Source organism: Bacillus sp. FJAT-27231, assembly GCF_001183975.1.
GTDB lineage: Bacteria > Bacillota > Bacilli > Bacillales > Domibacillaceae > Pseudobacillus > Pseudobacillus wudalianchiensis.
Genome location: NZ_LFZU01000001.1, coordinates 290,791 through 348,461 on the forward strand (window position 1 = coordinate 290,791; position 57,671 = coordinate 348,461).

Consider the following 57,671-nt stretch of genomic DNA (forward strand, 5'->3'; position numbering starts at 1 on the left):
AGTAACGGAGGCGCCCAAAGGTTCCCTCAGAATGGTTGGAAATCATTCGCAGAGTGTAAAGGCACAAGGGAGCTTGACTGCGAGACCTACAAGTCGAGCAGGGACGAAAGTCGGGCTTAGTGATCCGGTGGTTCCGCATGGAAGGGCCATCGCTCAACGGATAAAAGCTACCCCGGGGATAACAGGCTTATCTCCCCCAAGAGTCCACATCGACGGGGAGGTTTGGCACCTCGATGTCGGCTCATCGCATCCTGGGGCTGTAGTCGGTCCCAAGGGTTGGGCTGTTCGCCCATTAAAGCGGTACGCGAGCTGGGTTCAGAACGTCGTGAGACAGTTCGGTCCCTATCCGTCGCGGGCGCAGGAAATTTGAGAGGAGCTGTCCTTAGTACGAGAGGACCGGGATGGACGCACCGCTGGTGTACCAGTTGTCTTGCCAAAGGCATCGCTGGGTAGCTATGTGCGGACGGGATAAGTGCTGAAAGCATCTAAGCATGAAGCCCCCCTCAAGATGAGATTTCCCATAGCGCAAGCTAGTAAGATCCCTGAAAGATGATCAGGTAGATAGGTTCGAGGTGGAAGCGTGGCGACACGTGGAGCTGACGAATACTAATCGATCGAGGACTTATCCTAAAAATTAAACGCACTTTCGAGTGCACAAGTAAACACCTATGGCAGGTTGTTGCGGTTACAATACTTATTATCCAGTTTTGAAAGAATAAACTCTTTCAACTTTATACAGTCTGGTGGCGATAGCGAAGAGGTCACACCCGTTCCCATCCCGAACACGGAAGTTAAGCTCTTCAGCGCCGATGGTAGTGAGGGGCTTCCCCTTGTGAGAGTAGGACGTTGCCAGGCTGGTTATTAAATATTTTATCGTCGCGGGGTGGAGCAGTCCGGTAGCTCGTCGGGCTCATAACCCGAAGGTCGCAGGTTCAAATCCTGTCCCCGCAATCTTGGTCCGGTAGTTCAGTTGGTTAGAATGCCTGCCTGTCACGCAGGAGGTCGCGGGTTCGAGTCCCGTCCGGACCGCCATTTTATCTATAAGCTTTTACAACTAAGCGAAACTTTGTTTCGTTTCTTTTTTTATATAACGATTTAAGATATACTATATTCAACACACTACCTTAGGATTGATCATTCCTAAGGTTTTTTTACGATTACATATTATATGCGACAAGGGAGACTTTTTATGGATAGACTGACATTTGTCACTAAGAGTGCTGAACAAACTCAGTCCTTTGCAGAGAGGTTGGCCCATCTTTTGGAGCCAGGTACTGTTCTTTTGCTAGAAGGCGATTTAGGAGCAGGAAAAACTACTTTTACGCAAGGACTCGCTAAAGGGTTAGGAATCAGGCGAAATGTAAACAGTCCAACCTTTACGATTATAAAAGAATATAAAGGGAGACTTCCTCTTTATCATATGGATGTTTATCGAATGACAGATGCAGAAGAAGACTTGGGATTTGATGAGTATTTTTATGGAGAGGGCGTATGTGTAGTAGAGTGGGCTCATTTAATTGAGCAGCAGCTTCCTGAAGACTATTTAAAAATTGTTATTTCTCATAAAGGAAATGATGAACGTGAAATCTCCATCGAACCAAAGGGCGACCGATATGTTAGGATGAGTGAGGAGTTAATGAAATGAAAGTGTTAGCGATTGATACATCTACTTATGCACTGGGCGTATCTCTTTTAGATGGGGAACGGATCATTGGTGAGCATATGACTAATTTAAATAAAAATCATTCTTTACGAGTGATGCCAGCTATTCAGGCATTAATGAATGAATGCGAAGTAAAGCCGGCAGAGTTGGACAAAATAGTAGTTGCGAAAGGTCCCGGTTCTTATACAGGTGTGCGCATTGGCGTAACGATTGCCAAAACGTTAGCTTGGTCCTTAAAGATTCCTTTAGCAGGAGTGTCAAGTCTCGCTGTTTTGGCGGCTTCTGCTTATTTGTACCCGTCTTATATTTCTCCTATTTTTGATGCCAGACGCGGCAGAGTATATACCGGATTATACCGCTTTGAGGATGGAAAGCTAGTCGCCGTGGAGGAAGATCAGAACATTGCTTTGACAGACTGGTGCAGCCAATTGAAGAAGTTGGATCGAGAAGTTCTCTTTCTCGGTGAGGATGTTCACCTGCATGCGGAGTCTATACAAGAGATAATGGCAGATCAAGCGCTCTTAAAAGGAGGCCTTGCAGCTTCACCACGGCCGTCCGATCTTGCCCGTCTTGGCTTACATGAGCCAGCTGCCGACCTTCATTCTTTTGTTCCTAACTACATCCGTTTGGCAGAGGCAGAAACGAAATGGCTGGAACAGCAGAAGGCGGAGAAGTAAATGAGTGGAATGACTGTCCGTCTTATGACGGTTCATGATGTAAATGAAGTATATGAAGTTGAAAAGAGCAGCTTTACTACACCGTGGACAAAGCAATCTTTCTTTAATGAACTGAACAATAATTATTTTGCGATTTACCATGTAGCTGAATATGAAGGGAAGTTAGTAGGTTACTGTGGCATGTGGCTTGTACTGGATGAATCACAGATCACCAATATTGCCATTCTGCCGGAGTATCGAGGCCGAGGATTAGGTGAGGAATTACTCGTTGCCGTTATGAATGCGGCTAGAAAGAGAGGAGCCTCCATTATGTCATTAGAAGTACGGGTGAGCAACGAGCCTGCTCAAAATTTGTACAAAAAATTAGGATTCCAACCAGGTGGAATCAGAAAAAATTATTATTCCGATAATCAAGAGGATGCATTAGTAATGTGGGTGAGGTTATGATGAAAAAAGATATCTATATATTAGGGTTAGAAACAAGCTGTGATGAAACGGCAGCCGCTATTATTAAGAATGGCCGGGAAATCGTCGCTAACGTTGTTTCTTCACAAATTGAAAGCCATAAACGATTCGGTGGAGTTGTCCCTGAGATTGCCTCCCGCCATCACGTAGAACAAATTACGTTAGTGCTTGAAGACACTTTACAACAAGCGAATATGACTTTTGATGATCTTGATGCTATTGCCGTGACGAAAGGACCCGGCCTCGTTGGAGCTCTTTTAGTGGGAGTCAATGCAGCAAAAGCGTTAGCCTTTGCTCATCAGCTGCCACTTATCGGTGTTCATCATATTGCTGGCCATATATATGCTAATCGCTTGATCAAAGAGTTTGCTTTTCCATTGCTGGCGCTTGTCGTCTCTGGCGGCCATACAGAGCTTGTGCTGATGAAAGAACACGGTAGCTTTGAAGTCATTGGGGAAACACGTGATGACGCAGCAGGAGAAGCATATGATAAGGTAGCACGCACATTAAATTTGCCTTATCCCGGCGGTCCTCACATTGACCGGCTTGCAACTGAAGGAGAGCCGACGATTGATCTTCCTCGTGCATGGCTTGAAGAGGGGTCGTATGATTTTAGTTTTAGCGGCTTAAAGTCAGCCGTTATCAACACTCTCCACAATGCCGAGCAACGAAATCAAGAATTGAAGCCAGAAGATGTAGCGGCTAGCTTCCAGCAAAGCGTGATTGAGGTGCTCACGGCAAAAACAATCAAAGCAGCGAAGGAATATCAGGTTAAGCAGGTGTTATTAGCTGGGGGTGTGGCAGCTAATCGAGGGCTTAGAAAAGCTCTAGAGGATCAGTTTGCTGAATTAAAGGATATTGAATTGATCATTCCGCCGTTAAGCCTTTGTACAGACAATGCAGCGATGATTGCAGCGGCGGGCACAATTTTATACGAACAGGGAAAATTTGAGGATTTGGCTATGAATGGTTATCCAGGATTGGATATTGAACAATCATAAAAGTGAATCGCTAACAAAAATTCAAAAGGACTGGTCTCTTGTGAGGGACCAGTCCTTTGTTTTGTTCACAAACTGTGGATAGTTTGTGAATAAGTTAATTATGTTGTGGAAAAAACTTTATTTCTGTCGATGAAAATCTGTGTGTTTTGTGGACAAGTCCAATTAATTTTGTGGATAGTGTGTAAAAGTAAATTAGAACCCCAAAAATAAGCATGTTATTTTGTGTATAACTCTGTGTATAAAAAGTGAAAAAAATAACTTATTCTTATTATTTCTGTTCTATTCATGAAGAGTTTCCCACTCCTGCATAAGTTTCTCAATTTCTGATTGACAAGATTCCACCCTTTGCTGAAGCTCTAAAGACTTTTCATGGTCTTGAAAAACTTCCGGCTGGCAAAGCAGGTCTTCTGCTTCCTCTACTTCCAACTCCAGACTTTCAATTCGTTCTTCTATTTCCTCAATACGCCGGCGCTTCTGCCGTTCTTTTTTCTTTTGTTCCTTGTCGCTGTAATAGTTAGACGAATCGGCTGGTGTTGTTTCTTCTACCTTTGGCAAAGCAGTTTTTTCAAGTTCGGCCAGCTCTTTTTGTTCTTGTTTTTTAGCGACATAGTAGTCATAATCGCCAAGATATTCCGTCATGCCGCTACTGGACATTTCAATTACTTTTGAAGCGATGCGATTAATGAAGTAGCGGTCATGAGAAACGAATAAAAGGGTACCGGGATAATCGATCAGCGCATTTTCCAACACCTCTTTGCTGTCTAGATCCAAATGGTTCGTTGGCTCATCTAGAACAAGGAAATTAGATTTCTGCATCATTAGCTTAGCAAGGGCCAATCGTGCTTTTTCTCCGCCACTTAACGCATGGACAGGCTTTAGGACATCATCGCCCGAGAATAGGAAGTTGCCAAGAATCGTCCGGATTTCTTTTTCATCACTAGATGGGTAATCATCCCACAATTCATTTAACACCGTTTTATTAGACGTTAAATTCGCTTGTTCCTGGTCATAATATCCAATAGACACATTTGCTCCGAGAGAAAAATTTCCGGCTAATAACGGCAATTTATCGACAATGGTTTTAAGAAACGTCGATTTTCCTGCCCCGTTTGGACCGACTAGTGCCGTGCTTTCTTCTCGTTGGAGGTATAGATTAAGATTTTTGGCGATTACTTCTTTGTCATAGCCAATCGCTAAATTATTTACTTTCAATACTTCATTGCCACTTTGTTTTTCAATTTGAAACATGATATTAGCAGATTTTTCGTCACCATCGGGCCGGTCTATCCGTTCCATGCGCTCAAGCTGCTTGCGTCGGCTTTGGGCTCGTTTTGTTGTGGAGGCCCGGGCAATATTGCGTTGAATGAAGTCTTCCAGCTTGGCTACTTGCTCTTGCTGTTTTTCAAACAATTTCATGTCACGTTCATATTGTTCTGCTTTTTTTGTTAAGTACTGACTATAGTTTCCATGGAACTTTTTAATGTGCTGCCGGGAAATCTCATATACCTGATTCACGACTTTATCAAGAAAATAACGGTCATGGGACACTATTAAAATCGCTCCGCTGTAGCCTTGCAAATATTGTTCAAGCCAAGAAAGCGTATCAATGTCTAAATGGTTCGTCGGCTCGTCCAGAATAAGAATATCTGGTTTTGTTAATAAAAGCTTTCCGAGAGCCAGTCGCGTTTTTTGGCCGCCGCTTAAAGTGGAAATTTTTGTTTCGTAATCGAAGTCGCTAAAGTTTAGGCCATGCAGAATAGAACGGATATCTGCTTCAAACTGATAGCCGCCAGATTCCTTAAATTCATTTTGCAGCAAATCGTATTCTTTTGTAACCCGTTCGTACTGGGTCGCATCCTCATATACATTAGGATCCGCCATCTGTTCTTCTAAGCGGCGCAGCTGTTTCTCCATAGTGCGCAAATGTGAAAAGACCGAAAGCATTTCATCCATAATCGATAAGTCCGATTCAAGCCCGGTATTTTGGGCAAGGTAACCGATCGTTACGTCTTTGGGTTTTAAGATATTTCCGGAATCATAGGAAAGAATACCAGCAATTATTTTTAAAAGAGTCGATTTTCCTGCCCCGTTTCTGCCAACGAGGGCAATCCGATCTCTTGTTTGGACTTCAAGTTTAATATTGGATAAGACCATTTCTGCTCCAAAGTATTTCGTAAGCTGTTGCACCTGCAGTAAAATCATTCTTCTCACCTCAATTTTCTACTTATTAGTGTAGCTGATTCTATAGGCATGGGCAATTCTCTTTCACCTTTATGGATGATAGAAAGGATCATAAAGTTCAAAGACAAGCCGTGCAAAATATTGTATGATGGAAGAAGTGATTGAATCAAAAGGTTAAAGAATGGAGCAGCAAGCGCTGGGGGTATAGACATGAACCATGATTCATTAAAGATTCCACAGGCGACGGCCAAGCGTCTGCCTTTGTATTATCGATTTATCCAAAACCTGCATTCTTCTGGTAAACAGCGGGTTTCATCTGCAGAATTAAGTGAAGCGGTTAAAGTGGATTCAGCAACGATTCGTCGTGACTTTTCTTACTTTGGCGCACTTGGCAAAAAAGGCTACGGCTATAATGTCAGTTATTTACTGTCGTTTTTTCGTAAAACGCTTGATCAAGATGAGGTAACAAACGTGGCTCTTATTGGAGTAGGGAATTTAGGTACCGCTTTCTTGAATTATAATTTTATGAAAAATAATAATACGAAGATTCAGATCGCGTTCGATGTAGACGAGGGAAAAGTAGGCTCGGTGATTGGAGATGTCCCGATTTATCATATGGATGATCTAGAAGAGACGCTGGGTTCAAAAGAAGTGCCTGTAGCCATTTTAACGGTTCCGGCAACGGCAGCACAAGGCATTACAGACCGTCTTGTTGACTGTAATATTAAAGGAATATTGAACTTTACACCCGCAAGATTAAATGTCCCGCCGACGCTTCGGGTACATCATATTGATCTAGCGGTTGAATTGCAATCCTTAGTCTATTTTTTAAAGAATTATCCGGAAGCTTCAGAAGAAAAGTCAGAATAGAATTATGCCGAAAAATCGGTTATGATGAAGAAAAGGAGGTGCTGCATAAATGGGATTAAGTGTAGGTAGTATCATTTTAATTGCCGGAGCAGCCATATTGATTTTTGGACCGAAAAAACTTCCCGAGCTTGGACGCGCAGCAGGCGATACGCTAAAAGAGTTTAAGAATGCGACAAAAGGGCTGGCAGAAGACGACGATAAACCAGAGGATAAGAAAGACCCTCAGTAAGGTTAGGATGAATGACAATGAGTCGACAAGACATGACAATATATGAACACATCGGCGAATTGCGAAAACGGCTCATTATAGTAATCGTTTTCTTGTTCCTAGCTATGATTGCCGGTTTGTTCTTAGCTGAGCCGATTATCCGTTATTTACAGCATGCGGACGAGGCAAAGGAATTAACGATGAATGCTTTCCGTGTGACAGACCCTTTGAAGATTTATTTTCAAATGGCATTTGTGATCGCTTTTATATTGACTAGCCCAATGATTCTTTATCAGTTATGGGCTTTCGTTAGTCCAGGGCTGCTGGAAAAAGAGAAAAAAGTAACACTCAGCTACATTCCGTTATCGGTTGTCTTGTTTCTCGCTGGGATTTCCTTCTCTTATTTCGTGCTGTTTCCGTATATCATTCATTTCATGATGAAGCTATCTGGAAACCTGCACATTGAGCAGGTTATTGGCATTAACGAATATTTTCAGTTTTTGTTTCAAATTACGCTTCCATTCGGCATTTTGTTTCAGCTGCCAGTGGTCACAATGTTTTTAACAAGGCTTGGTATCATTACACCGATGTTTCTTTCACAAGTCCGCCGTTATGCGTATTTTATCTTGCTTGTGGTAGCAGGTGTGATCACACCGCCGGATGTAATATCGCAAATTATCGTAATGATTCCTTTGGTGATTCTCTACGAAATTAGCATTTGGATTTCAAAAATCAGCTATAAAAAAACACTGCAGGCAGAAGTAGAAGCAGGAAATACAGAATGAAATAAGGCTGTCCCACAAAAGAGCCGAACTTCCGCAAGGAGCGGAAGTCAGCTTTTGAAGGAACAGCCTTATTTTTTTTCGCTGCTTTTCAAGCGAAAGTGCATAAAGATTAAGCGAATGCCAGAACCAATGTCCATCGTTGCCAGCAGAATGAGCAAGTACGTGAAAAAACCAAATCCGCCCGTGTTCACATCTTGAATCGCTAAATAAGTAAAGAACGCACCAAGGATCAAGTAGAGGATCCCAGTCGTTAACGGTGATTGTTTCATCTAATTCCTCCAAAATCTAAAGCTGTGAGCTTAGAAAAGCCAAGTAGCAAAGCTTTGTATTTGTTCTGCTTCTTTCATCATCCGCTCTAATTCATCCGCATAAAAATATTGTACAACAACGACCAAGGAATTCATGGCAACATGGGCGAATATAGGAACAAGCAGTCTTTTTGTTTTTACATATAGAAAAGCAAAGGTAAATCCCATTGATGAATAAAGAATAATATGTTCGGGTTCGGCATGGGCAAGGGCGAAAATAACAGAACTGATTAAAGCCGACACCCAAAACGGGAACTTTTCATACAAGCTGCCGAAAATAATCTTTCTAAATACGATTTCCTCTAGGATCGGTCCAAAAATAGCTGTAGCAACCATCATAAGAGGTACAAGCTCAATAATGTGAATGATGGTCTCCGTATTTTCAGAGCCCATTTCAATGCCTAAAGCGGTTTCGATCGCAATTGCAATCCGCTGGCCGAACAAAGCTAAAAAGACACCAGCAATGGCCCAAAAGGCAGATTGTCCTGCTGGCAGCGGCGCCATTCGCTCAAGCCGGCTGTTTCTAGCATCTTTCCGTAAAAGAAGCAATACAATAATCAGGGCAGCCATGAAGCTGAAGACGAGCCAGTAGCCGGGAATAAGCTTTTGCAGCGTTTGCGGTTCACCGCCAAGGGCAAGTCCCGCTTTAAATATAAGCAGAGGAGCCACCAAGCCTGTCAGTTGCATTAAAATGTAAACAATTAGAATATAGCCATATGTCTTCTTCAAATGAAAAGAGCTCCTTTATAATAAAAGTGGAAGCGCCTGTCCAGCCGCGACAAGCATATGTCGAGCTGGCGGAGCAGCGTTTTTCAGCCGCACAGCCGGATTAACATATGACCTCGAGCGGCTAGGCGCTGGAACTAGATAACCTTAAAAGTGAAAGCGTGCATTTTTTAATTGTATAGCATTATGGTCAATGGACAATCATGATATGGGCCGCCAAATTGCTAGCGAACCCATCTTTTATAATGCATAGGGCTCAAAGAGTATTTTACTAATAAACAGTTCATCATTCAAACAGAAGCGATTTTCAGTATTTTATTCCATTTGAAAAATGATTTGTAAAAAAAATTACTTCACCCTTGCAAAAAAAAATCATTTTATTTATTATATTAATTGGGTTAGCACTCTTCAGTTGAGAGTGCTAATAAATAAAAATATTACATATATTCCAAGGAGGTTGTTTCACTTGTTAAAACCACTAGGTGATCGCGTAATAATTGAGCTGGTTGAATCAGAAGAAAAAACAGCCAGCGGCATTGTGCTGCCAGATTCAGCGAAAGAAAAGCCGCAAGAAGGTAAAGTTGTAGCAGTAGGCAGCGGCCGTGTGCTTGATAACGGCGAAAGAGTAGCTCTTGAAGTAGCTGTTGGCGAGCGTATCCTTTTCTCTAAATATGCTGGTACAGAGGTGAAATACGAAGGCAGAGAATTATTAATCCTTCGTGAAAGCGACATCCTTGCTGTAACAGGTGAATAATAAACGAATACTTAATGATTAAAAATAATTCAAATAACTGGGGAGGTTTTTCATATGGCTAAAGAGATCAAATTTAGCGAAGAAGCACGCCGCGCGATGCTTCGCGGAGTAGATCAACTAGCGGATGCTGTAAAAGTAACTCTTGGACCTAAAGGACGCAACGTGGTTCTTGAGAAAAAATTCGGTTCACCGCTTATCACAAATGACGGTGTAACGATCGCGAAAGAAATCGAACTGGAAGATGCATTCGAAAACATGGGTGCAAAGCTTGTTGCTGAAGTAGCAAGCAAAACAAACGATGTAGCAGGTGACGGTACAACAACGGCGACTGTTCTTGCACAAGCGATGATCAGCGAAGGATTGAAAAACGTAACAGCAGGCGCAAACCCTGTTGGCGTACGTAAAGGGATGGACCTTGCTGTTCAAACAGCTGTGGAAGCTTTAAAAGAAATCTCTAAGCCAATCGAAGGCAAAGAGTCAATCGCACAAGTTGCAGCGATTTCATCTGCTGACGAAGAAGTTGGCCAATTGATCGCTGAAGCAATGGAGCGCGTAGGCAACGACGGCGTTATCACAATCGAAGAATCAAAAGGATTCACAACAGAGCTTGACGTGGTAGAAGGTATGCAATTCGACCGCGGCTACGCTTCTCCATACATGGTAACGGATTCTGATAAAATGGAAGCCGTTCTTGACAATCCGTATATCTTAATCACAGATAAGAAAATCTCAAGCATTCAAGAAGTACTTCCTGTACTTGAGCAAGTGGTTCAACAAAGCAGACCTCTTTTACTCATCGCTGAAGATGTAGAAGGCGAAGCTTTGGCTACACTTGTAGTGAACAAGTTACGCGGTACATTCAATGCTGTAGCGGTAAAAGCACCTGGATTCGGTGACCGCCGTAAAGCAATGCTTGAAGACATTGCTGTATTAACTGGCGGTGAAGTGATCACAGAAGATTTAGGTCTTGACCTTAAATCTGCGAACATCACTCAACTTGGACGCGCAGCAAAAGTTGTCGTTTCTAAAGAAAACACAACAATCGTTGAAGGGGCAGGAGACTCTGCTCAAATCGAAGCTCGCGTAAACCAAATCCGTGTTCAATTAGAAGAAACTACTTCTGAATTTGACCGTGAAAAATTACAAGAGCGCTTAGCGAAATTAGCTGGCGGTGTAGCTGTGATCAAAGTTGGAGCGGCTACAGAAACAGAATTAAAAGAACGCAAGCTTCGCATTGAAGATGCATTAAACGCAACTCGTGCAGCGGTTGAAGAAGGAATCGTTTCTGGTGGTGGTACAGCCCTTGTGAACGTATACAACAAAGTATCAGCAGTAGAAGCAGAAGGCGACGTAGCAACGGGTGTGAAAATCGTTCTTCGTGCGCTTGAAGAGCCAATCCGCCAAATCGCGTTCAACGCAGGCCTTGAAGGATCTGTCGTTGTGGATCGCTTAAAACGCGAAGAAGTCGGCATCGGCTTTAACGCAGCAACTGGCGAGTGGGTAAACATGATCGAAACGGGTATCGTTGACCCAACAAAAGTAACTCGTTACGCGCTTCAAAACGCAGCATCTGTTGCTTCTATGTTCTTAACAACTGAAGCAGTTGTTGCTGACAAGCCAGAAGAAAACGCTGGCGGCATGGGTATGCCTGACATGGGCGGAATGGGCGGCATGATGTAATCTTTAATTGATAAATGTTTGATTTATCAATGGTTACAGCATCCCCAAAGGTGTTAGTATATCTAGAAAATCACATTAATTTTAAAAACGTGTGATTTTAATTAAGAAAGCACTCCATAAAAATTTATGGGGTGCTTAATTTATTTTGATAATCGATAAGGCATCATTATATAAATAGGTTACTTTTCTTCGATGCATCTTTCTCCATCTAGTTACTATCGTGATTTCTCCAACTATTTTTAACATATAAGTATTTAGTTAACCGGGTGAATATATCAAGTTTGACCCGGTGTTTCTGAATACGGAAAAGAACTCTCCACAAGATGCGCATGACCTGATGGCCCATTAGATAAAGATTATATTAAATAACGAGAAGCGATTGAAAAGCAGAAAAGTGGGATTAACATGTAATCCTGTTCCTAAACCCCTATTGCACGAATGACAAACCATGATTAGGAGCAACGGCGTAGAGAGTGAGGGGGAAGCTGTGGATTAAATTTTCCCTTTTCTGTTAATCTAGCCATCTACTTTGCGGGGTGGAGATTAAAATTGACAAAGGCATAGCCCTCATCATTGTAAGGAATACCTAAACGAGTAATAATTTGTTCTTAATCTTGCTTATGTCTTCTAAAAAGTTCGATGTTCGATTCATCCACCACAATTTTTCGTCTGGAATTATTTTTATTAGGCAGAAGTAATTGATATTCCTTAGTAATGTTTTTCGAATTATAGTACGTTTTTGTGATATGGATAATATTTTTATCAAATTCAAACCTATAAATAGATGGGGAGTTTGTTTTGATGTATTCAATTCCCTCTTTATTCATTGTGTAAATGTTTGGAAGTTTCTTAAATATATAGGGGTTAGAAGGTGGATATCGTCGCTTACAAAGCAAATGGAAGTGAGCGAAAAAAAATGCTCAAGAATAGCTCCCGCGTTCTAGAACACTAATCATTTAGGTGAATATCCTAGTATGGGAGGTGTTTCATATGAGAGACTCAATCAAGCGAATAGCTCAACAGTTTATCGTTTCACACTATCCTGAGGCAGATATAGCCTGGATAGGTGGAAGTGCTGTTTATGGAAATTTAACAACAGAATCTGATATCGACTTAATTATAATTGATGAAACAGAAACACCAAGACTTGAATGTTATCACTTTCTTGGATGGAAAATAGAAGCATTTATTTATACGGCTTTATCTCTAGAGTTTGAATTTCAAATAGCAAGAAATACAGGGATGCCCACCATCATTAAAATGTGTGCCGAAGGTCTACTTGTAGAGGATAAACAAGGTGAAGGAAAAAAAATCCAAAGAGAGGCGAAAATACTTTATGAACAGGGTCCACAACGTTGGGATGAGGACAAAATAAATGAAGTAAGGTATCAAATTACAGATTTTTTGTCAGACTTTAGATGTTCAGAAGAATTTGAAGAAAGTTTATTTATTTTAAATATGTTAATAAATAGGTTAACTGAACTGATTTTAAGGGCAGATGGCTATTGGGTTGGTGAAGGAAAGTGGGCTGCTAGAAGCCTTAAATCCTATGATAAAGACATGTGTAATAAACTAGTTAAATATACAAAAATATATATGAATACAAATGATAAAACTGAACTAATTTCATTCATTCAATCTACACTTGATAATTATGGTGGAGAATTTTTTGTTGGTTATAAAGGATTCTTTTTGTAGACGAAAAATTACTTCTGAAAAAGCAATAGTAATGTAAATGCTCTTTTTACATGTTGGGAATATTTACTTTATCAAAATTTATTAACGCATATTGCTACTTTTAAGAATGTGTTATTATCGCAGATAACAAAAGAAACAATAAAAACCTGCCTCTATCCAAATATTAGGGCGGCAAACCGATAGATGAGTTAGAGGGTAGTGTTCCTTTTTAATGTGAGTTGGCTGATAATGAATAGAGGCAACCCCATCACAAAGACTTTATTATAATAGATGCGATAAAAAGCTGATTTCATTTGAAATTGAAAAATATACGTTAGCAAAATGCTAACATTTTGCTAACACAATCTCATGGAAAACGGTAAATTCATGTTAAAGATGTCATACCTCAAATTCTTAAAAACCTTGATATATCACACTTTCATCACACAAAGTTAAAGATAGTACATATTCTCATTTTACGGGCGGCACGATGTAATTTGTCCTCGATTCCTTGATTGACTTTAAGCAATTGAGGGAGAAATATTCACACTTTGCTAATATACAGGGATTAAAAGAAGGCTTCCCATAAGTTGAATAAACCTATGGGAAGCTTTTTTATGCATAAATTCTGGGTGGTTCCCAGCATCTTATAAATTTAAAAACACCTTATTGCGCCTAAAGATCTGCGACTTCACTTTTCCCTTTCTACTATATGTTCTTATAAAGCTTTTTCATTGTTTAAGTCTCCTAATCAATAATTGGATATAAACCCCAAACGTCCTTTCCTTTTTAAGTGAATAAATAACGAAATACCCATAATGTGATCGTTTTGCGGACTCCAGGTCATGCGGAGGAATAACGAATAGGGAGGAAGGTAGTTTTGGATAACAGTTTCCATAAAAAGGAAAAACGGATATGAAGTGTATACATTGTTTTTGAATGACCCAGTGTATACAATTAAATAAGTCCGAATGAAAGATATTTTTTCATAATGTAGTGCAATTGCAAGAATGGTAAGTAGAATGGAGGAAATATGGGACAGAAGAAAGAAAGATTTCCGTGGTTATATTTATTGCTCCTTTCAAGCGTTAGCTTTATGGGGATCTTATCAGAGTTAGTACCATCGGGAATCCTGACCGAAATGAGTGAAGGTTTGCACGTATCGTATTCATCTATAGGGTTATTAATAAGCGTTTATGCCATTGCATCTGCTGTGGGAACGATTCCATTAATTACCTTAACGATGTCAATGAATAGAAAAAAACTTTTGACGATATTAATGTATGTATTTGGGGTTTCAAATTTAATCATTGCTTTCTCCTCATCTTATTTCCTAACGGCGGCTGCTAGGCTTGTTGGAGGGATCAGTGCGGGTGTATTGTGGCCAATGGTCTCTGCTTATGCTATGCGGCTAGTACCCCCAAAGTTACATGGAAGAGCCATTGCGGTTACAATGTCTGGAAGTACCCTTGGACTGGGAGTCGGTTTGCCGATTATGACAACCGTTGGTACAGGTTTTGGATGGAGAATAGAGTTTGGCGTTCTTTCTGCGATTATTTTTGTCATTGCCATTTTGGGACAAATTATTTTACCTTCAGTTGGAGGAGAAAAACGAACAGCTGCTAATTCACCATTTTACATTATACGCAATAAATCTGTTGTCATCTGTTTAGTCGTGACCCTCTTTACTATTATGGCGCATTACGGTTTATATACTTATATTTCGCCGCTTGTAGAGGGTTTTGGTGTAGACGGTGGTATAAAGTTGGTCTCTATCTTGTTTGGTGTGGGAACGATTATATCGGTTGTATTGGCAGGTAAAGTAGTGGATGATCACCTTGGATCTCTGACGGTCTTTATGTTAACTTTGGCTTTTGGAACAATGTTTTTGTTTGTAGCCTTTAAGGGAATGCTATATGTCTCACACCTTGCTTTCCTTTTATGGGGTGTGTCGTTTGGCGCGCTTGTTACGATATTTCAGGCTGCAGTAACAAGACAAATAGAAACGGGAAAAGACGTTGCAACTTCTCTCCAGTCCAGTACCTTTAATTTTGGAATTGTGTTTGGAAGTGCACTCGGTGGCATTATTTTAGATCATTTATCGGTTTACCATATTATTTATGTAACCATCATATTATTAGTTGTTCCGATCTTATTAAGCATGTTTTCTAAAAAGACGTTTTGGCATAGTGATATAGGTGAAGGAGAACCTAAAGCAAAACGCAAGGCGGTTTGAGGTTTACCTATACCTTTGTTGAAAAATTCATCTGTAAACATGAACAAAACAGATGAACCTCATTTTGATGGATGATTCTTTAATTGTATTTTAATTTGGTGAATGGACAGCATAAAGTAAGAAAAACTCTAAACTTTTGATATCTCAAGGGATAGAGCGATCTTTATCAAATCATCCTCATTTTGCTAGTGGCAAGCGTCGCTAAACACTCTAAATCAAAAAAGCCTCTCATCCATTCATCGAATGGATGAGAGGCTTTTTTAAGGGTGCGATATATTTTGTTCATTGCAAGTACTAATGAATATCCTGACTTGAGTGCATGATCTTTTCCATTCTGACTATCACTAAACTGAAAACACCAAACAAAAATTTTATAATAATCTTTCCAAACATGTTGACACATACTTCGCTTATGTGTTAAGTTTATCTCGAATTAAAGATAATTTAATTTGAGATAAATTATTTCAAGATAGATTATTCGGAGATAATTGTTAAGGCCTTGGTCGGCTAAGGATGGGTTTCTTGACTTTATTTCTGAAGACTATCTTAAATTTAAAAACATATACTCAAGGGGGAAATGTATAATGGCAAAATTTACGGTGGATCAATCACACTCTAGCATTGGATTTGAAGTAAAACATATGATGGTTTCAAAAGTGAAAGGGAATTTTGATTCTTACACGGCAGAAGTGGAAGCAGCCGATTTAACAGACTTAACAACAGCTAATATTGCTTTTAGTTTTGATGTAGCAAGTATTAATACTCGCTCTGAAGATCGCGACAATCACTTGAAATCAGGCGACTTCTTTGATGTAGAGAAATACCCATCCATTACATTTAAATCAACAAACATTTCAAAAGATGGCGATGATTACAAAGTAACGGGTGATCTAACGATTAAAGACGTGACAAAACCTGTAACATTCGATGCTGAATTCGGTGGTAAAGGTACAAACCCATGGGGAGTCGAGGTTTATGGTTTTGAAGCATCTACAAAAATCAACCGTGAAGAATTTGGACTCACTTGGAATGCAGCACTTGAAACAGGCGGCGTATTAGTCGGAAAAGATATCAAAATTACAGTGGAATTAGAAGTAAATCCACAAGCTTAAGTTCATGAACGTGTGGGAATGACTACTCTATTGAATCTATGCCAGCTTTGGAGTATAGATTCAATAGAATTCCCTATACTAAGGAATAACAAGCTTTTACAGTTAAAAAGGTGTTATTTTTAACTATATATCTCGAATTCGAGATATTGATAGGAGGAAATCATGTAATGAACGCACTAAAAGGCGTACATCACGTTACTGCTATTACAAGCAGTGCAGAAAAAATTTATGACTTCTTTACGTATACGCTTGGTTTACGGTTAGTCAAAAAAACGGTCAACCAAGATGATATTCAAACGTATCATTTATTTTTCGCAGATGATGCAGGGAGTCCAGGCACAGATATGACATTTTTCGATTTCCCTGGCATTCCAAAAGGGGTCCACGGAAACAATGAGATATCAAAAACCTCCTTCCGGGTACCAAATGATGAAGCACTGGCTTATTGGGTGAAACGGTTTGATAAATATGATGTAAAACATAAAGGGATTCAAGAGCAGTTTGGTAAAAAGGTGTTACCCTTTGTAGATTTTGATGATCAGCAATATCAACTGATTTCAGATGAACAAAATGAGGGTGTTGCTTCTGGCACGCCATGGCAAAAGGGACCAATTCCCCTGGAGTACGCTATCACAGGGTTGGGACCTGTCTTTGTGCGAACAGCTTATTTTGATTATTTCAAAGAAGTGCTGGAAAAAGTATTTTATATGAAGGAAGTTGCACAAGAAGATTCATTTCATTTATTTGAAATGAGTGAAGGCGGCAACGGTGCGCAAGTTATTGTTGAGTACAACACCGTTTTACCTCAAGCACGCCAAGGGTTTGGTACGGTGCACCATGCAGCCTTTCGGGTAGACGAGCGGGCAGACCTAGAATCATGGCAGCAACATTTAGCTGGATTCAACCTTCCGAATTCCGGTTATGTCGAACGCTATTATTTTGGTTCGTTATATACAAACGTGGCCCCATCTATTCTTTTTGAACTAGCAACGGATGGTCCCGGTTTTATGGGGGATGAACCTTATGAAACACTTGGGGAAAAGCTATCTTTGCCGCCATTCTTTGAAGAAAAACGTGAAAAGATTGAATCGCTCGTACGGCCGATCGATACCGTTCGCAGTACAAAGCATTTTGATAAAGAATACTTGTAAGGAAGTGAAAGAAGCAATATGGGATTTTTAACTAAATTATTCGGCTCACAATCAAAGGAGGAACCAACAATGACTAATATAAATATCGGTATTATTTTAGGATCAACTCGTGAAGGACGTGTAAGTCCACAAGTAGGTGCTTGGGTAAAGGAAATAGCAGACAAACGCGGTGATGCAAACTATACAATCATCGATATCGCAGATTACAAATTACCGTTACTAGGTGAACCAGGTACTGACGCTTCAGGAGCGGCTGCATGGTCAGAAATCGTTGCAAAACAGGACGGCTTCGTGTTTATTGTACAAGAATATAACCACTCGATAACAGGCGCGCTTAAAAATGCATTAGACTATTTGCGAGAAGAGTGGAATAACAAAGCTGCTGGTATCGTTTCTTACGGTTCAGTAGGCGGGGCTCGTGCAGCAGAACATTTACGCGGGATTTTGGGCGAGTTATTAGTGGCGGATGTGCGTGTCCATCCAGCATTGTCCTTATTTACTGATTTTGAAAACGGAACAGATTTCAAACCAAAAGAGGTACAAGAAGACTCAGTAAATCAAATGTTAGATCAAGTGATTCCTTGGGCTACTGCTTTAAAAACGATTCGTTAATGAAGATACAGCATCACGCCGATTAAAAACGTTTGTCAACAACCTGACACTATGTGCATGGCTACATGCACATAGTGTTATCTAGTATGAAGACTGTGCAAATCGATATCAAGTTTATTGAAGGATGTGCTCAGTCGTTGTACGCCATTTTATAAAGGAATAGGTGAGGTCAAATGGAAAAAATCGCAGGGCATCATCATATTTCCATGATTACGAAAAACGCGAAAGAAAATAATGGTTTCTATCAGCATATTCTTGGTTTACGGAGGGTAAAAGTATCCGTCAATCAAGATGATCCATCGATGTACCATTTGTTTTACGGAGATTTAATAGGGAGTCCAGGAACAGGATTAACGTTCTTTGAAATGCCATTTGTTGGTCATACCCAGCGAGGAACCAATGCTATCACTAGAATTGGATTATTAGTCCCATCCATTGAAAGTCTTATGTATTGGAAAGAGCGGTTCACTTTATTCGGAGTGGAACACGGAGAAGTGACCACCTATGCAGGAAGAGATGCCCTTCATTTTGAGGATAGAGAAGGACTCCGCATGGTGTTGTTAAATCACAACGGAGAACCTATTCCGGACCATTGGAGGGAGTGGGATAATGCCAGCGTTGAACAGCAGCATCGCATTCTTGGAATGGGCCCGGTTGAAATAACCGTTCGTTCTTTAGATCGTTTGTCCAGCACGTTGGAAAATATTTTTGGTTACACATTATTATCACGCACTGGCAAACAAGCTATTTATCAGTCAATAGAAGGTCAATCTTTTGGAGAGATTGTGATTGTCGAACAAGAGGGACCTAATGAAAAACCGGGCAGAGGAAGCGTTCATCATTTAGCGATTCGAGTGAAAAATAGTAAAGAGCTGCGTCTATGGGAACAGCGCATTAAAGACTCAGGTTTAAAGATTGTGAAGGCAACGGACAGATATTACTTCGAAAGTGTCTATTTTAGAGAGGAAAATGGAATTTTGTTCGAGTTAGCGACTGATGGACCGGGCTTCACGGCTGATTCTTCCGTTAAAGAGCTAGGTCAAAAACTCGAATTGCCTCCGTTTTTAGAATCAAGACGTGCTGAAATCGAGGCGAAATTAGGACCCATTGAATAAGCTCCGTATAGCGAATAGTAAGGTAGATAACAATGCCAGAAATGAGGGAATGAAATGAAACATATTTTTCGATTAGGAAAAAACCAAAACAAGCCCGTATTGCTGCTATTGCACGGTACAGGGGGAGATGAACATGGATTGTTGCCATTAGCGGAAACTGTTGATCCGGAAGCTTCTATATTAAGTGTGCGAGGAAATGTATTGGAAAACGGAATGCCGCGTTTCTTTAAACGGTTGGCTGAAGGTGTATTCGATGAAGAGGACTTAATTTTCCGCACAAATGAACTGAATCATTTCTTAGATGAAGCAGCTAGTAAATATCAATTTGATCGTGAAAATATCGTGGCCATTGGCTATTCAAACGGTGCGAATATCGCAGCGAGTTTGTTATTCCACTATGCCCATTCATTAAAAGCAGCCATATTGCATCATCCGATGGTGCCAAGACGAGGCATCGACCTTCCCGATTTATCAGGAAAGAAAGTCTTTATAGCAGCTGGAATGAATGATCCGATTTGTCCTCAGCAAGAGTCCTTAGAGCTTCAACAATTGTTAGAAGGTGCTCAGGCAGCGGTCACTGTTCATTGGGAACATCACGGCCACCAATTAACGATGAGTGAAGTGCAAGCTGCTAAGCAATGGTATGAGCAATTATAATTAGTAGAAGATCAAAGAAATTTTTAAGTGAAATAAGAATTGGATACTCGCTAAAGCTATTTTATCAGAGAAGGCCTTTTGTCAGTTCACTAAGCTGGTAAGAGGCCTTTTCTTCTATGTAGGCGAAGAGAGATTGTAGTGTCTATATGCGCGGATAAAGAGGAGGCAGATCTGTCTGTTCAAGCTTAGAGTACCTATCAATAGTCTAGAAGAGTTATTGCTTGTAGAAAAATGCAATATATTATATATTTCTAAGTAAGAAAAGAAGCATAAAAGCAAAAAAGTGTGATATAATTTGTCGATGAAAGATGATATTTCACTACTAAAGCAACAAAGTTTCTTAACAGGAAGGAATGTGAAAGAATGAGTAACGGAATTTTCAAAATCCCAACACCTACAAATGAGCCTGGCAATACATATGCTCCAGGTACAAAGGAAAGGGAAACATTAAAGGCAGAATTAAAACGCCAATCTGATATTGTTGTGGATATCCCTGTAATTATTAATGGCGAAGATATAAAGACAGATACAGTGAAGCAAGTAGTTATGCCGCATGATCATCAACATGTTCTAGCAAACTACTCACAAGCTGGAGAAAAAGAATTACGTGATGCTGTAGAAGCGGCAATGGCTGCAAAAGAAGCATGGGCAAATATGCCATGGGAACACCGCGCAGCTATTTTCTTAAAAGCTGCTGACTTAATCTCTGGTCCATACCGTGACCTAATGAATGCTGCTACGATGCTAGGACAATCTAAAACAGCTATTCAAGCTGAAATTGATTCTGCTCAAGAGTTAATCGATTTCTTGCGTTTTGGCGTTGATTATGCTAACCAAATCTATCAAATTCAACCGTCAAGCATGAAAAATGTTTGGAACCGTACAGACTACCGTCCATTAGATGGTTTCGTACTAGCCATTTCTCCATTTAACTTCTCAGCAATCGGCGGGAACTTACCAGCAGCTCCTGCAATGATGGGGAACGTAGTTGTTTGGAAACCAGCAACAACTTCTTTATTAGCAAACTACTACTTTATGCGTATTCTAGAAGAAGCAGGATTACCAAAAGGCGTAATCAACTTCGTACCTTCTCGTGGTTCACAAGTATCAGAAGTCGTATTAACAGACTCTCGTATGGCTGGCTTCCACTTTACTGGATCAACAAGCACGTTCCAGACAATTTGGAAAACAGTTGGAGAAAACATTGCAAACTATCAATCTTATCCTCGTCTAATTGGGGAAACAGGCGGTAAAGACTTTGTTTTCGCTCACGAAAGTGCACAAGCAGACAAAGTGGTAGCTAGCCTTGCTCGTGGAGCATTTGAATACCAAGGTCAAAAATGTTCTGCAGCTTCTCGCGCTTACATTCCAGCTAGCATGTGGGAAGAAGTAAAAGCAGGTTTAGTAGAAGAAGTTTCAAAACTTAAAGTTGGGGATGTTCGTGACTTCCGTAACTTCATGGGTGCAGTGATTGATAAACCAGCATTTGATTCCATCACAAGCTACATCGAATATGCAAAAGGTTCAGATGAGGCAGAAATTATTGCTGGTGGTACGTATGATGATTCTGTTGGTTATTTCGTTCAACCGACAATCATTGTGACAACAAATCCAAACTTCAAAACAATGAAGGAAGAAATTTTTGGACCAGTCTTAACGATCTATGTATACGAAAATGAGCAATTAGAAGAAACATTACATGCTGTTGATACAGCTTCTATGTACGCTTTGACAGGTTCAATCTTTGCGCAAGATCGCCAAGCAATTCAGTACTTAGAAAACCGCTTATCTGGCGCAGCTGGTAACTTCTATATCAATGACAAGCCAACTGGTGCGATGATTAACCAACAACCATTTGGTGGTTCTCGCGGATCTGGTACGAACGATAAAGCAGGTTCTGTATTCAACATGATTCGTTGGACGAGCCCTCGTGTTATCAAAGAAAACTTTGCACCAACTACAGATGTTGCTTATCCATTTATGGATGAAGAATAATCTAAAATGTAAAAAGAGGCTGAGACATTTTGTCTCAGCCTCTTTTTTGTGCAATTTACTTGTATCTTGGTCAAAGAACGACTGCTCCCTGTGATCGTTGGCCAAACTGATAATAAGTTTCTCCAGCTGTGGTGTTCTGATCATCTCGCTCCTCGCCAAGCTTTGCGCCTCGAAGGACAAATATTTTCAATCAGCCTCAAACATTGAAACTAAACTTATCTGCACTCTCAAAGACCCTTATCTAATATACTTAGACAAGGGTCTTTTTTTAATATAGCCGCAATAAGTTATTTCTTTTCTTTAATGTCTTTGCCGTTGTTTCCGAGGGAAGGGAGACCGGATAGATAACCGGCATTCCCTGGGCTTTGAGAACCAGCCATTAAATACGTAAAGCCGTTTAGGTTATCAATGGCTTGAATTCCTGTAACTTCGCCGCCATCAGCAGCTGATAGAATTCGAGAAAGCTTCTTTGTATCAATATTGTAGGCCCAGCCAAAGTTGTTGACGTGATTACCGCTATCCTCTGCAATAAATAAAGTTCTCATTTTTTCAGAGTAGGTAATGTTATCTGGGTTTGCAATTTTATCTACATTCGCTTTGTTTCCCTCTGAATCTTTCTTCGGAAGGTCTTCTCCCATTAGTAGGCCGCTAATTTCATTGGCTACATATTTACTCTTAATTTTGTTTCCATCACTATCTGTTTGATTTTCGGCTAAGTTCATCTCATAGATTCCACCCGCATTGATTTTAGGAACGTGTATATCATCTGTAGGATCAGTAGGATTAGCTGTCATGCCGCCACTGATTGTGGACATGGTCATATACATCTTATTATCAGCTTTATTCATTTCTAGTGTTTCCATCTTATTAAATTCAGCAGTGGCTCCTTTAAGCGCACCATAACGGCGGGATTCTAAGAAGGCAGCAGCTTTTTCCATGCCTGGCTTTACTTTCAGCCATTCATCTCTTCCGCCTGCTTTTGTTCTTGTGAATCCATTTGCTTTTGCGTATTCTGCATCTGTAGTCGTTTCAAAAATATCGCTGAATGTAGTATTTTGAGCTAATTCTTTAATTTCTTCATCTGTTGCGTGGCCTAATTTAATCCATTCTAAATTAGCAGAACCGCCATTTTCTTCGCCCGTTTGATGCCATTTTGCTGCATATAGCGTTCCTGCTGATAAATCCTTAGATTTATCGGCGATATACATAAATGCCATTGTATAGCTGCCGTCATCACCAAAATAAACAGTACGATTATCCGGTGCTACTTTTACATTTTCAATGGAAAGACGTCCCATGCTATAGTGTTTCACTGCAGTAGCCTGTCCTTTTTCGTCAATAGACACTTCTGGAACATAGCCATAAAGATAAGGATTACCAATCACTGTCTGATCTTGATAGTAATTACGGGCAAACTGAGTAACTGAAGAGTTTTCAGGGTTTGCTTCATGAGCTCTTGCATCTGGCTCGTATTCTTCACTTCCTAAATGTGTATTCCATGGAGATAAAGAACCCGCGCAAGGAGTCCAAATTCCGCCGTAAGCTGAAAAATCAATCGGAGTTATATCTGTTACCGTTAATTCTCCGGTTTCTTTATTTTGTTCAACAGTATTTAGCATCATCGCTTCTGGCATGTTTCCTATCTCATTAGATGGAATACTTTCATAATGATTCACCATGTACAATTTTCCGTTCACTTTTAAGAGAGTGTTACTATCTGGAGAAGAAGAAAGATAAGGAGTTCCATCTGGCTTTGTCATCATCTTTCCATTTGCATCATAAGTTGCACCGGCAATTTTTCCGTTAATTTCTTTGCCAGGTGTAAACAAGGATTTATACTCTAGTGGCAAGGTTTGTTGAGTGCCGTTTTTGTATGTAACCTTAACAGATGCTTCACTATACATTTTAGAACGTTCTTCGTCTGTGTCAGGCGCAGCCATCCCGATAAATTCCACTTTCTCTACTGGTATGTTTTTGTTAGGATCAGCTAATACATTGGAAGCTGTTGGGAATAAAACGGCCAAACTTAATAATGGGGCAATATATTTTGCTTTTTTCATTTTCATACCTCCGATTTTTATCGAACTTTTGAATTCCTATCAAATTATAGTAAAGGAATGTAAAGTAAACATGCTAAAAATGTGAATATTACATAATCATGCGAAAATGAGAAAAAAGTTTGGTTTTATTAGAGAAAGGCCTGCTATATTTTATAATTTTTAAAAAATAAAGGGAGTTTGGTGCTAAATTATTTAGATGGAGTAAGATCTATCAGATGAAAATGATGAATTTATGTAAAGACACTTTTAATAAATATTTACAAATTTAATATTAGCTTAGTCTTTTAAGTAATAGGTTTTTATACATTTCAAAGTAACTGGGCACCATAATGTAATCTTCCCTCTAAAACCTTAAGGTACAAGGGTTTAGAGTAAAAAGCTGCCAGAGGGAGATTTTAATGGAGATTTCCCATAAGCTCACTGAACCTTTTAGCAGCCTCTTTTTTATTTTTTTGTGTAGCGTAAAGCGCACAGATAAATGTGTCGAAAATGTTAAAACTATTATTAACAAGGTACAAAAAACCCTTGCTTTATAGAAAATTTTTTTGATATTATTTTAAACAAACCGGTCGGTATGGTGGAGGTGTACTACGGAAATGGATACGAAATCGCAAATAATCAGCACTGCGACGGCTCTTTTCCAGCAAAAAGGATACAAGGGTGTAGGGCTAAGCGAAATTTTAAAAGCATGTGGGATTACGAAAGGTTCGCTTTATCATCATTTTCCTAATGGAAAGGAAGAATTACTGATCGCTTGTCTTCAGTTGCTAAACGAAGCTATTACGACGGACATTGAGGATATTTTTGAACGGCATTCAACGGCTGAGGAAGCTACAGAGGCCATGATTGAAAAATTAATAGCGGACTTTGAACGAGAGGGAACGGTGACGGGTTATACGTTTAGCAGCATGGTGAGCGAAATGGCGTCACTTAGTGAACCCGTTCGCCAAGCTTGCTCTTTCTTGTATACAAAGATTCAAGGGATTTATGCGGATAAATTAGCGGCAGATGGTTTTTCAAAAGAAAAGGCTGATTCAATAGCTTTGATGATGACGGCTTCAATTGAGGGTGGTATTATGCTTTGTTTAACACAAAAGGCGAGTGATCCATTAAAAGTGATTTCAGGAGTATTATCCAATCTATTGAAGGAGCATTAATGAATGAATCAACAAGCCAAAATAGTTTCAATCGTCAATGAACCAATCAAAACAGGCCCAATCATGGCCGCTCTTTTAGTGGCCGGATTTGTAGGGCTTTTCAGTGAAACGGCCTTAAATATTGCTTTAGGAGAGCTAAGCCACATTTTCAATGTCAATGCAACAACGGTCCAGTGGCTGGCAACAGGCTACTTTTTAACATTAGGTATTTTAGTGCCTGTCACGGGTATATTGATGCAAAAATTCACAACACGTCAAATGTTTATGACATCGATCTTATTATTTATCGGTGGTACTGTTTTAGCGGCAGCAGCGCCTGCATTTGGCGTTTTATTAGCAGGGCGTATTATTCAAGCAGCGGGATTAGCGATCAATTTACCTTTAACACAAAATGTTATTTTTACAATCTTTCCTCCGAATAAACGAGGCGGCGCCATGGGGGTGATGGGCTTAGTCATGTTAGCCGGCCCTGCACTAGGCCCAACATTAGCAGGACTCATTCTAGATACGTTATCGTGGCATTGGATTTTTTGGGTAACGATCCCATTCTTGCTGTTTTCTCTTATTTTCGGATTCATTTATTTGCCGAATGTAAATGAGGTACGCAAGGTTTCGATTGATGCTGTATCCGTTATTCTTTCAACCATTGGATTTGGCGGTGTCGTATACGGATTCAGTGTATCGGGTGACGCTGGGTGGACAAGTTCCACGGTTCTTGGAACGATTATCGCTGGGGTGATGGCCCTTATTATTTTTGCGGTTCGTCAAACGAAAATGGAAACGCCTATGCTAAATTTAAAGGCATTTACGTATCCGCTTTTCGTTCTCGGGATCTTTATGAGTTTTATTACGTTTTTCAATATGCTGTCCATGCTTGTCGTTTTACCGATGTACATGCAAATGGCTCTATTGATTGCGGCGTTTACAACAGGGCTGATCTTGCTTCCAGGCAGCTTGCTTAACTGTGTGTTAGCTCCGATGATTGGCCGTTTGTTTGACAAATATGGACCGAGAGCAGTGATTACACCGGGCACGATTTTAGTCGCCATTAGTTATGCCGTCTATTCACAACTTGGCACAGATACCGCTTTATGGATGATTGTGTTAACGCATATTGTGATGATGTTAGGAATTGGAGCGGTGCTTGCTTCTGTACAAACCAATACGCTTAATTCTCTTCCTAAACAGTATTATCCGGACGGAATAGCGTTAACACAGACGCTCCAACAAGTATCTGGCGCGATTGGGATTGCGGTCATGGTGTCGATCTTATCTGCAAAACAAGCGGGTTATTTAGCAGATGTGGCAAATGAACCGGCACAGGCAGCCGCAACAGGATCATCACTCGTCTTTAAAATTAGTTTATTATTAGCCGTAATCAATGTTGTGCTGTCTTTATTTATCAAAAAGCCGGATCATTCGATTAGCCACAAACATGTAAAAGCCAGCTAGCAGCGAAAAGGAAAATAGAACTGGATTGTATTAGCCTTTGTTCAAGATAAATGGTTTGTTTCTATTAAAATTAGCATGGTCAGGGAGCTTTTGACTAAGTAGCTTCAAGCTAATGGGGTTCATTAAGTTAATAATTTTGGTAGAGGAGCAAATGAAATGTTTCATATTGGGGATTTAGTGGTTTATTCAGCGCATGGTGTCTGTCAAATAGATGAAATAGGGGAGAAAGCTTATTTTGGGGCTCCCAGAGAGTATTACACATTACATCCTCTTGAAAATAACAAATTAACTATTAGTGTGCCGGTAGATCATGAGGAGGGTGCGATACTTAGAATAATAGATCGCAACAAAGCAGAAGAAATTTTGCATTCTTTTACATTGCCTGGTATGGAATGGATTGAAAAAGGACACGACCGTGCCAGAATATATTCGACTATTGTAAAGACAGGAAATCGAAACGACATTGCTAAAATAGTAAATACGTTAATGAGGAAAAAGGATGAAGCTGAACGTGACGAAAAGAAACTAGGCGAATTTGAACGTCAGCTTCTACACTCCGTTCAAAAAACATTGTTCACCGAGATAGCGATCTCCTTGCAGACTACTTACGATGCCATCTATGACGAGGCTGCGAGATTAGTAAAATTGAATCACTAGCCTCTGGCATAAAGGAAGTTATATAGGAATTTATCCTTAAAATTGCTTGCTTTTCCTAAATAATACAGTGAAAAGATTGCATGTTTGGATGGTCATTGAAATACTATAAGCAGACTATGAATGGGAGAATAGGAGAGGTGAACATGAAAAATCGTTTTTATCTATCCATCGTCATGGTAGTTCTACTGCTTTTCGGCGGTGGCGGAATCGCTTCAGCGGCTACTGTTACGTATGATCCATCACTTGTTCATAAGACTGGGAAGATGGCTTATGAGCATACGAAATATTTAACTTACGAAGTTGGCAGCCGTGTAGCTGGAACAGCAAAAGAAGTGGAGGCACGAGATTACGTTGAAAGCCAATTGAAAAGAATGGGGTACACGACGAAGGTCCAGCCATTTTCTTATACGAGAGGCGGGATTAAGTATCACTCAGCGAACGTTATCGCTTATAAAAAAGGGAAATCCAGCAAAGAACTCATTGTAGGGGCCCATTATGACTCAGTCGCAAAGGGAAAAGGTTCCGATGACAATGCCTCCGGTGTCGGAGTCATGCTGGAAACAGCGGAAGTGTTAAAAAACATTAAGACGCCTTATTCTGTGAAGTTCATTGCCTTTGGTGCAGAAGAGGTGGGGTTACGAGGCTCAACGCATTACGCTGGCCAAATGACCAAACAGGAGATTCAGAATACAGTTGGAATGATCAATCTGGATAGCTTAGCTGTTGGTGACAACATGTATGTCTATGGCAGCCTAGGAGACAAAGGGTTTATCCGCGATCAAGCTCTTAAAATTGCTGAAAAGAAGAAGTTAAATATTGGTACGAATCCTGGCATCAACCCGGATTATCCAGCAGGAACGACGGGGGATTGGAGTGACCATGCACCTTTCAGCAAGCTTGGAATTCCCTATGCTTATTTTGAAGCAACAAACTGGAAGATCGGGGACATGGACGGCTACACGCAAACGGTAAAGCACGGTGAGGTATGGCATACCCAAAATGATACGATCGATTTCATTGAAAGAGAGTTTCCTGGAAGGGTGGAAGAGCACCTGGAGACCTTCAGCCAGACTTTGACCGAGCTTGTAAAATTTTTCGGCGAGACGAGTACTGCCAAGTAAATAGAAAGTAATGATAAAGCTAAGGGAGCATAGGCTGCATCCCTTGGCTTTTTTGTTCTCTTTATAAGAAGAGATGGTTTCGGCCCTGATTTCCTATCAGTCCCTTGTCCTTTTAATTTATTAAACTAAAAATAACCTTCTGTCAGTTTCCTTATTTTTGATGTTTACTTCTCTAGTAGGCGGTCTAAAGGGTTAGCAAATACAGCGTGAGGAGGCTGCAGAATGCGGGAAGAACATGTCGTTAAACAAATAGTGAATGAAATGGAGAAATAAGAACAACAGAAAGGGGGGGCGAAGGGGCTCTAGTCGGACAACTTTCACCAATTGAATTGACTCGACTATCAGGACAAGCTTCTCAGAGCTAATGAATGGTACAGCCTATTTATTAGCTTGGCCATGTTCATTTTTTAGCTGCAGCCATCTTTATAAAAGAGAAAAGGGGATAAAATATGGGACTTGGAATGATGTTAATTAAACTAGCCAGTGGTTTTGTGGCCCTTGTAATTTGTATGAAATGGACAGGTACAAAAGGCATTTCTAATTTGACACCAATTGATTTTATCTGGAGCATTATGCTTTCAGAAATCTTTGGAAACGGACTTTATGATCCGCAAGTAAAATGGTACGTTGTATTGATCATGCTTCTAGTCTGGTGCGCTATCAAATTATTGTTTGATAAAATTATGTTTCATACAGATAAAGTGGAAATTCTTATATCTGGAGAGGAAGTTTTGATTATCCGCGACAGCAAGCCTGATCACAAGATGCTTAAAAAGCATTATCTCGATCTAAGAGATCTAAAGGAAGCCTTGAGAAAGCAAAGCATCTTTTCAATAGATGAGGTTGAGCATGCGTATTTAGAGAAGGACGGAAGTGTGACGGTCAAAAAGAAAGCGGCGTTTGAACCCGTTACAAAGGGGGATCTAAATATAAAAGTGTAGAATGTGGCTGCCTGATTGACATAGTTTAAGAGATGAAAGAAAGGATAAAAGCCTAAGACGAAAGAAAATATGCATTTGCAAGGAGGCGTTCTTCATGACTAACCATAACAACAATGACAAAAGCAAGATGACGGTAGAAGAGGCTGGACGCAAAGGCGGAGAGACTACAGCCCGCAAACATGGCAAGGAGTTTTATCAGGAAATCGGAGAAAAAGGCGGAGAAGCACGCGCTGAACAGCGTGACAACGACAAATAAAAGGCAGGGCTGTCTCGCTAGTCAATGAAAAATGACTTTAGGGACAGCCCTTTAGTTTGTTTTGAAGAGGGATAAGACTTAACAGTCCTTTACAACCTCAATAAAATGAGAAACATGAGGCAGCACGTCTATTTCATTTTTTCTCGTACAGACATAGGTAGGGCGTTTGATCTCAATATCCTCCACATAGACCTGCGCTACCTGTTTCCGGTATAGATAGTCTTCTATCGCTACGACCGGCGCCAGCATGGCTCCAAAGCCCGCAGCAACGGTTCGGATCGATTCATTAAGTCCGTATAATTGCATGCCAATCTTTGGCGGGGGCGTTTTATGGAGGTTGCATAATGCCAGCAGTAAATCTTTCGTGGAGCTTCCTTTTTCCCGTAAAATAAAGGGTTCGTTCATGAGCTTCTCAAATGAGATCGTTTGTCCGGCAAGCGGATGATGAGAGGGAACGATAAAACAATATTCCAAATTCATAAGAAACTGATAGTGGAGATCAGGGTGGTGCCGATTTTCTTCGATTACAAAGGCGAGATCGGCTTTATAATGAAGAAGCTGTTCGATCACCTGTTGTGTGTTCTCTGTTTTGACATTAACGGTGACCGATGGATAGGTTTCTTTATACTGACACAACCATTTTGGCAGTAAAAAATTAGCTGGCACATAGGAGGCAGCAATATTTAAATCATCTGCGCCTGAGTTTTTCAACTGGGCAACCTTATTTTCGATGTCACGCTCCAAATCAAATAACCTCTGCGCTTGTTTATATAGAAACTCACCATTAGATGTAAGGGTAATCCCTCTTCCTTTTGATTCAGTTAAAGTAAACCCAACCTCTTTTTCTAAATTCCGGATTTGAATCGTAACGGCTGGCTGGCTAATTCTTAGGGCCTCTGCCGCTTTAGACACATTTTTTAATTCAGCTACCTTTGTAAAGAGGCGAAGTGCGTGTATATTCATCCTTAAACACCTACTCATAAAGTTTATTTATGAAATCATATAAATTATATATTATATTTATCAATTTTCCTCTTGTATTCTTTATATGGAAGAATAAAATGCCGCACTTAACGACAAGTGAATAATAGGGAGTTATCAAAATGAAAATTGTCACACCACAACCTTTTATGTATCAAGCAAAAAATAGAGCAGTCCTTTTGCTTCATGGTTTTACTGGCAGCACGATGGACGTTAAAATGCTAGGAAGGCATCTGCAAAAAAACGGTTATACGTGCTATGCCCCTTTATATAGAGGGCATGGAGCAAATCCCGATGAGTTCATCCAAATGGGGCCAGAAGATTGGTGGGGAGCCGCAGTTGCTGGGTATGCTCATCTTGCTTCAGAGGGTTATGAGGAGATTGCTGTCGCAGGCGTTTCTCTAGGGGGAACATTTGCTTTAAAATTAGCTTCTATTTTAAAAGTAAAAGCGGTTGTGTCCATGTGTGCCCCTGTTCTAGAACGAGACATCACAGACTTATATAGCCGTGTAGTTGATTATGCTAAAAGATACAAAAGGCTTGAAGGAAAAAGTGATGAACAAATACAAGCTGAAATAAAAGAATTCATTAAAAAGCCAATGGAGTCTTTGAAAGATTTACAGCAGCTGATTAGCGATACTGGGAATAACCTCAAGGCGATTGCTGCCCCAGCTTTTGTTTTGCAAGGAAGACTTGACCATACACTTTATAAAGAAAGTGCAGAGAGGATCTTCCATACCATTCGTTCAGAACCTAAGCAAATTCACTGGTATGAAGAGTCGGGTCACATTATTACGTTAGGGAATGAACGCAAACAAATTTACGAAGATATCCGTATGTTTCTAGATTCCCTTGAATGGAAAAGAAATAGGGAAGCTGATGATCACAATGATGAATGATAATAGCCATAAAGATTATATTCAACAAGGCACGCCAGCCTTTAAAAAAGCTAACTTTGCGTTGTTTGCGGCCGGGTTTATCACCTTTGCTAATCTCTATCTTACGCAGCCGCTTTTGCCGATCTTTACAAAAGAATTTAATGTCACGCCAACTATGGCCAGCTTGTCTTTGTCGCTTACTACGCTTTCACTGGCGTTTGGACTGCTTATTTTTGGCTCTCTTTCTGAGGCGTGGGGAAGAAAAAACATCATGTCCAGCTGTATTGTGATCGCGTCTATCTTGACGATAATAGTCGCATTCTCACCGTCTTTTCAACTTCTTCTCCTGCTGCGAATTGTACAAGGCTTTGCTTTTGCTGGAATTCCGTCTATTGCGATGGCTTATTTAGGAGAAGAAATAGAGGGAAGAAGTTTAGGTGTCGCTATGGGTCTTTATATTAGCGGAAATTCTATTGGGGGATTAGCGGGAAGAGTATTGATGGGAACGATGACAGATCTCTTTTCTTGGAAAGCCGGGATGATGTTTTTAGGTGGTATTAGTTTAATTGCTTGTCTTTATTTTATATGGGCTCTTCCGCCATCAAAGCATTTTGAATCACAGCCGCTAGCCTTGAAGCCTCTTTTCAAGTCGCTCGTGTCTCATCTAAAAGATTCCGTGTTAGTGTCATTATTTTTGATTGCTTTTTTCTTAATGGGCAGTTTCGTAACGATATTCAATTATCTTGGTTTTAAGTTAACTGAACCGCCTTATAATTTAAGTATGACGATTATCGGTTGGATTTTTCTCGTGTATTTAGTAGGCACCTTTAGCTCCACTTGGTTTGGGATATTGGCTGATAAGTATGGATGGTCTTTATTGTTAATGATAGGGGCCGTACTCATGCTGTTAGGCGTCTTATTGACCCTCCCGATCCCGATATTTTATAAGCTCGTTGGGATCGTGATTTTTACATTTGGGTTTTTCGGTGCCCATTCTGTCGCTAGCGGGTTAGTAAGCCGGCATGCCACACACGACATTGCTCAGGCCTCATCGCTTTATTTATTTGCCTATTATTTAGGGTCTAGCATTGGTGGAGCAACGGGCGGTGTATTTTGGTCGCACTCGGGCTGGCATGGGGTCGTCAGCTTTACTATAGTATTATTGCTAATATCGACTTTCTTAGTAATAAGAGTAAAAAAACTATCGAAGATTCCACAAAATATGATTTAACAGGCCGTGTCTAATAAGAATGAGAAAGAGCAACCTATCATTAGGATTGCTCTTTTTTGATTCCTTATGCTGTCAATTCTCAAATCTAATGAAGCACGTCCTGATTACGATCAATATACAAAGTGCCATCTTGTTGAACTTCTGCGTAAAAGACGTCAGAAATAGAGTGGATGCCAGCAGCTTGTAACTGCTGCTCTAACCAGTCCGTGTCCAAGTTTAGTTTTCTTAAATTGTCCCCATTTATTTTCCCATCAGAAATAACAGACATTGCAATAGGGAAGGCTTGAGAAGGAGCTGGTTGAACATTCATATCGCTCTTAGTTAACGGTTGGTTTGCTTCCTTCTTCATAGCCGAAAGACTGCCATCCGTTTCAAAGATGGCATAATCTACTTCAGCAACGGAAAAGATATTTTTCTTTCTTAATAAACCATTGAGAGAATCAATATCAAGACGGGCTTTACGGAGGGCGTCCTCCATGATTTGGCCTTTTCTAATCACAATAATGGGCTGTCCAACAATAAGAAGGCGGGCCTTTTCGGATTTTATATCTAAAAAACCAAGGAAAAGGGTGAAAGCACTCCAACCAATTAAGGCGATGAGCCCATTCCGAATGCCTAGTGTAGGATCAATGGCAAGAGAGGCCCCGATTGTGCCGATTGAAATAGCTGACACAAAATTAAAAAAGGTCATTTGTGAGATTTCTTTTCTCCCCATAATCCTCGTTAAACTTAATAAAGTAACAAAAGAAATAGCTAATCTAAGTATTAGTACTGCAACGGACAATTGTTATCCCCCTCGTATAGAAAATAGAGCTTCTTATCTTATTGTTTCGGATTTCTCAACTTTCATTCATCTGTGTCTATTAAAGAAAGAAAATAAAGAAATCGTAACTTGGGAACGATACAATTAGAAAACTTTTCGCTAAGAAGAGAGGGCCAAGCCAATATTTTAGATAATCTTTAGAGCATTAAAGGCTTCGGCTGCTTTCCGGGCGAAAGATAGGGGAGGTTCGACAGATTGGAAGTGAATATAGAGAATGTTTGGTTTCGCATAAAGCCAATGATTGTGCAAAGCACTGATGATGATTCCATTTTTGACGAGAATGCTTGTAAAGAGAGGAACTTCTTCTTCCAAAAGGACACATTCCCCCAGGTTAAGCGCGTTGCCATTACGATCTAACGATTCAAACATGATTTCTGCATGAAGCTCACCGCGGCTTGGGCGGCCTTGGATGGTAACATGGAGGTCACGATGAAGTTCTACAGAGCAAACACCATGTTCAATCGTTGGCTTTGTATGGAATAGTTGAGCGTACTGTTGACAAAGTGTGTTGAACGGAATCATAGGAAACCTCCTCATTCATTTTTTACAGTATATGTTCAAAAGAACCGCTTAGTGAGTTGTACGGTATTTGACTCTATTTGGGGTTGCTGTTGTTATCTTTCAAGCTTTCCTCGTAAAGCTCTAACAGTTTTTGGATCGTTTGTCCGTTGATTCTTTCCTTTCTTTTGACCATATCGTTAAAGTATGTTTTATCAGGAAGCTCCTCGAATAATGTTTGATCTGGCCCTCCTAATAGGTCGTTCGTGTTAACCTCAATGAGCCACAATCCTCCGCTGCGATCGACGCCGAAATCTATTCCGGCTTCTAGAAAAAAATAATGTTGATCTAATTGTTCGCAAATATGCATAGAAGCTGCGGCTAAATCTTGTGTAATTTTGGGGGCAAGGCCTTCAAATAATAAGGACAAAACATCAACGGTAGGCTTCACAGATCCGTTGCTTATAGCAACATTAGAGACAACAGAACCTGATCCTCCCATCCGAACCAAATCTCCTGAGTAGATCCATCCGTCTTCTAAATCGTGCTGCATATGTGTTCGGATATCGAAGGGACGGTTGTCGCAGGTGATTAAAGGAGCCTCCTGCTGGATAATACAGAGCTCATCACCATAGGATGACAATAATTCAGCAAACAAGTGGTCTAGAGCAATAAAGCTTTTCGGTGGCTGTCCTTGGAGTGTCCAAACGAGTTGCTGCTTCTGTTTCGTAACTTTACTAATGTTTTGTCCTCCCCATGAAGCGACGGGCTTAATAAAGACCGATTGGTAAAGGTTTATATACTTCTCTAGAGATGGCAAGGAAAACATATCGGTACGCGGTATAGTGAAATAAGGAACCGTCTTCTCATTCATCATTTGATGCATTTCCCACTTATTAAAAAACGCTCGGTCAGAATCAAATATTGGCGTCATCTTTCTTTATACCACCTTTGTATTTAGCTATTTTTAACGTGCACTTTTTCAACGGGTCTAGAGTCAATAAGCTTCAATCGAGTATGAGAGCGTTTATTACGTCTTTATAGAATTATGCAAAAATGAAAAAAGTGCATAGGCAGCGTTGTAGGGAGGTGGGAGGCCATTTCCTTTTTAGATGAAGTAGATGAGACTCGTCACCTTTGCCTTTAAATGCTAAAATACAAGACATAGAGATTTAGAGGCCGGGAGGTAAGGGAATGCAGGTTATTCGCACTCTGATTGTAGATGATCATGCGATCGTTAGAACTGGTGTAAAAATGCTTCTTGGAAAAAAGGAGCATATTGAAATCGTTGGTGAAGCGGCTGATGGACAGGAGGCGATTGAGAAGGCTTTGTCCCTTCAACCAGATCTCATTATTATGGATCTTAGCATGCCTCCTGGAAAAAACGGATTGGAAGCCACAAGGGAGTTAAAGAAATCCCTTCCCGAAACGCATGTGTTAATTCTTACGATGCATGATCATGAGAATGACTTATTTCGCGTCGTTCAGGCAGGAGCTTCAGGTTATATTTTAAAAAATGCGATTGATTCAGAATTACTTTCAGCTGTTGATGCTGTATTGAGGGGCCAGGTGTACTTATATCCTTCTGCAGCAAAGTCGTTAGTAGAAGACTTTCTAGAAGGTGTAAAGCGTGGGGAAGATCTTTCTAAATATAAGCTATTAAGCAATCGGGAAGAGGAGGTTCTCGTCTTCATTGCAAAAGGCTACAGCAATAAAGAAATTGCCGAGATTTTGCATATTAGCGTTAAGACGGTAGAAACTCATAAAAGTAAAATAATGGATAAGTTAGCCCTCCAAAAAAAGCATGAGCTCGTTGCTTATGCCATAAAAAAAGGGCTGCTCAGTTTAGAATAATCTAGTCATATATCATGTTAATAAAAAGGAAATATCAGGGGAATTCCTGATATTTTTTTATTTAGCCTATCCTTATAATAAAAATTAATAATCAGGGAGGGCTATTTATGTACAAAAATATATTAATATATACAGATAATGCTGAAGATGCACTGAATGCAGTGAAAAGCGTGACAAATGAGACACCCTGTCCTTCAATAGAAATGATCACTTTTCTTTATATATTTCCTGTTTCTCATCAGTTGGAAGAAATTATCCAGGAGGGGGTAAAGCTTGAAGAGAAGCTTTATGCTAATTCCTCTTTTGTTGAAGAAGCCTGCCGTTATTTAGACGAAATAGAGATCAAACACCAGAAGCTGGTTCGTATTGGAAACCCTTCTCAAGAAATAGCCTTAATTACTCAGTCTGACCGTTATGACTTATTGATTACAGCTAAAGCAGAAAGTGAAGAGACTTTAAAGTCTCTTGCCCGAAAAGCAAGATGTCCTGTGTTGATTTTAAATAAAAAATGAGAAGAGTAGCAGAAACTCTTCTCATCAAAGTTTTAATTGTTGTACAAAGCTGCGAATATCATTGAAATGCTGGATAAGCTGCTCGAAATTAGATAAGACTGCATCCCAATCTTCTATTTTGGCAGCTTGTTCTACAGCCTTGCTTAATTCGGTGAGCTTCTCTGCATAAATAACAGCGGCAGAGCCTTTAAGGCTATGCGCTATTTCTGCAGTTTCCTTTCCTAGTTTTTCCTCCATCGCCTGTTGCAGATTTTCTATAAAGTCAGGAGTCGTGGTGATAAACATATCTAGAAGCTCTTTCACCATACTTTCCTCCCCATAGCTTTCCAGAAGGCGGCTGATAGAAAGAGGGGGGCTCTCCTGAACGGTTTCCGTTTTCTGGCTGGCCGTCTCACCTGTGGGCATCCAGCGCTGCAGAACTTCCCGGAGCTTTTCGATATTAACCGGTTTGCTGATGTAATCATCCATATCCGCTTTTAAATACTTTTCTCGATCACTCTTCATCGCATTTGCAGTCATGGCGATAATAGGTATTCGCTTGTTCGGAAGTATGTTCTTTCGGATCGTTTTTGTAGCTTCGATTCCGTCCATCTCCGGCATTTGAATATCCATTAAAATTAAAGCATAGTCTCCTTCAGCTACTTTCTCAACCGCCTCCCGGCCATTTGTGACAATATCTGCTTTATACCCCAATTTTTCTAGCTGGAAGAAAGCGACCTTGCGATTCATTGGATTGTCTTCCACGAGGAGAATCGGATGGTCCTGATTTAGTACTTCGGATGGCATTACTTTGCTGTCAGAACCGTTTTTGTTTGTTTCCATTGCCTCTTCCGGTATAGGGCGGACTAAGTTCGCTATACAATCAAATAGCTGCGACTGCTTTACTGGCTTGGAAAGATAAGCATCATACTTAGAAGTGCTTAAATCACTCTTATTGTCGTTAAAATCCGTTATTAAAATGAGATGGAGCCGTGATAAATAAGGAGTCTGCTTCACGATTTGAGCAAATGTATCATGGTTCATGCCGGGATTGTCAAGGTGAACAATCGCAAGATCATAGGGCGTATTGTTAACAGCCTCTTTTTGCAATTCTGCCAATGCATCAATTCCATTTTCCGCACTTTTGTTGGTCATTCCCCATGAGCTAATGTACTTTTGTAAAATTTCACGTGCTCCTGGATCGTCGTCTACAATTAACACACGCAGGTTTTCAAGTGCCGTATCGATCATTCGTTTCTCAATTGCCTTAGACGATTCCGGAATGGGAAACGGAATATTAAACCAAAAGGTTGAACCGTTTCCTTTTTCGCTTTCCACACTGATTTCTCCAGCCATTAATTCTACAAGTCGTTTGGATATCGCCAATCCAAGGCCTGTACCGCCGAATTTGCGAGTGGTGGAGCCGTCTGATTGGATAAAAGGTTCAAATAAACGGGTTTGTTCACCGTCTGAAAGACCGATTCCTGTGTCAATAATGGCAAAGTGAATGACAGCTTTCCCATCGTCATCTATCTCCCTTAAAATGGCTCTGATCAGGACACTGCCTTTTTCGGTAAATTTAACGGCATTGTCAGATAGATTAAGAAGAACTTGACGCAGTCTTCCTGGATCCCCTATAAGCAAGCTTGGAATCGAAGGGTCGATATAGGTTAGAAGGGAGATCTCTTTATGGCGAGCCTTTGGCAATAGAATTTCGGCGATGCCTTCTACTAATGGAGTGGGGGAAAATGGTACTTGCTCGATGGTCATTTTTCCTGCTTCCATTTTAGAGTAATCAAGAATGTCATTAATAATCGTTAAGAGAGCGTGAGACGCTTCCCGGATGATGCTAATATATTCTCGTTGTTCATTATTAAGCGGGGTATCCACTAATACGTCGACCATTCCAATGATCCCGTTCATCGGTGTCCGAATTTCATGGCTCATGTTTGCAAGAAATTGCGATTTTAACTCCGAAGCCTCAAGGGCTTGATCACGAGCTAAGGCCAATGCCTCTTCCATTTTTTTTCGGTCTGTAATATCAATGCCGGACCCGACTACCTCATAAACAAGACCTTCTGCAAAAATGGGGGAAAGAGAGATGTAGAATACTTTTCCGGCAAACGACCATTCGTAGTTGACGTTCTCCCCTTCAAAAGCCTGTTTGTGATAGTCTTCTAACTCCATAGCTATATAGTCAGGAAAAATTTCAGCTGGCGTTTTGTTGAAAGTATTGGCAGTCGTTAAGCCAATTTCTTGCGCATTTTGCCCTTCAATAAACTGATAAACAATTTTTCCATTTTTATCTTTTCTTAATTTAAATATAAGGTTTTGAAGGTTCTTAACGGTGTGTTCAAAATTGTCTCGGAGTGCTTTTTCTAAAGCTGCTTCAGTTTCTTTTCGTTCTGTAATGTCTTTAACAATTCCTACAAAGTGTATTTCTTCCCCGATGAAAAACTTCGTAACCGCTAGATCCATAGGGAAAGTAGAGCCGTCTTTGCGTTTTCCGGTTACTTCACGTCCGATCCCGATGATTTTCGCTTCGCCGGTTTCTACGTAATTGTTGACATACGAATCGTGTTCGCTCCTATAGGGTTCGGGCATTAATGTATTCACTTTTTCTCCAATGACTTCTTCAGAAGGATATCCGAATATTTTTTCCGCCGCAGGATTGAATGATTCTATGATGCCTTGCCGATTAATGGTAATAATTCCATCCAACACATTGTCAATGACTAATTGGGCAACTTGTTCCCATTCAGCCCATCCATTCTTCTGTTTATGATTCATTGCCTTCTCCTTTAACTAGCAGTGCTTTTCAGTTATTTTACAAAAAAATAACAGGCCCTTCCACCAGTCTGTGTTGAAAAAGGGGGAATAAGGGTAAATAGTACCAAAAATAAGGGAATATCCTGATATCAGAAGAATGGTTTATTTTATATGATAGGAATTAAGAAAAACAAGATTTTACGGAGGGGATATCATGACAAAGTATCAAAACATTCTCGTGGCGGTTGACGGTTCAAAGGAAGCTCAGCGGGCATTAGTAAAAGCAGCAGATATGGCAGTTGGCAACAGTGCTCATTTAATTATTGCTCATGTGGTAGATGCGGCTCTGTATCTTCCAGTCGAGCAATATAAGGATGCCATTACGGCAGGGACAGAAAAATACGGCCGAGAGCTGCTCGAACGTTATGAAAAAGAAGCCAAACAATTTGGTGTAGAAAATGTAAGTACCGTTCTGAAAACAGGTTCTCCGAAGGCAGAAATTCCAGGGAAAATAGCAACGGAATATGAGGCAGATCTTATTGTGGTGGGGGCGACTGGTTTAAACGCAATTGAACGATTCTTTCTCGGCAGCGTGTCAGAAGCCATTATTCGCCATGCGCCATGTGATGTTTTAGTTATAAGAAGCGAACGATCATAAAGATCGATAAAAAAATAAGAGAAATTGTAAAATCAGGGAATATCCTGATACTCGAAGTACGTTCGGTTCTATATTATAGAAATCAAAGATAACCATTTTTTTCTGGAGGGGATATGTATGACACAGTACCAAAACATTCTCGTAGCCGTTGATGGATCAGAGGAAGCAAAAACAGCTTTAATTAAAGCAGCAAAGATTGCGGCTGAGGACAAGGCACAATTAATTATTGCCCATGTTATAGACATGCGCTATTTTGCCAGATTCCAATTATATGACCATTCTATTATCACACAAGCGAAAACGCACGGACAGGAGCTGCTTGAAGGCTATAAAGAGGAGGCCAAACAATTTGGTGTAGAAAAGGTTAGTACCGCTCTTGAATTTGGTTCCCCACGATCAGAAATACCAGGGACTATTGCAAAGAAACACGAAGCCGACTTAATTGTAGTAGGGGCAACTGGTTTAAATGCAATCGAAAGAGCGTTAATCGGCAGTGTATCAGAAGCTATTATTCGTCACGCGGCATGTGATATCCTCGTCGTCAGAAATCGTTAAGTTAAAGCGTCGTATACTGTAAAAAGGCTTTCTATTAGTTTACTGAACTGATAGAAAGCCTTTTATATTGCCCGAAATTATTCATTAGAGCATGAGCAGTTGTCCCGTGACCAGTCTTTCAACAAAATTTGGGGGGTAAAACATAATTTGATTCCTGACTAAATATGATGAGTAATAAAACTGTCATAACGGAGGTGAAATATGCAAAATCAACCACAGCTGCCTGGCCATGTCAGCATGGATCAATTTAATCAGATGTTAGTTTCACCTGAATCGTTCGCTGCAAAGCCCGAGTCTCTTACTGAACAAATGTTTGTTGAGCGTTCACTGACCGAGAATAGGTTTTGGCTCAGGATTATGAAGGAACACGCTTTATTTTTAGGTGAAGGGTTTAATCGGAAAGATACCCAGCTCATACAACAAACAGACAGATTTCATTACTATTTTGAGCAGCAGGAAAAAAAAGCGCATCAAGTACCGAATAATGTAACCTTAGTAAGAAAGTTAAATGAAGAAAGCATAGAATTGGTCCACGGTTTCCGGAACTTTAAAAGAAATCTATTAATTATGATCATAAATTGTAAAATAAGCGGATTTAATTTTCCTTTGCTTGTTGATCATATTGCAAGGGAAGCGGAATATTTTATGAGAACGTTAAAAAAGTTTAACAAGGGAATTTTAGAGCCTATCCAGGATGCCATAATTAATGAAAACGTATTTTGGCTGAAAATCATGATGGAACATTCACGTTTTATTGCTTCGTTACTGGATCAGTCAGAAAGGAATTTAGTGAATACAGCGAGAAAATTTGGCGATGATTTTGAGGTGCTTCTAAACCAAGCAAGAGATGTAGAATCAATGTTATATCATAAGCAGCCGACCTATCCGATTATCGGAAGGATGAATAAAGAAAGTGAAAGCGCTGCGACGGAACTGCGGGCATTTAAGAAAACTGGACTGGATCTTATTCGATCTTGCCAGATTCGCAATGTTATAAATCCTTTGTTAGCAGACCATGTTTTACGAGAAGCCGATCATTTCCTCTACATGATTCATGTTTTGGAAGAGAGATTAAATAAAAAAATGGCAGAACAGCGCTGACAACAGCTAACGGTCATTATTTTTAGAAGAGGTGAGGATATGCCGAAAATATCAAGAGAAGATTTCGTTCAAGGGTTTGTGCCGAATCATAATCACGGTTCAGTTGATTACACTTCGGTTGAGGCTGGCCATGTTCATCAGTGCCTAGATGTTACTTCTCCGCCAATACAGACTCAGGATGATAACCATATCCATTATACGGAGGGCTATGTCGTCTTCGAAGATGGGCATAACCACTATTATAAGGCGTATTCTGGACCAGCCATACCAGTCGGGAATGGAATGCATGTCCATTATTACGATTTTTATACGAGTGAAAATGACGGACATCGGCATCATGTGAGGGGAGTAGACCAGCCTGCTCCGGGTAATAAATAAAAAGTTAGATTTTTCCTCCTTTTAGTAGGAATTTTACAAAATGATGGTGTAAAATTAAGGGAGCAGCAGTCATCCATGAAACAGCATGGAGGAGAAAAGAGTGAAAGTGGAGTTAATCGTAGATAGAGATTCGGTACATGCTGGAGACGATGGATATTCCCATAGAAAATCGATTGTGTTAACGGAAGATCTCCCTGTTAAACAATTGGTTGAGCGGTTGATTTTAAATCGAGAGTTTAACTTAGCCCTAATCTCTGGTGGGAATGTGTTATGGAATGCAGAAGTGAACGGGTTATGCGTTGCTCAGGTTATTCAAAATGAAGACTATAGCTACGAGATATATGGAGTGAACCGTCTCATTTCAGATTATCGGAATGATGACAATAAAGTCGGCCTTACATTTTATTATTTCAGTTATTCCGGTAAACATAAGTTTACTGAGAAGGAAAAAGAAAGTTCCATTCACTTTCCGTGGTCACCTATTTATTATTGGGCGGGTCTTGATACAGCTAAAGAAAGAAAAGTCTACCAGGGCAAATGGGGCGTTTGAACGACATTTTTTCACCTGAAGAATAAAATAAGTTAGAGAAAAAGGCCTTCCATCAGCTTATTCAATTGATGGAAGGCCTTTTTCTTTTACGAAGGATTGAATCTCATAATTCTAGGTAAGCCGTCTCGATCCTCTGTAGGATAAAAACTTTTCAAAATATTAATCAAGCATGAACTATTTTCATGACGATGGAACCAAAACAATTTAAATTTGCCTCTAATAAATGTAATACATAATGGAATGGAAGGTGAAGAATCTTGGAAAACACTATGAAGCTTGATGTGATAAAGGCTCAGAAGGGTGATAAAGAAGCCTTTTGCCGATTAATTAAACAAGTTGAGCCCAGTCTTTATCGAATGGCTTCTTCGATTATGAAATCTGAACAAGAATGTTTGGATGCTGCCCAGGAAGCTGTATTAAAGGCATACCTTTCGATTGGTTCTCTTAAAAGCCCGCAGTACTTCAAGACATGGATTACGAGAATTTTAATAAGAGAGTGTACGAGAATCCTAAAGGAACGTAAAAAAGTGGTGCATTTCGATCATGTAGAAGCAAGAGAAAATCATTTGCCGCCCCATGAGCAGGGAGATTATGTACAAGAAGCGATAGAGATGTTGGAAGATGACCACCGTATCGTGATTACTCTGTACTATTTTCAAGATTTCTCTGTTAAAGAAATTGCGAAGATTATTCAACAGTCTGAAGGAACAGTGAAGTCCAGGTTGAGCAGAGCGAGGAAAAAGTTAGAGAAAGTAATGGTAAGGGATATTCCATTAGGAGGCATGAGACATGAATCAATCTAAACTAGATCAAGAGATGGAAGAGTTGCTGAGTCGAAAAAAAAATGAGGAAGTACCAGCTTTTTTTAGCCAGGGAATTGATGAGGCTTTAGCTAGCCTGCCTTCAACTGTCCAGACAGAGAGAAAGAGGGGGAAGAAGCGGGGATGGATGCAAGTAGCTGCTGTTTCTGGGGTGCTGGCAGCAGGGATTATCGCCTCCAGTATGGGCTCTCCTGCTATGGCAGCTGTATTAAAAAAGGTGCCCGTACTGAGCTATATTTACTCTGTTACGTATAAAGAGGTGGATGAAGAAACACAGCCTCCGCACACTATCAGTGGTTCACAATATGGATTTGGAGAAAAAGGACCGTTTAATGCTGGAGAGCCAGAGGTTAAATCTTTTGACGGGTATACAAAGGAACTGAAAGAATATATCGGAATTCAAATTCCTGAATTAAAGACTGAAGAAGGTCATTTGTCTATAAGAGTAGCAAAATACAATGAGGGACAGTTTGACATTCATGCTTTTAATGAAGATGGCGTGTTAAATGTTGTAACCGATCCGGCTAACCTTCCTTCCTTTGAGGGGGCAAGTGTCCATTCCGTTGTAAAAGAAAGTAAAACGTTGCATGGTGTGAAGGCGGAGGTTCTTTCTTATCAATTTAGTAAGACAGATGAAAGCAATCGAACGAATTATGTAGTGTGGAAACGAGACCGCTTGCTGCTTATTCTAGCAAGCACATTAAAGGCTGATGAACTCGTTAAAAAGGCTGAAGCTATTGATCGCCAGCTGTTGGAGATAAAGGAGAATCAATAAATCAGTGTCGACAGGAAGGTACATCTCTTAATGAGGCAGGTGTGCCTTTTTTGATGAATGCTAAAGTGAAAATGGATACGTTTCCATTAAATTACTTTATATGGTTTAGGTATAGGTTAAAAGGCAGTTAGTGAAAAGGAATCGTTTTTATTTTCTGACTAAAAAAACCATCACAAATGAAGAATCCTATGGTATTAATAAAAAGACATACTATTGGATTTGAAAGGGGGTGAATTGATGCACCTTCAGCGATTCGTTTTAAGCGGCTTACTTATAGGAGCGGCTTGGTTTTTACCAACGAATGCATTTGCCGAAAAAGCGGATCTTGTTCCGAAACAGCCTGTTGTAAAAGAATTAACAACGAAGGCAGCCGCTGTTGCACAAGAGCAAGTTAACAAGAGCAAAGAGGAAATTCCTAACGCTCAAGCAAAGGTGGAGAGAGAAGTTCCTGGAAAAAAAGAGCCGGTTGTTTCACCTTCTCCCCAATCAGAATCTGTTAAACCTGCTCAACTTATAAAAACATTGCCAGAGCAGGCGAGCAGCCAGGCAAAGACAGCTGTACAAGCTGTTGAGAAAACGGTTAAACAGACTAGCAAGGAACTTTTGCCTGAGAAAGCAATAACGAATCCAGGGAAAAAGAAAGGGCTGCTTATGAAGAAGGAAGCGTTGCCTGTTCGTGAAGAGAAGCCTGTCCAACAGGAAAAAGCTTCAGAAAACATCGAACCGGTTAAGCACGCTTTAAGTGAAAAGCCTTCTAGTGAGCCTCTACAGCGTCCTGAACCTGAAGAAGTGACACAGAAACAGGCTTCAAAAGCTGTTAAGTCTCCTGAGAACGATAAAGATCAGCTTGCTAGTACGGCTAAGGTTCAACCAGCTAACCAATCCGAGGAAGAATCTGCTAGCAAAACTGTAGCAAAACCGGTAAATGAGGATAAAGATAAACCGGCTAGTAATGTTAAGGACAAGCTTGTTCATCAAACTAACGCTCAACCTATAATAAGCAAGAAAAGTAATACCCAATCTCCGCCTGTTTTTGCTGGATTGCCAAAGGAGAACCATTCGTCAGGAACGGACAAGCGTGTCCCGCATGAGAAGCAGGCGACTGCCCCTTCACAGTCCAATCAGCATGCAGGGGGATCTTCTAAAGACCGGGCAAAAGCAGGAAATAGTTCTGTCAATTACATAGACAAATGGCTGGATTGGGGGCATTATTGGACACTGGAGATCAGCCAGTCGTATACGTCCCGAATTAAAGAATTTAGCAATCAATGGACGAATGCGCCTCCATCACAGCCGCCAAAATCGTTCCTTTTTTCTTAATACACAAAATCAAAAAAATGATACGTAAAAGAAAAAAGGAGCGAACAAAAAATGAAAAAAAATATTACAGGAAATAAAGTGGTTAAATCTATCGTGTTGGCAGGAGTACTTTCAGTTGGTGTTTTAGCGGGTGGACAAATAAGCGAAGCAGCTCAAAACGATCAGGTGAAAGGAATCTCTGTTCAAGCACAAGCGAGCGCCCATGCTTCTTCGACGGCAAAAGCTCACGCCGCTTCTAATTCTGCTGTACAGGCAACAGCTACAGCGAAAGAAGTAAAAGCAAAGGTAGAAAAAGAGCCGGCGCAGCCAATGAAACCTGTAGTAAAGAAAAAGCCAGAAGTCGCGGTGAAAGTTGAAGTAAAACAAAACAAATCAGCAGCGAATAAGGCGAACGCGCAAGCGAGCGTACGTGCGAGCGAAACAGCAAAAGCGCATGCAGCAGCTAACTCAGCTGTATTAGCAACAGGCACAAAAGAAACGGTAAAAAAGACAACTGGCAACGTAACAAAAGATGCAAAAAACGTTGTAGAAAAAACAGCTGATAAAGTGACGGAAGGCACAAAAGATGTTGTAGCAAAGACAACGGATAAAGTGACGGAAGTAAAACAAAATAAATCAGCAGCGAATAAGGCGAACGCGCAAGCAAGCGTACATGCGAGCGAAACAGCAAAAGCGCATGCATCTGTTAACTCCGCTGTATTAGCAACAGGCACAAAGGAAGCTGTAGAAAAAACAGCTGATAAAGCAGCTGAAGATACAAAAGCAATTGCAGAAAAGACAGCTGATAAAGTAGCTGAAGACACAAAAGCAGTTGCAGAAAAAACAGCTGATAAGGTAACAGAAGACACAAAAGAAGTTGTAGAAAAGACAACCGATAAGGTGACGGAAGGTACAAAAGTAAACAAATCAGCAGTAAATAAAGCGAACGCGCAAGCAAGCGTACATGCGAGCGAAACAGCAAAAGCGCATGCATCTGTTAACTCCGCTGTATTAGCAACAGGCACAAAAGAAGAGATTGAAAAAACAGTTGAGGCAGTAACAGAAGGCACAAAAGAAACTGCTGAAAAAACGATTGATGCAGTAAAAGGCACAGAAGACGCTGTAAAAGAAACAACTGATGCAGTAACTGAAGACACAAAAGAAGTTGTTGAAAATGAAAAAGTAAACGTATCTGCTGCTAACAAATTCAACTCTCAAGCTGGTGAAAAAGCAAGTGTGCAAGCAAAAGCAAATGCTTCCGTAAACTCTGCTGTTCTGGCAACTGAAGTTGGAGTAACTGCAAAAACAAAAGCTGTACAAGCATAATCTGTTTTAGAGAATTGGCTTAGGATAGCTGCATAGCCCTTATGCGAAGAAAAGCGAATCATTTTCTTCGCATAAGGGTTTTTTGTCTTTAGGCATCTCAATATTTATCTGTTATTTTTATGGCTCAATGCAATAGAAGCATTGATCTTTTTTGATAGTGAATTTACGTGTAAAATTTTTCATAAGAAGATACAGAGAGGAATGAGATAGATGAAGATCACTACATTTATAGGCAGCTCTAGAAAAGAAAGCAACAGCGAGTTATTAGCGGATATAGTGACAAAGGAGGTAGAACATCAAAAAATTGACTTGAAGGATTTATCCATTCAGCCAATTCATGATTTACGCCACGCTGACGGCGGTTTTCAATTAATAGACGATGATTATGACGTAATCATTAAGTCTTTATTGGAAAGTGATACTGTAATTTTCTCTACTCCGATCTATTGATACACGATGTCTGGCATGATGAAAAACATGATTGACCGGCTAAGCCAGGCGATACGGGATGAACGGTTTCCGCAGTTAACCGAACACTTGCAAACGGTAGAAGCTATTGTACTAGCTGTCGGGGGCGATGACCCAAAAATAAAAGGACTGCCCCTCATCCAGCAATTTCAATATACGTTTGATTTCTTAAATATGCGCTTTTCCACTTATATTTTGGGAGAAGGGAACCGGCCAGGCGATATTTTACAAGATGAGCAGGTGCTAGTTCAAGCTGATCTGCTAAACAAACAATTAAAAGAACGGCAGCCATCAGCTTAGTATGTAAACCTCAATTAAGAGGGATAAAACAAGAAGGTTTTTCTCCTTTATGAATACAGTTTGAAAGATTTCTATGCGGGTAAATGGAAATCAATAACAAAAAAGGAGAGATTCAATGATTAAACTTGAAACAGAGCTAGAAGGAAAGAGGGCCTTATACGGAGAGGTATGCAGCCTATTCGAGAATCACGGGCTCGTCATTGGCGGAAACTGGGAGTTTGACCACGGCATGTTTGATACGACTTTATATAGCGATGAAGGAGAGAGCATTTATCTGCGTCTGCCGTTCCAGGTAGAATCCGGCATGCTGGATGAAGAGGATGCCCTGCTCGTTTTTCAAACGCCTTTCGTGATTAAGCACGTTGCCAATATTGGTTTGGACGACGATGAAAGTCCAGCGCTCGCTTCCACAGGATTAGATCAGTTTCAAAGCCCTGATGATAAAGATGCACCCATTCATCAAAAAACAAATTGGGCTTTGGAAGGTGAACAGAAGGTTGCAGCAATAATAGATGAAATCGAATTTAGCCAGCTCTAAAAAGCACTGGCTGGCGTAACCGTATAGCCAGCCCTACATAAAGCGCTTTTCTATGATCCCTTAGCAGGTTGTACAAGGGATCCTATTTATATATCTTCTTATGCTAGTGCTCAATGTTATACAACAAACCCTTTTTTTCTATCTGTTTTTGCAATTCATCGGCAAAAGGAATGTGGGGATCAATGGTAAATCGCACAGGTTGTCTCTCTAGCTCTTTCCGTTCTTTTAAAGAGAGGAGGGCTAATCCAGTTTCGTTGAAGCTTTCTAACTGCAACGCTTTTGCTATAATAAGATCGAAAATATTTATGATGTCAGAAGAACAACCATTCACACTGATAAAGTGCTCCATAAGATCTTTCCATTGTTCTTCGGTCGAGACTAATTGAGTCCTGATGATGTGTTGAAACGAATGACACTTTCTGCAAATAAGCTGAATATCGATTAATTGACAGATTTTATTGATGAAATCGTACTTTTCTACTTCGTGCAAATGCAGGTGCCTTATTTCTTCGTTAGATTCCGGTATCCATTCACAAATGGAGCACTTTGTTCCTTGTTGTTCCAATATGACAGGGCGCAGTTTTTTTCTCCAAAGATGATCGGTAACGGTTTTTCTGACTGTGCTTCCATGAAAAAGTACAGGTTTGGCAGAAGGCAGCAGCTTAAAACCTGTTATACTTAATTCTTTTATTTTTCTCACAGAGTCACCTTACCTTATCCATGTAATTTTAATCTGAATAGAAGCTTTTCACTTGAATGTTCCCCTATCAAATGAATGATGACAGGGTCATCTTCTCATCTTTTTCTCCATAGACGCTTAATGTATTATTGAAGAGTCGATGCTTTAAAGTCTTGAAGTTATTCATAAATATATAATCTCAACTATTCATCTCCTATAAAGGCTAAAAATTTGAGGTTCTTTGCACTTCTTGGAAGGAAGACGAATCTTCTTCAGCATTTTTCACTTTGAATTTTATAGTTTTAAGTGTTTGTCCATCTCCAACTAGTGTAATGGTTGCTTCCTTATCATTTTTCCAGATGACTGAAACATTAGAAGGCTGAAGCGATGGACCATCATGGCGAATACGACAATCTATATAGCTGTCAGAGTGTTTTATTCTAACTGTAGATGGCCTAAAAAAAGTTTCTGATCCTTTTTCGAATACTTCAATTTTATGGACATTATGTGGAGAATGACTGATGACAAGCAGGCGTTCCTTAAACTCTATTTCATAAATAAATTTAGCGCCGAATGAAACAATCGGCACTAATAGGAGAATGGTTAACAAAATTGTCCAAGTAAGACAACCCCGTTTTTCCCCCTTTCTAGTGTACCCTCTTTTGTGATCGAAGTTATCGTACATATTCATGTGAGTCTGTCCTTTTTATTCTATTGTTTAAAAATAAGTTTATCATATATTATCTATTTCACTACTCTATATAGGTAATTTTGAATAGTGAATGTGTCCTGTAAATGGTTGGTATTCTCCGACTTGTTGAAATGCAGTATAGATTATATGTGTATTTACTTGAGTAAGAGGGAGATAAGGAGAATGTTGGAAGTGAATTCATTCAAATTATCGATAGGTCTTATGAAGTAGTAAGATAAATAGCGACCAAAAATTTATTGAATATTGAAAATTTAGACGTTAAACTTTTAATAACTTAAATTTATTGGAACCCCATGAGGCGTTAAATAATAATGGTGAGAGGAGGCTTTTAGATCGAGTTCAAATAATTTTTTAACAACACGTATTTGAATTTATTTAGAGCGATCATTTTAAGCCGTGTTTGTAGAGTCTGTCAGGAAACAATCAAATTCATAAATGAAACGGGGATTGTAAATGAGTAAAGTGGATCTCTTATTTAAGAATGCGAACGTGTTGACATTAGACAGCCGAAATTCTCGTGCTGGTTCTGTGGCCGTGTCGGAAGGCAAAATTATCGGTATTTGGAAAGAAGCAGAGCCCTCTAAAAGTGAGCTGGAAATAACAGCCCGTACAAATGTGGTTGATTTAAAAGGAGCCACTCTCATACCGGGATTTATTGATACCCATAACCACATTTTGGCATACGGCCAAATGAAAAACCAGTTGAATTGCGGTACGCCGCCTAATCGAACCATCCACGATATAGTAGAGGCGGTTAGGGCGAAAGCGACAGAAACGCCCAATGGGGAATGGATTCAGGCATACGGTTATGATGACACGTTACTTCAAGAAAAGCGTCATATTACACGAACAGATTTAGACCAAGCTGCCCCTAATCATCCTGTTATCGTTATGCACACTTCCGGCCACTTAGCTGCTGTTAACTCGCTTGCTTTGCAGAGAGGCGGCTTAACGGATAAGGTTTCTGATCCGCAAGGCGGTCACTATGGGCGGGATGAGAAAGGGTGTTTGAATGGGGTTTTGTACGAGTCAGCTGCTATGCAGCCCATTATGAATCAGCTGCCTAAAATGACGATGGATGATATGGTCAATGCTTTGGGAGAAGCTGCAAAGGATTATATAGCACAGGGAATTACGACAAATTCAGATGCAGCTATCTTCGGAATAGATGACTTTTCGGCACATGTAAAAGCAGCAGAAAAAGGCACAAATCCGATGCGCACGCAGCTAATGATTATGCATCATCTTCTCCGTGAAGGGGGGGTATTTGAAGGATATTCGGCTGTTGAATTGGATAGGGAAATTAGAGAACGGTCAGGGGGCATGGCCAGGCTCGACAGCGCGAAGTTATTTCAAGACGGGTCTATTCAAGGCCTGACAGGAGCTTTGCGGAAGCCATATTATCAAAACTCCGAGGTTCTTGGAAACTTGGTTCACCCACAGGAAGTGTTCAACGAAGAGGTGTCTGATCTTCATCAGCGTGGCTTTCGAATCGCCACCCATGGAAACGGGGACCGTGCTATTGGATCGATATTAGAAGCATACGAGTATGCCTTATCAAAACATCAGCGCAGCGATCACCGTCACCGGATTGAGCATGTCCAAACCGCCACTCCTAAGGACTTAGCAAAAATGAAAGAGCTTGGAGTAGCTGGATCCTTCTTTATTAACCACGTGTATTATTGGGGAGACCGTCATGAGAAAATCTTTTTAGGACGAGAACGGGCAAGCCGTATCAGTCCTTTGGCTGAAGCAGTAAAGCTCAACTTATTGTTTACCCTTCACTCTGATTGTCCCATTACACCTATTTCACCGCTATTTTCTGTTTGGGCGGCCGTTAATCGCTTGACAAAAGAAGGACATGTTCTCGGACCTGAGCAGCGTATTGATGTGATTACTGCCTTGAAATCTATGACAATTTATGGCGCTAAATTGAATTTCGCCGAAAACATTTCAGGAAGTATTGAGATTGGAAAGCAGGCAGACTTTGCGGTGCTGGAGGCAGACCCTACAACAGTAAGCCCAGAGGAGATTAAAGATATTTCGATCCTTGCTACCTATATTGATGGACAACCGGTTTATGGACATGAAACGATAAAAACTTCTTAAATTCGCTATGAATTATTCGAGGAAGCCGATTACTCTGGAAAAAGAGACAAATTGAATGCCAGCTGTAATGGAGTTATTGATGGGCCAATAAATTTTAGGAGGAGTCCATTTGAACGGATCCGCATATGGTCTTAACCCAAAAATGATTATATTTTTGCTGTTTATGGGTAACTTTATTTCTGGTCTCGATCGCTTTCTTATTAATTACGGAATTGTACACATCTCTGAAGATTTGCAGTTGAACGCTTCTTCAACAGGGCTGATATTAAGTATTTTCTTTTTAGGATATGCGATTATGCAGCTTCCCGGTGGATGGTTAGCCGATCGTTTTGGTGCTAAGTTAGTAATCTTCATCTCTATTGTTGGCTTTTCCCTCTTTACTGGTTTAACAGGCTTAGCCTGGTCGCTTACTTCATTAATTGCGATTCGCTTCATTTTTGGCTTGGCGGAGGGAAGCTTTTTCCCGGCAGGAGCAAAATTAATTTCTTCCACTATTCCGCAAGAACAACGATCTCGAGCGATGTCTTTTTACCTTTCCGCACTAACAGTTGCTGGTGTTGCAGCCCCTTTATTGGCCACAACGATGCTTCTTCAAATCGGCTGGCGGATGATGTTCGTGGTCATTGGGGTATGTGGATCTTTAATCGGCTTGCTGTACTGGTATTATTTAAAGCCTAAAAGAGAGCATCAGCATCAAGAGAACTCACTGTCAATGGCTGAACAAGCTGGACCTCCTGTAAAAGGTGTATTTAAAGTGTTAGCAAAGAAGCCAATCGTATGGAGTTTAATGGCAGCCTCTTTCGCCTATGGCTTCATCAGCTGGGGAACCGCCTCGTGGGTGCCGACTTATTTGGTGAATGAACGCGGCCTTGATTTGCGCGCTTTAGGCATTTTACAAATGATCCCTGCTGTCACGGGATTTGTTTTCTTTCTTTTAGCTGGTTATGTATTGGATAGAGTCAAGTCGGGAAATGAAAAATGGTTCGGGGCTGTCGCTGGAATAGGGCTTGCTGTAATGGTTTATTTAATGTTCAATGCCCAAACGATTACAGGTATAGTGATCTATCAATCTATATTGCCGATGTTTGCGGGTGTGCTTTCGGTTGTTATTTTTAGCTTGCCGATCAAGCGTTTGCCAGAAGCTGTGGGCGGATCGGCTGTTGGGATGGTCAATCTTGGAATGCAGGTAGCTGGATTTGTCGCTCCTTTATCCATCGGCTTTATGATTGATCTTTTTGACGGTTCCTATAATGGCGTCGTTTGGCTGCTCGTTGCCTTTGGAATTGTTTGCTGTTTGGCTTTCCTTACGCTTACTTCAGGCAAAGAGAATATCTCTGAAGAAAATATCAAACCAAGTATTCCAGTCAGCAGATAAATAAAAAAGCGGAGAATTGTCCAAGCAATTCTCCGCTTTTTTATGCGTATACATTATTCATTCGTCGCTAACGTACATTCTTCACCATCTGTTTTTTAGGAAGTGCTGGTTTTACTTCAGCAATTAAGATGGCCATCATAATGAACGCAGCTCCTAAAACCATGCGGGCTGTCAGGACTTCATGTAGAAATACAACCGATAACAGCATGCCGAAAAATGATTCAGTTGATAGGATAATGGCAGCCTTTGTCGCACTTGCATATTGATGTGCAATATTTTGAAAGAGATAGGCAACTGTTGTAGAAAAGACCGCTAAATATCCAATCGAGTACATGGCCTCTGTTTCGATTGCTGCCGGTATGTCGCCGCGAATCAATACAACGGCTACACTAATGAGAGCCGCTGTACTAAACTGCATCATCGTCAGTGAGATTGCATCTTCTTTTTTGACAAAAAGATTGGTATAAAAAATATCAAAAGCAAAGGCGATGGCGCATGCAAGAGACAAAGCATCGCCGATGTTGATTGTCATGGAGCCTTGAAGCGATAGAAAGCCGATACCAATGAGGGCTATTATAGAGCCTGTCACTTCATACCGATCAAGTCCGCGTTTGTAAATGACATAAGCGATGATCGGCACAATAACAACATTGACGGCTGTCAAAAAGGCATTTTTAGATGGCGTCGTATATTGCAAACCGACTGTCTGCAAAGCAAAAGCAATGTATAAAATGGTTCCTAAGATGGCGCCTTTCCATACGACTGATTTGGTGAATTTCTTGAATTTGTATCCAAACAGTACTGTAAGTATGAGCGTAGCTAAAACAAATCTTCCTGCCATTACTTGATAAGCGTTTAAATACTCTAGTGCAATGGCCGTAACAACAAATCCACTGCCCCAAATCACTGCTGTGATGAGGAGCATTGCATCCCCTATATATTGTCTCATCTCTCTTCTCCTCCCAACTAAAATAAGAATACCATGAGAGGAGGGACCATAATTTAAGTGATTTTCTAAACTTTTGGGTTTATTTTTGGACGGATTCCAAAGCGGCTGCTGTTCCCTCAATTGTTTGATGCAGCAAATACAATTTTACTGCTGATGATAAGTGCTCATAAAAAACAAGATCGTTACTAAGAGGTTCGATTAATTGACGGATTTTCATCATGCGATACCGAATCGTGTTCGGATGACAGTGGAGGACGGCAGCTACTTCTTTCACATTCCCTTTTTTCAATATGAATGCAATCGCAGTATGGAGCAAATCCTTGTCTGCCTTTTCTTCTAAAAGTACCCCTAAGTACCTTTTTACATAATCGTTCGCAAACTGTTTATCTTTCCGATAAAGCTCGATGAGCAGTTGATCGGACGCAAGTTGTTTATAATGACAAGCAGGATTTCTTTCTATTTCCGCCATAATACGAGCGTAATAAGCTTCTTTAGCAGCGAGATGAAGTCCGGTATGTGTTGGATGAGCCTGGCTATAACCAATTGTTAATGCATTGGAGGGAATCGCGTAAAGCGCCATCCATTCCTTTAATAGGCTGTCAAACGTAATTTGCTCGTTTCGGTCTGTAAAAATGATGAGAATGCTTTGTTTATAGGTAGAAAGAACACCAGATTTTAAAAAAGAATCGAGGCGGATAAAGGCGTGCATCCACTCATCGTTCTCTGCCTGTTTCATTTGAACATTGGCCGCAAATACATAATGTTCAAATGGTTTATTCACTTGCTGCAGAAAGGATTGTATTTTTTCTGTTGATACTTCCTCTTCAATTAGATCCCTCATCATATTTTTTAAAAAGAGTGCATAGTCACTTTTCTTTATGTGATTGATCGTTTCAAGAATGATATCTTCAAAAAACTCATCTCCGCCAAAGCGTAAAATCGGAAAGTGTTGTTCATTGGCAAAAGCTAGCACCTCATCCGGCAAGTCTTTGAAAATCACTGGCTTGTAGGCTAAGGCGCTTACCTCCAAGTCAATCAGCTTTTTAATCATATCAACTAAACGTTCGGGGTTTTGGTTAGCAAATAATAGGCTGCTGAGCACAATACTATGAGGGTTAAAGATCGTATCTCTTACTTGCTGAACGCCAGCAGCAAATTCAAAGTCTAAAATTTCAACAGTTTGGATTGGTTTGTATAGTGCATGGCTGCCGGCTACAACTGAAAAGTCTTTTGTAATCGACAGCTGTAAAAAGTCCTTTACCGTCATCATCACCCATCATCCTTTTCCATAACATAGATAACATGATTATAAAGCATAGAAGGATGATTAACAGATAAATAAATCTTTCTATTTATTAGATAGAACTTGTAAGTTTATCTCTAATCAATTTGTGAATTTCATAATGGGAATTGTATCTTTTGAAGCCGCATGCCACTTTTAAGCTATTGATTTATCTGTTAGAGTTGGTGACAACGATAACTAAGAGATTGAAAGTTTTTAGGTGTAGGTCACGAAGTAAGGAATTGATTTACTTATAAATTCTTTCATCATTTTTAATTGCTTTTAGATAGTTATGGTACTAAGGATTGATTACATAAACGGAAGAGGTAGTGAGAATGGAATATAAAACTGAGGGCTCAGCAGCTGTAGTGGAGCAGGAAAATCCTTTACATATTTATATGGATTCGCCGGAGAAACAACAGCAATTATACAGGAGAACGTTGATCATTGTCGTCCTTTCGCAAATTTTTGGCGGAGCTGGGCTTGCAGCGGGCATCACTGTAGGAGCTCTTCTTGCTCAGAGCATGCTAGGGACAGACAGCTTTGCCGGAGTGCCGACAGCACTATTTACTCTTGGCTCTGCTGGTGCCGCTATGCTTGTGGGCCGGCTTTCTCAGCGGTTTGGCCGACGTGTGGGACTCGGAGCGGGATTTTTAGCGGGCGGTATTGGTGCTATTGGAGTCGTTATTTCAGCGGTAACAAGCAATCTTGTCCTGCTTTTTCTGTCGCTGCTCGTCTATGGAGCCGGAACGGCAACAAACCTGCAAGCGCGCTATGCCGGTACGGATTTAGCTAATTCTACACAGCGGGCAACAGCAGTGAGCATTGCGATGGTGTCCACGACACTGGGCGCAGTAGCAGGCCCAAATTTAGTTGGTGTGATGGGGCGGCTTGCCACATCTATCGGTGTTCCTGCTTTATCCGGGCCATTTATTCTCGCGGCGACAGCTTATATTCTTGCTGGCCTAGTGCTTCTGCTTTTGCTTCGACCAGACCCGCTCGTCGTCGCCAGAGCGATTGAAGAAAGACGGGTAATAAATGAAGCCAATTTTTCCACCGGGACTCCCGATGCAGTTGCTGCAAACAGTAGAGGAGTCGTCGTGGGCGCAACGGTTATGGTGCTAACGCAAATGGTGATGGTGGCCATCATGACGATGACGCCAGTTCATATGAGGCATCATGGTCATGGCTTAAGTGAGGTGGGGCTCGTCATTGGGATTCATGTTGGTGCTATGTACCTTCCATCTCTGGTGACGGGTCTTCTCGTTGATAAAGTAGGACGTATGGCGATGGCGATTGCTTCTGGCGTTACGTTACTTGCAGCTGGGAGTTTGGCGGCTCTGGCGCCTGCTAATTCTATGTTTCTCCTCGTTACCGCTCTGGCCTTACTCGGGCTAGGCTGGAACTTTGGCTTGATTAGCGGAACAGCGCTTATCGTGGATGCTTCTCATCCGTCCACACGGGCAAAGACGCAAGGGACTGTTGATGTGTTAATCGCGTTATCTGGAGCAGCTGGGGGAGTGCTTTCTGGAATGATTGCCGCTCATTCAAGCTATGCTGCTTTATCGCTGATCGGAGGTCTTCTTGCTTTGTTGCTTGTACCGATTGTTATTTGGTATCGAAGCAATCGCTCACAACAATCGTCTAATTAACACTAAAATAGCCAGCTTGTTTATACGGTGATGCCTATATTTTTCAAACATGGATGAAATGATTGAGGAAATGAAAAACCCACAGAAGAGAATCAAATTCTCCCTGTGGGTGATCATGCTATTTCTATAGTGAAGCCCGTGTATCTTCCTCTTCCAAATGAAGATCGGATAGTTTGCTCTTAGAAAATTTAGTGAGTAATACCATGTAGACGATGCCGATTCCTACCCAAACGAGTCCGGCTATGAGGGCATCGATATGCAAATGATACCACAAAATTCCTGTTAAGCCTGCGCCGATAAGAGGCATGATTAAGTAAGAGAAAATGTCTTTAGCCGTTTTATATTTCTTTTGACGGAAGATGAAGTAAGCGATTACAGATAGATTAACAAATGTGAAAGCAATCAACGCGCCGAAATTGATGACTGCTGAAATCAGTTCCAGGCTTGGTGCAATAGCGAGTAATGACACCGCTCCAACGAGTACAACGTTAAAGGCAGGTGTCCGGAATTTCGGATGAACATAACCGAACAGTTTGCGCGGGAGCACGCCGTTTCGACCCATTACATATAACAAGCGCGAGACACTGGCATGGGAAGCAAGCCCAGAGGCAACAGTAGCAGCAAAGGCTCCTGATAAGAAAAAGAGTTTAAAGATGGAGCCGCCGACGAATAGCCCAATTTCCGGCAATGTGTCGTCTGTTACTTTAAAGCCAGATAAGTCTGGGAAAAGTGCTTGCGCAAAATAACTGCAAACAAAAAAGATAGCACCGCCTATAAGAACTGTGAGCATGATCGCCTTTGGCATGATTTTTTGGTCGGTTGCTTCTTCGGTATACATTGTAACTGCATCGAAGCCAATAAAGGAGAAGCAGACAACAGTTGCACCTGTTAAAATCGCTGTTAAATGTATGTTGGAATGGAATAATGGTTCAGTCGTAAAGAGTGTGCCTTGCCCCATTCCGTTAGATAATTGATTAAAAGCGAGAACTAGAAAGGCTCCGATTAATACGACTTCAAAAACAACAAGAATCGAATTGAGGCTTGATGTTTTTCCCATACTCCACATATTAATAGCTGTAATAATAATGACGTAACCAACAAC

54 protein-coding genes, 2 tRNA genes, 1 rRNA gene, 1 pseudogene and 3 other annotated features (1 of these 61 running past the window's edge) are annotated in these 57,671 nt (G+C 40.6%); of the genes and pseudogenes, 44 read left to right on the forward strand and 14 right to left on the reverse strand.

Going from position 1 to position 57,671, the window contains the following annotated elements:
• Positions 1 to 12: 12 nt before the first annotated feature.
• Positions 13 to 158 (forward strand) — a sequence feature (23S ribosomal RNA rRNA prediction is too short).
• A 19-nt stretch (positions 159 to 177) separates the two neighbouring features.
• Positions 178 to 337: a sequence feature (23S ribosomal RNA rRNA prediction is too short), on the forward strand.
• 19 nt (positions 338 to 356) lie between these two features.
• Positions 357 to 618, forward strand: a sequence feature (23S ribosomal RNA rRNA prediction is too short).
• Positions 619 to 739: 121 nt separating this feature from the next.
• The 7 genes from rrf to tsaD all read left to right on the forward strand — a co-directional run bounded on the left by rrf (position 740) and on the right by tsaD (position 3,806).
• Positions 740 to 855: ribosomal RNA gene (gene rrf / locus AC623_RS01475) — 5S ribosomal RNA — on the forward strand.
• A gap of 22 nt (positions 856 to 877) precedes the next feature.
• Positions 878 to 951 (forward strand) — tRNA-Met (locus tag AC623_RS01480).
• 4 nt (positions 952 to 955) lie between these two features.
• A tRNA-Asp gene (locus AC623_RS01485) sits at positions 956 to 1,032 on the forward strand.
• A 157-nt stretch (positions 1,033 to 1,189) separates the two neighbouring features.
• A complete protein-coding gene (gene tsaE, locus AC623_RS01490) occupies positions 1,190 to 1,645 on the forward strand; it encodes a tRNA (adenosine(37)-N6)-threonylcarbamoyltransferase complex ATPase subunit type 1 TsaE (protein WP_049659799.1) in 456 nt (151 codons plus the stop codon).
• Positions 1,642 to 2,340: a tRNA (adenosine(37)-N6)-threonylcarbamoyltransferase complex dimerization subunit type 1 TsaB gene (gene tsaB / locus AC623_RS01495; protein ID WP_049659801.1), complete on the forward strand. Its 699-nt coding sequence runs from the start codon at positions 1,642 to 1,644 to the stop codon at positions 2,338 to 2,340. Before tsaE ends, tsaB begins: the two co-directional genes overlap by 4 nt.
• The gene (gene rimI, locus AC623_RS01500; RefSeq protein ID WP_049659802.1) at positions 2,341 to 2,787 is read left to right on the forward strand and encodes a ribosomal protein S18-alanine N-acetyltransferase; all 447 of its coding nucleotides are present in this window, start codon (positions 2,341 to 2,343) and stop codon (positions 2,785 to 2,787) included.
• Positions 2,787 to 3,806, forward strand: a complete 1,020-nt coding sequence (gene tsaD / locus AC623_RS01505; RefSeq protein WP_049659807.1) for a tRNA (adenosine(37)-N6)-threonylcarbamoyltransferase complex transferase subunit TsaD — start codon at positions 2,787 to 2,789, stop codon at positions 3,804 to 3,806. The genes rimI and tsaD overlap by 1 nt, the downstream gene beginning before the upstream one ends.
• Before the next feature lie 279 nt (positions 3,807 to 4,085).
• Here tsaD and AC623_RS01510 read toward each other — a convergent pair whose 3' ends face one another.
• The gene (locus AC623_RS01510) at positions 4,086 to 6,008 is read right to left on the reverse strand and encodes an ABC-F family ATP-binding cassette domain-containing protein (protein WP_049659812.1); all 1,923 of its coding nucleotides are present in this window, start codon (positions 6,006 to 6,008) and stop codon (positions 4,086 to 4,088) included.
• Positions 6,009 to 6,197: 189 nt separating this feature from the next.
• On the opposite strand from AC623_RS01510, the gene AC623_RS01515 reads away from it, so the two are divergent.
• The 3 genes from AC623_RS01515 to tatC are packed head-to-tail and all read left to right on the forward strand — an operon-like array spanning position 6,198 to position 7,850.
• Entirely contained in the window at positions 6,198 to 6,857 is a 660-nt protein-coding gene (locus tag AC623_RS01515; protein ID WP_049659816.1) for a redox-sensing transcriptional repressor Rex, read from the forward strand.
• 49 nt (positions 6,858 to 6,906) lie between these two features.
• Positions 6,907 to 7,086 (forward strand): twin-arginine translocase TatA/TatE family subunit, encoded by a 180-nt coding sequence (locus AC623_RS01520; RefSeq protein WP_049659822.1) that lies wholly within the window; start codon positions 6,907 to 6,909, stop codon positions 7,084 to 7,086.
• Between the two features lie 17 nt (positions 7,087 to 7,103).
• Positions 7,104 to 7,850 carry a twin-arginine translocase subunit TatC gene (gene tatC / locus AC623_RS01525; RefSeq protein ID WP_049659824.1) on the forward strand — a complete coding sequence of 249 codons (747 nt, stop codon included), beginning with the start codon at positions 7,104 to 7,106 and terminating at the stop codon, positions 7,848 to 7,850.
• 68 nt (positions 7,851 to 7,918) lie between these two features.
• Here the strand turns inward: tatC and AC623_RS01530 are convergent, their stop codons facing one another.
• Both AC623_RS01530 and AC623_RS01535 read right to left on the reverse strand, forming a co-directional pair.
• Positions 7,919 to 8,119 carry a YdiK family protein gene (locus AC623_RS01530; RefSeq protein ID WP_049659829.1) on the reverse strand — a complete coding sequence of 67 codons (201 nt, stop codon included), beginning with the start codon at positions 8,117 to 8,119 and terminating at the stop codon, positions 7,919 to 7,921.
• A 30-nt stretch (positions 8,120 to 8,149) separates the two neighbouring features.
• Positions 8,150 to 8,887, reverse strand: a complete 738-nt coding sequence (locus tag AC623_RS01535; RefSeq protein ID WP_049659833.1) for a CPBP family intramembrane glutamic endopeptidase — start codon at positions 8,885 to 8,887, stop codon at positions 8,150 to 8,152.
• A gap of 463 nt (positions 8,888 to 9,350) precedes the next feature.
• Here AC623_RS01535 and groES point away from each other — a divergent pair, with 463 nt between their 5' ends.
• From groES to pruA, 10 genes are all read left to right on the forward strand, one after another.
• Entirely contained in the window at positions 9,351 to 9,638 is a 288-nt protein-coding gene (groES, locus tag AC623_RS01540) for a co-chaperone GroES (RefSeq protein WP_049659838.1), read from the forward strand.
• A 54-nt stretch (positions 9,639 to 9,692) separates the two neighbouring features.
• On the forward strand, positions 9,693 to 11,318 hold the full coding sequence (gene groL, locus AC623_RS01545; RefSeq protein ID WP_049659840.1) for a chaperonin GroEL: 1,626 nt from the start codon (positions 9,693 to 9,695) through the stop codon (positions 11,316 to 11,318).
• A 990-nt stretch (positions 11,319 to 12,308) separates the two neighbouring features.
• On the forward strand, positions 12,309 to 13,016 hold the full coding sequence (locus AC623_RS01550; RefSeq protein ID WP_049659843.1) for a nucleotidyltransferase domain-containing protein: 708 nt from the start codon (positions 12,309 to 12,311) through the stop codon (positions 13,014 to 13,016).
• A gap of 1,012 nt (positions 13,017 to 14,028) precedes the next feature.
• Positions 14,029 to 15,231 (forward strand): MFS transporter, encoded by a 1,203-nt coding sequence (locus AC623_RS01555; RefSeq protein ID WP_082174295.1) that lies wholly within the window; start codon positions 14,029 to 14,031, stop codon positions 15,229 to 15,231.
• A 584-nt stretch (positions 15,232 to 15,815) separates the two neighbouring features.
• Positions 15,816 to 16,343 (forward strand): YceI family protein, encoded by a 528-nt coding sequence (locus tag AC623_RS01560; protein WP_049659845.1) that lies wholly within the window; start codon positions 15,816 to 15,818, stop codon positions 16,341 to 16,343.
• A gap of 167 nt (positions 16,344 to 16,510) precedes the next feature.
• A complete protein-coding gene (locus AC623_RS01565; RefSeq protein ID WP_049659850.1) occupies positions 16,511 to 17,494 on the forward strand; it encodes a ring-cleaving dioxygenase in 984 nt (327 codons plus the stop codon).
• 18 nt (positions 17,495 to 17,512) lie between these two features.
• Positions 17,513 to 18,106, forward strand: coding sequence for an NADPH-dependent FMN reductase (locus AC623_RS01570; protein WP_049659854.1), 594 nt, complete (start codon positions 17,513 to 17,515; stop codon positions 18,104 to 18,106).
• 173 nt (positions 18,107 to 18,279) lie between these two features.
• Complete coding sequence (locus AC623_RS01575; RefSeq protein WP_049659857.1) at positions 18,280 to 19,221, forward strand: ring-cleaving dioxygenase; 942 nt, start codon at positions 18,280 to 18,282, stop codon at positions 19,219 to 19,221.
• A 54-nt stretch (positions 19,222 to 19,275) separates the two neighbouring features.
• The gene (locus AC623_RS01580; protein WP_049659860.1) at positions 19,276 to 19,878 is read left to right on the forward strand and encodes an alpha/beta hydrolase; all 603 of its coding nucleotides are present in this window, start codon (positions 19,276 to 19,278) and stop codon (positions 19,876 to 19,878) included.
• A gap of 363 nt (positions 19,879 to 20,241) precedes the next feature.
• Positions 20,242 to 21,873, forward strand: coding sequence for an L-glutamate gamma-semialdehyde dehydrogenase (pruA, locus tag AC623_RS01585; protein ID WP_049659863.1), 1,632 nt, complete (start codon positions 20,242 to 20,244; stop codon positions 21,871 to 21,873).
• Positions 21,874 to 22,160: 287 nt separating this feature from the next.
• Here pruA and AC623_RS01590 read toward each other — a convergent pair whose 3' ends face one another.
• Positions 22,161 to 23,933, reverse strand: a complete 1,773-nt coding sequence (locus AC623_RS01590; RefSeq protein ID WP_049659868.1) for a PhoX family protein — start codon at positions 23,931 to 23,933, stop codon at positions 22,161 to 22,163.
• A 596-nt stretch (positions 23,934 to 24,529) separates the two neighbouring features.
• Between AC623_RS01590 and AC623_RS01595 the strand changes: the two genes are divergently transcribed.
• The 6 genes from AC623_RS01595 to AC623_RS20855 all read left to right on the forward strand — a co-directional run bounded on the left by AC623_RS01595 (position 24,530) and on the right by AC623_RS20855 (position 29,517).
• Positions 24,530 to 25,090 (forward strand): TetR/AcrR family transcriptional regulator, encoded by a 561-nt coding sequence (locus tag AC623_RS01595; protein ID WP_049659870.1) that lies wholly within the window; start codon positions 24,530 to 24,532, stop codon positions 25,088 to 25,090.
• A 3-nt stretch (positions 25,091 to 25,093) separates the two neighbouring features.
• Positions 25,094 to 26,542 (forward strand): DHA2 family efflux MFS transporter permease subunit, encoded by a 1,449-nt coding sequence (locus tag AC623_RS01600; protein WP_049659873.1) that lies wholly within the window; start codon positions 25,094 to 25,096, stop codon positions 26,540 to 26,542.
• Between the two features lie 156 nt (positions 26,543 to 26,698).
• On the forward strand, positions 26,699 to 27,199 hold the full coding sequence (locus AC623_RS01605) for a CarD family transcriptional regulator (RefSeq protein ID WP_049659875.1): 501 nt from the start codon (positions 26,699 to 26,701) through the stop codon (positions 27,197 to 27,199).
• 143 nt (positions 27,200 to 27,342) lie between these two features.
• On the forward strand, positions 27,343 to 28,320 hold the full coding sequence (locus AC623_RS01610; RefSeq protein ID WP_049659878.1) for a M20/M25/M40 family metallo-hydrolase: 978 nt from the start codon (positions 27,343 to 27,345) through the stop codon (positions 28,318 to 28,320).
• A gap of 449 nt (positions 28,321 to 28,769) precedes the next feature.
• Complete coding sequence (locus tag AC623_RS01615; RefSeq protein WP_049659881.1) at positions 28,770 to 29,261, forward strand: DUF421 domain-containing protein; 492 nt, start codon at positions 28,770 to 28,772, stop codon at positions 29,259 to 29,261.
• Positions 29,262 to 29,355: 94 nt separating this feature from the next.
• Positions 29,356 to 29,517 carry a KGG domain-containing protein gene (locus tag AC623_RS20855; RefSeq protein WP_082174296.1) on the forward strand — a complete coding sequence of 54 codons (162 nt, stop codon included), beginning with the start codon at positions 29,356 to 29,358 and terminating at the stop codon, positions 29,515 to 29,517.
• Between the two features lie 78 nt (positions 29,518 to 29,595).
• Here AC623_RS20855 and AC623_RS01620 read toward each other — a convergent pair whose 3' ends face one another.
• Positions 29,596 to 30,480 carry a LysR family transcriptional regulator gene (locus tag AC623_RS01620; protein ID WP_049659884.1) on the reverse strand — a complete coding sequence of 295 codons (885 nt, stop codon included), beginning with the start codon at positions 30,478 to 30,480 and terminating at the stop codon, positions 29,596 to 29,598.
• 140 nt (positions 30,481 to 30,620) lie between these two features.
• On the opposite strand from AC623_RS01620, the gene AC623_RS01625 reads away from it, so the two are divergent.
• On the forward strand, positions 30,621 to 31,397 hold the full coding sequence (locus tag AC623_RS01625) for an alpha/beta hydrolase (protein ID WP_049659887.1): 777 nt from the start codon (positions 30,621 to 30,623) through the stop codon (positions 31,395 to 31,397).
• Positions 31,387 to 32,607, forward strand: coding sequence for an MFS transporter (locus tag AC623_RS01630; protein WP_442853521.1), 1,221 nt, complete (start codon positions 31,387 to 31,389; stop codon positions 32,605 to 32,607). The genes AC623_RS01625 and AC623_RS01630 overlap by 11 nt, the downstream gene beginning before the upstream one ends.
• A gap of 85 nt (positions 32,608 to 32,692) precedes the next feature.
• Here AC623_RS01630 and AC623_RS01635 read toward each other — a convergent pair whose 3' ends face one another.
• The 3 genes from AC623_RS01635 to AC623_RS01645 form a co-directional block, all read right to left on the reverse strand.
• Positions 32,693 to 33,391: a YetF domain-containing protein gene (locus AC623_RS01635; protein WP_049659891.1), complete on the reverse strand. Its 699-nt coding sequence runs from the start codon at positions 33,389 to 33,391 to the stop codon at positions 32,693 to 32,695.
• 165 nt (positions 33,392 to 33,556) lie between these two features.
• Positions 33,557 to 33,952, reverse strand: coding sequence for a DUF1259 domain-containing protein (locus AC623_RS01640; protein WP_049659893.1), 396 nt, complete (start codon positions 33,950 to 33,952; stop codon positions 33,557 to 33,559).
• Between the two features lie 73 nt (positions 33,953 to 34,025).
• A complete protein-coding gene (locus tag AC623_RS01645; protein WP_049659895.1) occupies positions 34,026 to 34,862 on the reverse strand; it encodes a YheC/YheD family protein in 837 nt (278 codons plus the stop codon).
• A gap of 260 nt (positions 34,863 to 35,122) precedes the next feature.
• Between AC623_RS01645 and AC623_RS01650 the strand changes: the two genes are divergently transcribed.
• Both AC623_RS01650 and AC623_RS01655 read left to right on the forward strand, forming a co-directional pair.
• Positions 35,123 to 35,782, forward strand: coding sequence for a response regulator (locus tag AC623_RS01650; RefSeq protein ID WP_049659896.1), 660 nt, complete (start codon positions 35,123 to 35,125; stop codon positions 35,780 to 35,782).
• Positions 35,783 to 35,889: 107 nt separating this feature from the next.
• Positions 35,890 to 36,294 carry a universal stress protein gene (locus AC623_RS01655; RefSeq protein ID WP_049659899.1) on the forward strand — a complete coding sequence of 135 codons (405 nt, stop codon included), beginning with the start codon at positions 35,890 to 35,892 and terminating at the stop codon, positions 36,292 to 36,294.
• 24 nt (positions 36,295 to 36,318) lie between these two features.
• Here the strand turns inward: AC623_RS01655 and AC623_RS01660 are convergent, their stop codons facing one another.
• A complete protein-coding gene (locus tag AC623_RS01660) occupies positions 36,319 to 39,063 on the reverse strand; it encodes a hybrid sensor histidine kinase/response regulator (protein WP_049659900.1) in 2,745 nt (914 codons plus the stop codon).
• A gap of 193 nt (positions 39,064 to 39,256) precedes the next feature.
• On the opposite strand from AC623_RS01660, the gene AC623_RS01665 reads away from it, so the two are divergent.
• The 11 genes and pseudogenes from AC623_RS01665 to AC623_RS01715 all read left to right on the forward strand — a co-directional run bounded on the left by AC623_RS01665 (position 39,257) and on the right by AC623_RS01715 (position 47,811).
• Positions 39,257 to 39,700: a universal stress protein gene (locus AC623_RS01665; RefSeq protein ID WP_049659902.1), complete on the forward strand. Its 444-nt coding sequence runs from the start codon at positions 39,257 to 39,259 to the stop codon at positions 39,698 to 39,700.
• 117 nt (positions 39,701 to 39,817) lie between these two features.
• Entirely contained in the window at positions 39,818 to 40,255 is a 438-nt protein-coding gene (locus AC623_RS01670; protein WP_049659904.1) for a universal stress protein, read from the forward strand.
• Between the two features lie 201 nt (positions 40,256 to 40,456).
• Positions 40,457 to 41,356 carry a DUF2935 domain-containing protein gene (locus AC623_RS01675; protein WP_049659906.1) on the forward strand — a complete coding sequence of 300 codons (900 nt, stop codon included), beginning with the start codon at positions 40,457 to 40,459 and terminating at the stop codon, positions 41,354 to 41,356.
• A 39-nt stretch (positions 41,357 to 41,395) separates the two neighbouring features.
• Positions 41,396 to 41,734: a YmaF family protein gene (locus AC623_RS01680; protein WP_049659907.1), complete on the forward strand. Its 339-nt coding sequence runs from the start codon at positions 41,396 to 41,398 to the stop codon at positions 41,732 to 41,734.
• 100 nt (positions 41,735 to 41,834) lie between these two features.
• On the forward strand, positions 41,835 to 42,284 hold the full coding sequence (locus tag AC623_RS01685; RefSeq protein ID WP_049659909.1) for a hypothetical protein: 450 nt from the start codon (positions 41,835 to 41,837) through the stop codon (positions 42,282 to 42,284).
• 257 nt (positions 42,285 to 42,541) lie between these two features.
• On the forward strand, positions 42,542 to 43,087 hold the full coding sequence (locus AC623_RS01690) for a sigma-70 family RNA polymerase sigma factor (protein ID WP_049659911.1): 546 nt from the start codon (positions 42,542 to 42,544) through the stop codon (positions 43,085 to 43,087).
• Entirely contained in the window at positions 43,074 to 43,880 is an 807-nt protein-coding gene (locus AC623_RS01695) for a hypothetical protein (protein ID WP_049659915.1), read from the forward strand. The genes AC623_RS01690 and AC623_RS01695 overlap by 14 nt, the downstream gene beginning before the upstream one ends.
• Before the next feature lie 237 nt (positions 43,881 to 44,117).
• The gene (locus tag AC623_RS01700) at positions 44,118 to 45,200 is read left to right on the forward strand and encodes a hypothetical protein (RefSeq protein ID WP_049659917.1); all 1,083 of its coding nucleotides are present in this window, start codon (positions 44,118 to 44,120) and stop codon (positions 45,198 to 45,200) included.
• A 51-nt stretch (positions 45,201 to 45,251) separates the two neighbouring features.
• Complete coding sequence (locus tag AC623_RS01705) at positions 45,252 to 46,505, forward strand: hypothetical protein (protein WP_049659920.1); 1,254 nt, start codon at positions 45,252 to 45,254, stop codon at positions 46,503 to 46,505.
• Between the two features lie 210 nt (positions 46,506 to 46,715).
• A pseudogene (locus tag AC623_RS01710) lies at positions 46,716 to 47,273 on the forward strand (flavodoxin family protein).
• A 115-nt stretch (positions 47,274 to 47,388) separates the two neighbouring features.
• Complete coding sequence (locus AC623_RS01715) at positions 47,389 to 47,811, forward strand: YugN family protein (RefSeq protein ID WP_049659922.1); 423 nt, start codon at positions 47,389 to 47,391, stop codon at positions 47,809 to 47,811.
• A gap of 103 nt (positions 47,812 to 47,914) precedes the next feature.
• Here AC623_RS01715 and AC623_RS01720 read toward each other — a convergent pair whose 3' ends face one another.
• Together AC623_RS01720 and AC623_RS01725 are read right to left on the reverse strand one after the other, a co-directional pair.
• Positions 47,915 to 48,511, reverse strand: a complete 597-nt coding sequence (locus AC623_RS01720; RefSeq protein ID WP_049659923.1) for a hypothetical protein — start codon at positions 48,509 to 48,511, stop codon at positions 47,915 to 47,917.
• 202 nt (positions 48,512 to 48,713) lie between these two features.
• Positions 48,714 to 49,181: a hypothetical protein gene (locus AC623_RS01725; protein WP_156186980.1), complete on the reverse strand. Its 468-nt coding sequence runs from the start codon at positions 49,179 to 49,181 to the stop codon at positions 48,714 to 48,716.
• A 474-nt stretch (positions 49,182 to 49,655) separates the two neighbouring features.
• Here AC623_RS01725 and AC623_RS01730 point away from each other — a divergent pair, with 474 nt between their 5' ends.
• A complete protein-coding gene (locus AC623_RS01730; RefSeq protein WP_049659927.1) occupies positions 49,656 to 51,311 on the forward strand; it encodes an amidohydrolase in 1,656 nt (551 codons plus the stop codon).
• A gap of 109 nt (positions 51,312 to 51,420) precedes the next feature.
• Positions 51,421 to 52,686, forward strand: a complete 1,266-nt coding sequence (locus AC623_RS01735) for an MFS transporter (RefSeq protein ID WP_049659929.1) — start codon at positions 51,421 to 51,423, stop codon at positions 52,684 to 52,686.
• 67 nt (positions 52,687 to 52,753) lie between these two features.
• Here AC623_RS01735 and AC623_RS01740 read toward each other — a convergent pair whose 3' ends face one another.
• Both AC623_RS01740 and AC623_RS01745 read right to left on the reverse strand, forming a co-directional pair.
• On the reverse strand, positions 52,754 to 53,635 hold the full coding sequence (locus tag AC623_RS01740; RefSeq protein ID WP_049659933.1) for a DMT family transporter: 882 nt from the start codon (positions 53,633 to 53,635) through the stop codon (positions 52,754 to 52,756).
• 79 nt (positions 53,636 to 53,714) lie between these two features.
• A complete protein-coding gene (locus AC623_RS01745) occupies positions 53,715 to 54,905 on the reverse strand; it encodes a PucR family transcriptional regulator (protein ID WP_231603334.1) in 1,191 nt (396 codons plus the stop codon).
• Between the two features lie 347 nt (positions 54,906 to 55,252).
• On the opposite strand from AC623_RS01745, the gene AC623_RS01750 reads away from it, so the two are divergent.
• Positions 55,253 to 56,569, forward strand: coding sequence for an MFS transporter (locus tag AC623_RS01750; RefSeq protein ID WP_049659935.1), 1,317 nt, complete (start codon positions 55,253 to 55,255; stop codon positions 56,567 to 56,569).
• A gap of 124 nt (positions 56,570 to 56,693) precedes the next feature.
• Here AC623_RS01750 and AC623_RS01755 read toward each other — a convergent pair whose 3' ends face one another.
• Positions 56,694 to 57,671: the 3' portion of an APC family permease gene (locus AC623_RS01755; RefSeq protein WP_049659937.1), read on the reverse strand. It continues 378 nt past the right edge of the window; the window shows 978 of its 1,356 coding nt (coding positions 379–1,356); its start codon lies off the right edge, out of view — the gene reads right to left on this strand; its stop codon occupies positions 56,694 to 56,696.

What these genes read in the sequence shown, in the direction of transcription:
- tsaE (WP_049659799.1), top strand. Translation starts at nt 1,190, where the DNA reads ATGGATAGACTGACATTTGTCACTAAGAGTGCTGAACAAACTCAGTCC.
- tsaB (WP_049659801.1), top strand. Translation starts at nt 1,642, where the DNA reads ATGAAAGTGTTAGCGATTGATACATCTACTTATGCACTGGGCGTATCT.
- rimI (WP_049659802.1), top strand. Translation starts at nt 2,341, where the DNA reads ATGAGTGGAATGACTGTCCGTCTTATGACGGTTCATGATGTAAATGAA.
- tsaD (WP_049659807.1), top strand. Translation starts at nt 2,787, where the DNA reads ATGAAAAAAGATATCTATATATTAGGGTTAGAAACAAGCTGTGATGAA.
- AC623_RS01510 (WP_049659812.1), bottom strand. Translation starts at nt 6,008, where the DNA reads ATGATTTTACTGCAGGTGCAACAGCTTACGAAATACTTTGGAGCAGAA.
- AC623_RS01515 (WP_049659816.1), top strand. Translation starts at nt 6,198, where the DNA reads ATGAACCATGATTCATTAAAGATTCCACAGGCGACGGCCAAGCGTCTG.
- AC623_RS01520 (WP_049659822.1), top strand. Translation starts at nt 6,907, where the DNA reads ATGGGATTAAGTGTAGGTAGTATCATTTTAATTGCCGGAGCAGCCATA.
- tatC (WP_049659824.1), top strand. Translation starts at nt 7,104, where the DNA reads ATGAGTCGACAAGACATGACAATATATGAACACATCGGCGAATTGCGA.
- AC623_RS01530 (WP_049659829.1), bottom strand. Translation starts at nt 8,119, where the DNA reads ATGAAACAATCACCGTTAACGACTGGGATCCTCTACTTGATCCTTGGT.
- groL (WP_049659840.1), top strand. Translation starts at nt 9,693, where the DNA reads ATGGCTAAAGAGATCAAATTTAGCGAAGAAGCACGCCGCGCGATGCTT.
- AC623_RS01550 (WP_049659843.1), top strand. Translation starts at nt 12,309, where the DNA reads ATGAGAGACTCAATCAAGCGAATAGCTCAACAGTTTATCGTTTCACAC.
- AC623_RS01555 (WP_082174295.1), top strand. Translation starts at nt 14,029, where the DNA reads ATGGGACAGAAGAAAGAAAGATTTCCGTGGTTATATTTATTGCTCCTT.
- AC623_RS01560 (WP_049659845.1), top strand. Translation starts at nt 15,816, where the DNA reads ATGGCAAAATTTACGGTGGATCAATCACACTCTAGCATTGGATTTGAA.
- AC623_RS01565 (WP_049659850.1), top strand. Translation starts at nt 16,511, where the DNA reads ATGAACGCACTAAAAGGCGTACATCACGTTACTGCTATTACAAGCAGT.
- AC623_RS01570 (WP_049659854.1), top strand. Translation starts at nt 17,513, where the DNA reads ATGGGATTTTTAACTAAATTATTCGGCTCACAATCAAAGGAGGAACCA.
- AC623_RS01575 (WP_049659857.1), top strand. Translation starts at nt 18,280, where the DNA reads ATGGAAAAAATCGCAGGGCATCATCATATTTCCATGATTACGAAAAAC.
- AC623_RS01580 (WP_049659860.1), top strand. Translation starts at nt 19,276, where the DNA reads ATGAAACATATTTTTCGATTAGGAAAAAACCAAAACAAGCCCGTATTG.
- pruA (WP_049659863.1), top strand. Translation starts at nt 20,242, where the DNA reads ATGAGTAACGGAATTTTCAAAATCCCAACACCTACAAATGAGCCTGGC.
- AC623_RS01590 (WP_049659868.1), bottom strand. Translation starts at nt 23,933, where the DNA reads ATGAAAAAAGCAAAATATATTGCCCCATTATTAAGTTTGGCCGTTTTA.
- AC623_RS01595 (WP_049659870.1), top strand. Translation starts at nt 24,530, where the DNA reads ATGGATACGAAATCGCAAATAATCAGCACTGCGACGGCTCTTTTCCAG.
- AC623_RS01600 (WP_049659873.1), top strand. Translation starts at nt 25,094, where the DNA reads ATGAATCAACAAGCCAAAATAGTTTCAATCGTCAATGAACCAATCAAA.
- AC623_RS01605 (WP_049659875.1), top strand. Translation starts at nt 26,699, where the DNA reads ATGTTTCATATTGGGGATTTAGTGGTTTATTCAGCGCATGGTGTCTGT.
- AC623_RS01610 (WP_049659878.1), top strand. Translation starts at nt 27,343, where the DNA reads ATGAAAAATCGTTTTTATCTATCCATCGTCATGGTAGTTCTACTGCTT.
- AC623_RS01615 (WP_049659881.1), top strand. Translation starts at nt 28,770, where the DNA reads ATGGGACTTGGAATGATGTTAATTAAACTAGCCAGTGGTTTTGTGGCC.
- AC623_RS20855 (WP_082174296.1), top strand. Translation starts at nt 29,356, where the DNA reads ATGACTAACCATAACAACAATGACAAAAGCAAGATGACGGTAGAAGAG.
- AC623_RS01620 (WP_049659884.1), bottom strand. Translation starts at nt 30,480, where the DNA reads ATGAATATACACGCACTTCGCCTCTTTACAAAGGTAGCTGAATTAAAA.
- AC623_RS01625 (WP_049659887.1), top strand. Translation starts at nt 30,621, where the DNA reads ATGAAAATTGTCACACCACAACCTTTTATGTATCAAGCAAAAAATAGA.
- AC623_RS01630 (WP_442853521.1), top strand. Translation starts at nt 31,387, where the DNA reads ATGATGAATGATAATAGCCATAAAGATTATATTCAACAAGGCACGCCA.
- AC623_RS01640 (WP_049659893.1), bottom strand. Translation starts at nt 33,952, where the DNA reads ATGATTCCGTTCAACACACTTTGTCAACAGTACGCTCAACTATTCCAT.
- AC623_RS01645 (WP_049659895.1), bottom strand. Translation starts at nt 34,862, where the DNA reads ATGACGCCAATATTTGATTCTGACCGAGCGTTTTTTAATAAGTGGGAA.
- AC623_RS01650 (WP_049659896.1), top strand. Translation starts at nt 35,123, where the DNA reads ATGCAGGTTATTCGCACTCTGATTGTAGATGATCATGCGATCGTTAGA.
- AC623_RS01655 (WP_049659899.1), top strand. Translation starts at nt 35,890, where the DNA reads ATGTACAAAAATATATTAATATATACAGATAATGCTGAAGATGCACTG.
- AC623_RS01660 (WP_049659900.1), bottom strand. Translation starts at nt 39,063, where the DNA reads ATGAATCATAAACAGAAGAATGGATGGGCTGAATGGGAACAAGTTGCC.
- AC623_RS01665 (WP_049659902.1), top strand. Translation starts at nt 39,257, where the DNA reads ATGACAAAGTATCAAAACATTCTCGTGGCGGTTGACGGTTCAAAGGAA.
- AC623_RS01670 (WP_049659904.1), top strand. Translation starts at nt 39,818, where the DNA reads ATGACACAGTACCAAAACATTCTCGTAGCCGTTGATGGATCAGAGGAA.
- AC623_RS01675 (WP_049659906.1), top strand. Translation starts at nt 40,457, where the DNA reads ATGCAAAATCAACCACAGCTGCCTGGCCATGTCAGCATGGATCAATTT.
- AC623_RS01680 (WP_049659907.1), top strand. Translation starts at nt 41,396, where the DNA reads ATGCCGAAAATATCAAGAGAAGATTTCGTTCAAGGGTTTGTGCCGAAT.
- AC623_RS01695 (WP_049659915.1), top strand. Translation starts at nt 43,074, where the DNA reads ATGAATCAATCTAAACTAGATCAAGAGATGGAAGAGTTGCTGAGTCGA.
- AC623_RS01700 (WP_049659917.1), top strand. Translation starts at nt 44,118, where the DNA reads ATGCACCTTCAGCGATTCGTTTTAAGCGGCTTACTTATAGGAGCGGCT.
- AC623_RS01705 (WP_049659920.1), top strand. Translation starts at nt 45,252, where the DNA reads ATGAAAAAAAATATTACAGGAAATAAAGTGGTTAAATCTATCGTGTTG.
- AC623_RS01715 (WP_049659922.1), top strand. Translation starts at nt 47,389, where the DNA reads ATGATTAAACTTGAAACAGAGCTAGAAGGAAAGAGGGCCTTATACGGA.
- AC623_RS01725 (WP_156186980.1), bottom strand. Translation starts at nt 49,181, where the DNA reads ATGAATATGTACGATAACTTCGATCACAAAAGAGGGTACACTAGAAAG.
- AC623_RS01730 (WP_049659927.1), top strand. Translation starts at nt 49,656, where the DNA reads ATGAGTAAAGTGGATCTCTTATTTAAGAATGCGAACGTGTTGACATTA.
- AC623_RS01740 (WP_049659933.1), bottom strand. Translation starts at nt 53,635, where the DNA reads ATGAGACAATATATAGGGGATGCAATGCTCCTCATCACAGCAGTGATT.
- AC623_RS01745 (WP_231603334.1), bottom strand. Translation starts at nt 54,905, where the DNA reads ATGATGACGGTAAAGGACTTTTTACAGCTGTCGATTACAAAAGACTTT.
- AC623_RS01750 (WP_049659935.1), top strand. Translation starts at nt 55,253, where the DNA reads ATGGAATATAAAACTGAGGGCTCAGCAGCTGTAGTGGAGCAGGAAAAT.